This window comes from Taklimakanibacter lacteus, from assembly GCA_003576695.1.
Lineage (GTDB): Bacteria > Pseudomonadota > Alphaproteobacteria > Rhizobiales > Aestuariivirgaceae > Taklimakanibacter > Taklimakanibacter lacteus.
Window position 1 is genome coordinate 332,470 of sequence record QOZQ01000004.1, and the last position, 57,671, is coordinate 390,140.

At 62.2% G+C, this 57,671-nt stretch carries 49 protein-coding genes and 1 tRNA gene (1 of these 50 running past the window's edge); 18 read left to right on the forward strand and 32 right to left on the reverse strand.

From position 1 onward, the window contains the following. Positions 1–23: 23 nt before the first annotated feature. From DT068_RS09890 to DT068_RS28330, 5 genes are all read right to left on the reverse strand, one after another. Positions 24–749 carry an SIMPL domain-containing protein gene (locus DT068_RS09890; RefSeq protein ID WP_119389647.1) on the reverse strand — a complete coding sequence of 242 codons (726 nt, stop codon included), beginning with the start codon at positions 747–749 and terminating at the stop codon, positions 24–26. A 73-nt stretch (positions 750–822) separates the two neighbouring features. Further along, positions 823–1,725 carry a non-homologous end-joining DNA ligase gene (ligD, locus tag DT068_RS09895; protein ID WP_119389648.1) on the reverse strand — a complete coding sequence of 301 codons (903 nt, stop codon included), beginning with the start codon at positions 1,723–1,725 and terminating at the stop codon, positions 823–825. Further along, the gene (ku, locus tag DT068_RS09900; protein ID WP_119389649.1) at positions 1,722–2,573 is read right to left on the reverse strand and encodes a non-homologous end joining protein Ku; all 852 of its coding nucleotides are present in this window, start codon (positions 2,571–2,573) and stop codon (positions 1,722–1,724) included. Before ku ends, ligD begins: the two co-directional genes overlap by 4 nt. 162 nt (positions 2,574–2,735) lie before the next feature. After that, on the reverse strand, positions 2,736–4,220 hold the full coding sequence (locus DT068_RS09905; RefSeq protein WP_119389650.1) for an AMP nucleosidase: 1,485 nt from the start codon (positions 4,218–4,220) through the stop codon (positions 2,736–2,738). 155 nt (positions 4,221–4,375) lie between these two features. Next, the gene (locus DT068_RS28330; RefSeq protein ID WP_368904603.1) at positions 4,376–4,612 is read right to left on the reverse strand and encodes a hypothetical protein; all 237 of its coding nucleotides are present in this window, start codon (positions 4,610–4,612) and stop codon (positions 4,376–4,378) included. Between the two features lie 25 nt (positions 4,613–4,637). Here DT068_RS28330 and DT068_RS09910 point away from each other — a divergent pair. From DT068_RS09910 to DT068_RS09935, 6 genes are all read left to right on the forward strand, one after another. After that, positions 4,638–4,713, forward strand: a tRNA-Ile gene (locus DT068_RS09910). 209 nt (positions 4,714–4,922) lie between these two features. Further along, a complete protein-coding gene (locus tag DT068_RS09915) occupies positions 4,923–5,237 on the forward strand; it encodes a hypothetical protein (RefSeq protein WP_162914113.1) in 315 nt (104 codons plus the stop codon). Between the two features lie 328 nt (positions 5,238–5,565). Then, positions 5,566–6,378 carry a Hachiman antiphage defense system protein HamA gene (locus DT068_RS09920; RefSeq protein WP_119389652.1) on the forward strand — a complete coding sequence of 271 codons (813 nt, stop codon included), beginning with the start codon at positions 5,566–5,568 and terminating at the stop codon, positions 6,376–6,378. After that, positions 6,368–9,484, forward strand: a complete 3,117-nt coding sequence (locus DT068_RS09925) for a DEAD/DEAH box helicase (protein WP_119389653.1) — start codon at positions 6,368–6,370, stop codon at positions 9,482–9,484. Before DT068_RS09920 ends, DT068_RS09925 begins: the two co-directional genes overlap by 11 nt. 2 nt (positions 9,485–9,486) lie before the next feature. Next, positions 9,487–10,674, forward strand: coding sequence for a hypothetical protein (locus tag DT068_RS09930; RefSeq protein WP_119389654.1), 1,188 nt, complete (start codon positions 9,487–9,489; stop codon positions 10,672–10,674). Positions 10,675–10,896: 222 nt separating this feature from the next. Further along, a complete protein-coding gene (locus DT068_RS09935; protein ID WP_162914114.1) occupies positions 10,897–11,787 on the forward strand; it encodes a DUF2726 domain-containing protein in 891 nt (296 codons plus the stop codon). Between the two features lie 327 nt (positions 11,788–12,114). Here DT068_RS09935 and DT068_RS09940 read toward each other — a convergent pair whose 3' ends face one another. Next, entirely contained in the window at positions 12,115–13,638 is a 1,524-nt protein-coding gene (locus tag DT068_RS09940; protein ID WP_119389656.1) for a winged helix-turn-helix domain-containing tetratricopeptide repeat protein, read from the reverse strand. Between the two features lie 156 nt (positions 13,639–13,794). On the opposite strand from DT068_RS09940, the gene DT068_RS09945 reads away from it, so the two are divergent. Beyond that, positions 13,795–14,244, forward strand: a complete 450-nt coding sequence (locus DT068_RS09945; protein ID WP_119389657.1) for a hypothetical protein — start codon at positions 13,795–13,797, stop codon at positions 14,242–14,244. A gap of 142 nt (positions 14,245–14,386) precedes the next feature. Here the strand turns inward: DT068_RS09945 and DT068_RS09950 are convergent, their stop codons facing one another. Further along, a complete protein-coding gene (locus DT068_RS09950; protein WP_119389658.1) occupies positions 14,387–15,634 on the reverse strand; it encodes an MFS transporter in 1,248 nt (415 codons plus the stop codon). A 120-nt stretch (positions 15,635–15,754) separates the two neighbouring features. After that, positions 15,755–17,494 (reverse strand): class I SAM-dependent methyltransferase, encoded by a 1,740-nt coding sequence (locus tag DT068_RS09955; RefSeq protein WP_119389659.1) that lies wholly within the window; start codon positions 17,492–17,494, stop codon positions 15,755–15,757. Positions 17,495–17,600: 106 nt separating this feature from the next. Here DT068_RS09955 and DT068_RS09960 point away from each other — a divergent pair, with 106 nt between their 5' ends. Together DT068_RS09960 and DT068_RS09965 are read left to right on the forward strand one after the other, a co-directional pair. Next, positions 17,601–18,512 (forward strand): acetamidase/formamidase family protein, encoded by a 912-nt coding sequence (locus tag DT068_RS09960; protein ID WP_119389660.1) that lies wholly within the window; start codon positions 17,601–17,603, stop codon positions 18,510–18,512. Between the two features lie 237 nt (positions 18,513–18,749). Further along, a complete protein-coding gene (locus DT068_RS09965) occupies positions 18,750–21,056 on the forward strand; it encodes an Orn/Lys/Arg family decarboxylase (RefSeq protein WP_119389661.1) in 2,307 nt (768 codons plus the stop codon). A 9-nt stretch (positions 21,057–21,065) separates the two neighbouring features. Here the strand turns inward: DT068_RS09965 and DT068_RS09970 are convergent, their stop codons facing one another. The 7 genes from DT068_RS09970 to DT068_RS10000 all read right to left on the reverse strand — a co-directional run bounded on the left by DT068_RS09970 (position 21,066) and on the right by DT068_RS10000 (position 28,147). Next, entirely contained in the window at positions 21,066–22,358 is a 1,293-nt protein-coding gene (locus DT068_RS09970; RefSeq protein WP_119389662.1) for an NAD(P)/FAD-dependent oxidoreductase, read from the reverse strand. Next, positions 22,351–23,100, reverse strand: coding sequence for an ABC transporter ATP-binding protein (locus DT068_RS09975; RefSeq protein WP_119389663.1), 750 nt, complete (start codon positions 23,098–23,100; stop codon positions 22,351–22,353). The genes DT068_RS09970 and DT068_RS09975 overlap by 8 nt, the downstream gene beginning before the upstream one ends. Continuing rightward, the gene (locus DT068_RS09980; RefSeq protein ID WP_162914115.1) at positions 23,021–23,854 is read right to left on the reverse strand and encodes an ABC transporter ATP-binding protein; all 834 of its coding nucleotides are present in this window, start codon (positions 23,852–23,854) and stop codon (positions 23,021–23,023) included. The genes DT068_RS09975 and DT068_RS09980 overlap by 80 nt, the downstream gene beginning before the upstream one ends. Then, positions 23,851–24,843, reverse strand: coding sequence for a branched-chain amino acid ABC transporter permease (locus DT068_RS09985; RefSeq protein WP_119389665.1), 993 nt, complete (start codon positions 24,841–24,843; stop codon positions 23,851–23,853). The genes DT068_RS09980 and DT068_RS09985 overlap by 4 nt, the downstream gene beginning before the upstream one ends. Further along, positions 24,843–25,793 (reverse strand): branched-chain amino acid ABC transporter permease, encoded by a 951-nt coding sequence (locus DT068_RS09990; protein ID WP_119389798.1) that lies wholly within the window; start codon positions 25,791–25,793, stop codon positions 24,843–24,845. Before DT068_RS09990 ends, DT068_RS09985 begins: the two co-directional genes overlap by 1 nt. Positions 25,794–26,112: 319 nt before the next feature. Continuing rightward, positions 26,113–27,222, reverse strand: coding sequence for a branched-chain amino acid ABC transporter substrate-binding protein (locus tag DT068_RS09995; protein WP_119389666.1), 1,110 nt, complete (start codon positions 27,220–27,222; stop codon positions 26,113–26,115). A 187-nt stretch (positions 27,223–27,409) separates the two neighbouring features. Then, a complete protein-coding gene (locus DT068_RS10000; RefSeq protein ID WP_119389667.1) occupies positions 27,410–28,147 on the reverse strand; it encodes a GntR family transcriptional regulator in 738 nt (245 codons plus the stop codon). 57 nt (positions 28,148–28,204) lie between these two features. Here DT068_RS10000 and DT068_RS10005 point away from each other — a divergent pair, with 57 nt between their 5' ends. Beyond that, the gene (locus DT068_RS10005; protein ID WP_119389668.1) at positions 28,205–28,960 is read left to right on the forward strand and encodes a pyrroline-5-carboxylate reductase family protein; all 756 of its coding nucleotides are present in this window, start codon (positions 28,205–28,207) and stop codon (positions 28,958–28,960) included. 9 nt (positions 28,961–28,969) lie between these two features. On the opposite strand, the gene DT068_RS10010 is transcribed toward DT068_RS10005, so the two are convergent. The 8 genes from DT068_RS10010 to DT068_RS10045 are packed head-to-tail and all read right to left on the reverse strand — an operon-like array spanning position 28,970 to position 36,719. Further along, positions 28,970–29,722 carry an SDR family oxidoreductase gene (locus DT068_RS10010; protein ID WP_119389669.1) on the reverse strand — a complete coding sequence of 251 codons (753 nt, stop codon included), beginning with the start codon at positions 29,720–29,722 and terminating at the stop codon, positions 28,970–28,972. A 20-nt stretch (positions 29,723–29,742) separates the two neighbouring features. Then, positions 29,743–30,675, reverse strand: coding sequence for a 3-hydroxyacyl-CoA dehydrogenase NAD-binding domain-containing protein (locus tag DT068_RS10015; RefSeq protein WP_119389670.1), 933 nt, complete (start codon positions 30,673–30,675; stop codon positions 29,743–29,745). Beyond that, on the reverse strand, positions 30,672–31,571 hold the full coding sequence (locus DT068_RS10020; protein WP_119389671.1) for a hypothetical protein: 900 nt from the start codon (positions 31,569–31,571) through the stop codon (positions 30,672–30,674). The genes DT068_RS10015 and DT068_RS10020 overlap by 4 nt, the downstream gene beginning before the upstream one ends. Before the next feature lie 4 nt (positions 31,572–31,575). After that, positions 31,576–31,899, reverse strand: a complete 324-nt coding sequence (locus DT068_RS10025) for an NIPSNAP family protein (protein WP_119389672.1) — start codon at positions 31,897–31,899, stop codon at positions 31,576–31,578. Between the two features lie 15 nt (positions 31,900–31,914). Then, positions 31,915–33,138 (reverse strand): acetoin dehydrogenase dihydrolipoyllysine-residue acetyltransferase subunit, encoded by a 1,224-nt coding sequence (locus tag DT068_RS10030; RefSeq protein ID WP_119389673.1) that lies wholly within the window; start codon positions 33,136–33,138, stop codon positions 31,915–31,917. After that, positions 33,138–34,115, reverse strand: a complete 978-nt coding sequence (locus DT068_RS10035) for an alpha-ketoacid dehydrogenase subunit beta (protein ID WP_119389674.1) — start codon at positions 34,113–34,115, stop codon at positions 33,138–33,140. Before DT068_RS10035 ends, DT068_RS10030 begins: the two co-directional genes overlap by 1 nt. 1 nt (position 34,116) lies before the next feature. Further along, on the reverse strand, positions 34,117–35,088 hold the full coding sequence (locus tag DT068_RS10040; protein WP_119389675.1) for a thiamine pyrophosphate-dependent dehydrogenase E1 component subunit alpha: 972 nt from the start codon (positions 35,086–35,088) through the stop codon (positions 34,117–34,119). Continuing rightward, positions 35,085–36,719: an FAD-dependent oxidoreductase gene (locus DT068_RS10045; RefSeq protein ID WP_119389676.1), complete on the reverse strand. Its 1,635-nt coding sequence runs from the start codon at positions 36,717–36,719 to the stop codon at positions 35,085–35,087. The genes DT068_RS10040 and DT068_RS10045 overlap by 4 nt, the downstream gene beginning before the upstream one ends. Before the next feature lie 143 nt (positions 36,720–36,862). Here DT068_RS10045 and DT068_RS10050 point away from each other — a divergent pair, with 143 nt between their 5' ends. The 6 genes from DT068_RS10050 (at position 36,863) to DT068_RS10075 (ending at position 45,520) form a co-directional block, all read left to right on the forward strand. After that, complete coding sequence (locus DT068_RS10050) at positions 36,863–37,384, forward strand: cupin domain-containing protein (RefSeq protein WP_119389677.1); 522 nt, start codon at positions 36,863–36,865, stop codon at positions 37,382–37,384. 1 nt (position 37,385) lies between these two features. Then, a complete protein-coding gene (locus tag DT068_RS10055) occupies positions 37,386–38,159 on the forward strand; it encodes an aspartate dehydrogenase (RefSeq protein WP_368904606.1) in 774 nt (257 codons plus the stop codon). After that, positions 38,156–38,959 carry an alpha/beta fold hydrolase gene (locus DT068_RS10060; protein ID WP_119389679.1) on the forward strand — a complete coding sequence of 268 codons (804 nt, stop codon included), beginning with the start codon at positions 38,156–38,158 and terminating at the stop codon, positions 38,957–38,959. Before DT068_RS10055 ends, DT068_RS10060 begins: the two co-directional genes overlap by 4 nt. Further along, the gene (locus DT068_RS10065; protein ID WP_119389680.1) at positions 38,956–40,707 is read left to right on the forward strand and encodes a cobalamin-dependent protein; all 1,752 of its coding nucleotides are present in this window, start codon (positions 38,956–38,958) and stop codon (positions 40,705–40,707) included. The genes DT068_RS10060 and DT068_RS10065 overlap by 4 nt, the downstream gene beginning before the upstream one ends. Positions 40,708–40,884: 177 nt before the next feature. Continuing rightward, positions 40,885–41,820, forward strand: coding sequence for a trypsin-like serine peptidase (locus tag DT068_RS10070; protein WP_162914117.1), 936 nt, complete (start codon positions 40,885–40,887; stop codon positions 41,818–41,820). After that, positions 41,807–45,520, forward strand: a complete 3,714-nt coding sequence (locus DT068_RS10075) for a CHAT domain-containing tetratricopeptide repeat protein (protein ID WP_119389682.1) — start codon at positions 41,807–41,809, stop codon at positions 45,518–45,520. The genes DT068_RS10070 and DT068_RS10075 overlap by 14 nt, the downstream gene beginning before the upstream one ends. Positions 45,521–45,560: 40 nt before the next feature. Here the strand turns inward: DT068_RS10075 and DT068_RS10080 are convergent, their stop codons facing one another. The 7 genes from DT068_RS10080 to DT068_RS10110 all read right to left on the reverse strand — a co-directional run bounded on the left by DT068_RS10080 (position 45,561) and on the right by DT068_RS10110 (position 53,274). Next, positions 45,561–46,574, reverse strand: a complete 1,014-nt coding sequence (locus DT068_RS10080; protein WP_119389683.1) for a Gfo/Idh/MocA family protein — start codon at positions 46,572–46,574, stop codon at positions 45,561–45,563. Between the two features lie 7 nt (positions 46,575–46,581). Continuing rightward, positions 46,582–47,571, reverse strand: a complete 990-nt coding sequence (locus DT068_RS10085; RefSeq protein WP_119389684.1) for a DUF4432 family protein — start codon at positions 47,569–47,571, stop codon at positions 46,582–46,584. After that, a complete protein-coding gene (locus DT068_RS10090; protein WP_119389685.1) occupies positions 47,568–49,103 on the reverse strand; it encodes a sulfatase in 1,536 nt (511 codons plus the stop codon). The genes DT068_RS10085 and DT068_RS10090 overlap by 4 nt, the downstream gene beginning before the upstream one ends. Before the next feature lie 34 nt (positions 49,104–49,137). After that, the gene (locus DT068_RS10095) at positions 49,138–49,974 is read right to left on the reverse strand and encodes a carbohydrate ABC transporter permease (RefSeq protein WP_119389686.1); all 837 of its coding nucleotides are present in this window, start codon (positions 49,972–49,974) and stop codon (positions 49,138–49,140) included. Continuing rightward, positions 49,971–50,906 (reverse strand): carbohydrate ABC transporter permease, encoded by a 936-nt coding sequence (locus tag DT068_RS10100; RefSeq protein ID WP_368904607.1) that lies wholly within the window; start codon positions 50,904–50,906, stop codon positions 49,971–49,973. The genes DT068_RS10095 and DT068_RS10100 overlap by 4 nt, the downstream gene beginning before the upstream one ends. A gap of 10 nt (positions 50,907–50,916) precedes the next feature. Continuing rightward, a complete protein-coding gene (locus tag DT068_RS10105; protein ID WP_119389687.1) occupies positions 50,917–52,260 on the reverse strand; it encodes an extracellular solute-binding protein in 1,344 nt (447 codons plus the stop codon). A gap of 108 nt (positions 52,261–52,368) precedes the next feature. Beyond that, positions 52,369–53,274 (reverse strand): LysR family transcriptional regulator, encoded by a 906-nt coding sequence (locus tag DT068_RS10110; protein ID WP_119389688.1) that lies wholly within the window; start codon positions 53,272–53,274, stop codon positions 52,369–52,371. 93 nt (positions 53,275–53,367) lie between these two features. Between DT068_RS10110 and ggt the strand changes: the two genes are divergently transcribed. After that, the gene (gene ggt / locus DT068_RS10115; RefSeq protein WP_119389689.1) at positions 53,368–55,101 is read left to right on the forward strand and encodes a gamma-glutamyltransferase; all 1,734 of its coding nucleotides are present in this window, start codon (positions 53,368–53,370) and stop codon (positions 55,099–55,101) included. Positions 55,102–55,150: 49 nt separating this feature from the next. Here the strand turns inward: ggt and DT068_RS10120 are convergent, their stop codons facing one another. Both DT068_RS10120 and DT068_RS10125 read right to left on the reverse strand, forming a co-directional pair. Continuing rightward, positions 55,151–55,927 (reverse strand): SDR family NAD(P)-dependent oxidoreductase, encoded by a 777-nt coding sequence (locus DT068_RS10120; RefSeq protein ID WP_119389690.1) that lies wholly within the window; start codon positions 55,925–55,927, stop codon positions 55,151–55,153. 142 nt (positions 55,928–56,069) lie between these two features. Further along, complete coding sequence (locus tag DT068_RS10125) at positions 56,070–57,098, reverse strand: LacI family DNA-binding transcriptional regulator (RefSeq protein WP_119389691.1); 1,029 nt, start codon at positions 57,096–57,098, stop codon at positions 56,070–56,072. Between the two features lie 159 nt (positions 57,099–57,257). Here DT068_RS10125 and DT068_RS10130 point away from each other — a divergent pair, with 159 nt between their 5' ends. Then, positions 57,258–57,671, forward strand: the 5' portion of a protein-coding gene (locus tag DT068_RS10130; protein ID WP_119389692.1) for a sugar ABC transporter substrate-binding protein. It continues 531 nt past the right edge of the window; 414 of the gene's 945 nt are visible here — the first part of the coding sequence; its start codon is at positions 57,258–57,260; its stop codon lies beyond the right edge, outside the window.

The following is a 57,671-nucleotide window of genomic DNA, read 5'->3' on the forward strand; positions in this document are numbered from 1 at the left end:
GTCAAATCAACGGTTTATGGCCGTTACTTGATCTCCCATGTGACGTTCACATCGATCGCCACGGTCTGCTCGCCCTCGGCGATCGGAACCGCGCCCGCGCTGTCGGCGCGCATGGCCTTGCCATGGAAGACAGGCTGCGGCGGCTGGAAATTGCCTTCGCTCATGCTCATGATCTGGCCCAGCGTGATACGCGTCGTCTCGGCATAGAGTTTCGCCTTGCGCTCGGCATCGGCGAAAGCGAGCTTGCGCGCCTCGTCCTCGAGCTTCCCGGTTTCGGCAATGGCGAACATGATGCCGTTGATCTGGTTCGAGCCTTCGCTGACCACCTTGTCGAGCACCTGGCCCAGCGTGTCGAGCTTGCGCACCGACACCGAGACCGTGTTCGACACATCATAGCCTATTACGCGCGGCGGCTGGACATTATTCGGATCATATTGGTAGCGCGGATTGACGGAGAAATTCGAGGTCTGGATGTCCTTGCCCTCGATGCCGGCCGCCTTGAGGCTGGCAAAGATCTTCTCCATCGCCCTGGTGTTCTCGCTCAGGGCGTCACGCGCGGTCTGGGCCTGGGTCGTCACGCCGACATTGATCACCGCCATGTCGGGCCTGGCTTTCACTTCGCCATGTCCATTGAGTGAAATGACGCGCGGCATGGTCTTGGACTCCTGAGAAAGGGAAGGGGTGGCGGTGAGTGTAGCAGCGGCTGCGAGGCCGGTCAGGCCCAGGGCAGCAAGCGAGCGGCGATCCATGGAAGGCTCCCAGTAAAAGATCGATCCTCAAATGGGGGCCGATTACGGCGACGCTGTGGCAGGCAACAAATCGTCACGCAGCTAAAGTTTTCAACGTTTCCTTGCCAATATGCTGCCTTGTTCGATAACCCGGCCAGGGATCGTTCTCCTGTCTTTTCAAGCGTTTGACGATTGCGACAGTGCTGAAGGCGGAGGCTGATCTGAGCCGCGACAGCTCCCGCCAGGAGACGGGCGTGGTGACCGGGGCGCCCTTGCGGGCGCGCGGCGAATAGGGGGCGATCGCGGTGGCGCCACGCTCATTGCGCAGCCAGTCGATGAAGATGCGGCCCCGGCGCCTGGCCTTGCTGGCGGTGGCGATGAAGCGGCCGGGCTCGCGTTCGGCGAAGCCGCGCGCCAGGCCTTCGGCGAAGGCCTTCACATCCGCCCAGCCATTGCGGCCGTCGAGCGGGGCGATCACATGGATGCCCTTGCCGCCGGTGAGCATGGCGAAGCTCCTGAGGCCCGCCGCATCGAGGACGGCACGCAGGTCGCTGGCCGCCGCCTTGACCTCGGCGAAGCCCACATCCTCGGCCGGATCGAGATCGAAGACGAGGCGGTCGGGATGCTCGAGATCATCGGCCGGCGCGCCCCAGAGATGAAGCTCGAGCGCGCCGATCTGGGCGGCCGCCACGATGCCCGCGACCGTATCGACATAGAGATAGCCCGCTTCATCGCCGTCCTTTTCGCGGATGAGGATCGACTTGAAGCCATCCGGCAGGGTGCCGGTCGAATGTTTCTGGTAGAAGCACTTTCCGCCGATGCCCTGCGGGCAGCGCACCAGGCTCAAAGGGTGCCCCGCCGCAAAGACCAGCATGGGCTTCGCCACCACTTCCAGATATTCGGCGAGCTCGCGCTTGGTGAGACCCTGGTCGGGATAAAGGATCTTGTCGGGATGGGTGAGCCTGACACCGGCGATCTCGACATCTTCGTTCTTCATGCGGCTTTCTCCTTGCGCCGGGCTTTCTTTCGCGCCGCGGTCTTGCGCGGCTTCCTGGCGGCCGCCTGCCGGCCGGTAACGCTCTTCTTCAGGGCCTCCATCAAGTCGATGACATTGTCACCTTTGGGACGTGGGGCTTCTTCGTCCTCAGCTTCCGTGACCTTGCCCTTCTTGCGTTTCTCGGCCACCAGCGCCTTGAGCGCCTGGCCATAATGGTCCTTGAAAATGTCCGGCTTGAACGGCCCGGCCTTGCGCTCGATCAGCTCCCGGGCGAGGTCGATCATCTCCTTGTGCGGGCGCTTATGCGGCACATGTGCGAAGACCTTGTCGGATTTTCGCAGCTCATCGGGATAGCGCAAGGTCTCGAGCAGCAGGCCGTCGCCGCAGGGCCTGACCGCCACGAGATTTTCCTTGCCGCGCATGGCCGTCTGGCCGATGCCGGCCTTCTTCGCCGCGCGCAAGGCCTCGCGGATGACGACATAGCCTTCGGCCGACACATCATCGGCAGGCACGAGATAATAGGGCTTCTCGAAATAGCGCGGATCGATGTCGCAATAATCGGCGAACTGGACGAGATCGATGCTGTGTTTCGTCTCGAGCTTGATCTTGTCGAGCTCTTCCGGCGTCAGGATGACATGCTTGCCGGAACCGAGCTCGAAGCCCTTGACGATATTGTCGTCATCGACCTTGCCTTTGCCCGGCACGATCTTCTCATAGCGGATGCGCTTGCCGGTCTTCCTGTCGATCTGATGGAGGCTGGGACGGGCCGATGATTCCGTCGCCGCATGCAGCTCGACCGCGATGGCGACGAGCGACAGACGCAGATGTCCCTTCCAGAAAGCGCGCATATGAGGAAACGGCGAAGGAGGGGGATTGGTTCCGCTCCGCGTCTCCTCACCCTGAGGTGGCCGCGAAGCGGCCCTCGAAGGGTGGCAAGCGGCAAGACCTTTGTTCCTGGATCATGCTTCGAGGCTCGCTACGCTCGCACCTCAGCATGAGGGTTACTGCAGTTACCGGAAAGGCGGCTCGTCGAAGCTCCGGAGCTTGCGCGAATGGAGCTGCGCCAACTCGCTGCGCAGGAAGTCGAGCGCGGCGAGGCCGATCATCAGATGTTCGCCCACCGCGCGGTCATAGAAGGCGTTCGCCGCACCCGGCAATTTGATCTCGCCATGCAGCGGCTTGTCGGACACGCAGAGCAACGTGCCGTAGGGCACGCGCAGGCGATAGCCTTGCGCGGCGACAGTGCCCGATTCCATGTCGACGGCGATGGCGCGCGACAGGTTGATGCGACGGCGTTCCTGCGACCAGCGCAATTCCCAATTGCGATCGTCATTGGTGACGACGGTGCCGGTGCGCAGGCGCGCTTTCAGCGCTTCACGACGCTCGCCGGTGACCTTGGCGGCGGCTTCCTGCAACGCCACCTGCACTTCGGCCAGCGCCGGTATCGGGATATCGGGCGGCACGGCGCCATCGAGAATGCGGTCCTGGCGGAAATAGGCATGCGCCAGCACATAGTCGCCGATGCGCTGCGACTGGCGCAGGCCGCCGCAATGGCCGATCATGAGCCAGCAATGCGGGCGCAGCACCGCCAGGTGATCGGTGATGTTCTTGGCGTTGGACGAGCCGACGCCGATATTGACCAGGCTGACGCCGCCTTCGCCGTCGCCGCGCAGCAAGTGGTAACCCGGCATCTGGAAGCGATGCCAGGGCGATGAGGCGACGGCCATCTCCGCATCGGCGATCGGGAAGCCATCGCGCCCGATCATAATGCCGCCCGGCAGAACCAGCGCGTCATAGGGTCCATGGCTGCGAATCTGCTCGATGCCCCAGGTGACGAACTGGTCGACATAGCGGTGATAGTTGGTGAGCAGGATCCAGGGCTGCACATGGCGCCAGTCGGTGCCGGTGTAATGGACGATGCGCTTCAGCGAATAGTCGGTGCGCGTGGCGTCGAACAGAGCAAGCGGCATCGGCTCGCCCTTGGGCGGCGTCCACAGGCCATCGGCGATCTCGTCGCCGACGGCGGAAAGCGCCGGTGCCGGGAAATGGCGGGCGAGCTCGGCGGCCGAGATATTGTCGCGGCCAAGCTCGTCGCCCTTGTCGAGGACATAAGGGTAGGGGATTTCCTCATCGCTGCGGCTCACCTGGATGGTGGTCGGATAATCGGCGACGAGAAGGCGCAGCTGCTCGATGAGATAGTCCTGGAAGGCGCGCGGCTGGGTGATGGTCGTCGCGTAGATGCCGGGGCTCTCGAACTTGGCATAGGCGCGGGCGAGCGAGGGCTGCGCCTGGCCTGACCCATAGGTAAGGCGAAGTTCCGGATAGCGGAACCGGATGCGCTCCTTGGCCGTCGGCGGCACGCTTTTGGTGAAGAAGCGCTCGAGCGCCTGGCGCAGCGCCTCGACCGCCTCCTCATGCAGCGCGATCAGCTGTGCCACGGCGGCTTCGGGGGTGAGCGTCTCAATGTCGGGTGCGGGCCGGTCCAGGCGATTCATCGGGTCTCCTTTGCCGGCTGCTATAGCATGGCTTCGGGAACCGCCACAGCGCGGAAGGCCTTTGATAGTCCTTACCCATGCCAGTGTCAGGCGGACAATTCCTGGGGAGACGGCCGTGGCGCGATCTGACGGCGGGCACAAGCGACGCCGCTGCTTCAGGCCTTGTTCGATCTGTCGCCGGCCGAAGCCGCCGTGGCGACGCGGATCGCCGCCCGACAGACATCCGACGAGTCGCCCAGGGCGACGGCAAGAGCACCGAGACAGTGCGCAAACAGCTGAAGCGGGTGCTCGTCAAGACCAGCTGCCGGTGACAGGCCGATCTCGCCCGGCTGCTGGCGCAGCTTGTTCCTTCCGGGAGATAGGTCAATTCCCGCTCTGGCATTGGCCGGCAAATTACTGTAGCCATCGCGCCCGGTGGGGCCTGTAGCTCAATGGTTAGAGCTGACGGCTCATAACCGTCTGGTTGGGGGTTCGAGTCCCTCCGGGCCCACCAATCGCGTTATTTATCAATGGGTTATAAGGTGGTTCGCCGCAGGTTGTCCAGTCCGACGGATGAAGAAACTCGTGCAGGAAGGAATCGTGAAGCGAAGCCCAAATAACCCACAAAGGCACTCTGCCGACTTGCCCGAACCGGCGGATAGCCTCTCCTCTTGTCGGAGCTAGCTGCCAAGAACCGGTGAAGACATGTGCCCTCAGATCGAAGTGCCTACCACCGTCGAAATCGACACACCGCGTCGCGGAAGGAAAACTGTTCGCGCCGACTGTAGAGCAATCATTTACGACGCGCTTATTGAAAGTGAGAGAGCGATATCGCTGATGCCCGAGCCGGTACTTGCTCGAGAGGATTTCTTTACGAGTGATTTTATGCAGCTCACAGGAGAGGAGCAGGCCGTCGCGCTGTCTGAAAGCTGCCGCAGGCTAGAACGCCATAATGAAAAGCTTAAGGGGAGCTTGGTCTTTGCTACGATGTGGGCGGTCGCGGTCACGATTGGCTTCGTAGCTGTTTGTCTCAAGTGACGCCTGCCGCTAGCCACTTATTGCTGTAGTGGTTGGTGCGAGCCTAATGAATACGGCACTAGCAGCACATGCTAAACCAGAACTTGGAGCATTTCAGGGCGCTTGGTAATTTCTGAACTTGGGCGGCTTTACCTCAAAGTGGACCCGGTTGGCGCAGACAAGTGCCAAATATGAAATCGGCTACGATGCGCCGGACAAGCCGGAGGTGAGGCTCCGCCGACAACAGCTCGGTCTCGTGGATGCGGCTTTTGGGTGTCAACTTCACAATGGCGGAAAATATGCAGCAGGCTATATTTGCCGCTAGGGAAATAATCAGAAAGTTAAGATTATGGTGGCACCAGACCATGTGGCATGGCTGGCTCAAACCGGGGAAGTCATTAAGACTGCCGACGGCCTGAAAGTCGAGGTTTGGGAGCTGCATCACGCCGATGATGAAGCCATCCTTAGTGCCTGGGCAAGGCATTTCCGCCAGCACTATTGCAAAGACGCGGACCTCGACGACCTCATCTCGGGCACTGGGCTCACAAAGGCGGAGTTCCTGACCTCAATCAAGTTTCCTGACGCCACAGCGGCGCCGGGGCCCAGCACTCGCGCCGGCGACTTCGGAGAAATCCTGGTAGCTGACTTTGTGGAATACGTTCTTGGCTATTGGTGCCCGCGTGAAGGCAGATACGAGAACAGAGACAACCGAAGCGTCCCATCGAATGGTTGCGACATCCTGGGATTTAAGTTTACGACTAATGGGCCGTGGGACGAAGGAGATGAGCTGTTCCTCTTGGAGTCCAAGGCAGGTTTCAAGCCGACCAAGAAAAACAGAATCCAGCAGGCGATCGACGGTTCGATCAAGGACATGACGCGCGAGGCTATGTCGCTGAATGCGATCAAGCAGCGCCTCCTCAAAATAAACCGCAATGACGCACTTAAGGTCGAGCGGTTTCAGAACGCGAATGATCGGCCTTTTAAGAGAATTAGCGGAGCAGTCGCCGTCCTTGAGGAAGACGTATTGAAGAAAATGGAGATTGATAAGTCTGACGGTTCCAAGCACCCGAACGTCGACAACCTTCGTCTAATTGTTATCAAGGGACTATCGATGATGGACCTCGTACACGCACTCTATGAGAGGGCCGCAAATGAGGCCTAAAGACGCTACACTTCAATCGCTGGCCGCCGTCCGCGCTACTGCAAAGATGTACGAGTTCAGAGCCGCTCCCGAAGATTTCGTCAGGTTGCGGCGCGATCCACGTTCTCTTTTCGCGTTGGCTGTAGGTATCCTTGGCGACGCTGCGGCTGCCATTTCGGACAGGTTCATTGATGGTGGTGAAGGGCCGATCAGGCCTGGAACATGGGAAGAGAGGGATGGTTCCGTCGCGGAGATGGTCCGTTTTTCCGCAACCTTCTTCGATGCATATCTCGAAGCGCGGCTAGACATAGAACTCACGCAAGAATTCTCGCTGTTGTGTGCTGCTTCTTACTATCTTTCCGACAGCGTCGGCAGTGCACTTGTGGTCGCTCGACGGTCAGAAGCGCCAAGCCTCGATCTTGGGCATGGGCTTGCTCGTCTTGCTTACGCCATTCTTCGCGGTGAGTTTGACCCTATCCCCGGAGAACACATACACGCAGAGTTTGCGACGCGTCTTTTAGCGGCACTGCGCAGGCACTTCAGACTTGAAGGCGATTCAGACGAGATACGAGCGATCTGCGCCGAACTGCGTAAAGCGGCCTATGACAATGGATCTGCGAGAGAGCTGCTTTACGCTGACGTTGTAACCGCACTGTCGGCTCGCAAGCTCGGAAACTCAGCACGAACCCTCTTGCCACCGGCGTCCAATCTCCCCCTGGACAGTTGGGTGCCGGCGCTTATGAAAGGGCACTTTCCTAAGGAATTGTGGCCCGCCCAACAGCGGATATGTCAGGCGGGTCTTTTGCAAGGTCGCTCGGCGGTAGTACAGATGCCTACCAGTGCAGGAAAGACGCGAGGCACTGAACTCATCATTCGATCTGCGTTTCTGTCCGGAAGGGCAACCCTCGCTGTGATTGTTGCGCCGTTCCGTTCGCTTTGTCACGACATCAGGTCTGACCTGGCGACTGCGTTTGCCGGCGAGGACATCGTTCTAGATGAGGTGTCTGACTCATTCCTTCTCGACGTAGATATCGATGAGATATTTGCCCAGAAGTCCGTTCTCGTGGTGACGCCGGAAAAGATGCTCTACATGCTCCGTCGCGCTCCCGAACTGGCCGAACAAATCGGCCTTGTGATTTACGACGAGGGTCACCAATTCGAAGGCTTTGCCCGCGGTCCCACTTACGAATTGCTGCTGTCCTCGTTGCGCATGTCCCTCGCACCGAAAGCTCAGGTTGTTCTGATCTCGGCAGTAATCGGCAATGCGGGGCAGATTGCTGGGTGGCTCATCCATGACGAGAATGCGATCGTAAGTGGTGACGGCCTACTTCCTACCCCTAAAAGTATCGCGTTCGCCAGCTGGCAGCATGAGCGGGGCTGGCTGCAATACGTGAGCCCCGACGACCCCGAGACAACCGAGTTTTTCGTCCCTCGCATCATTCAGTCACTGCCATTGGCACTTAAGGATCGCGAGCGAAAGCAACGTGTATTTCCAGATCGCGGTGGCACCAGCGAAAGCGGCGAGATCGGTCTCTATCTCGGCCTTCATCTCGTCGAGAACGGAAGTGTGGCAGTGTTCTGCGGAACGAAGGAAACTGTCGTCGGCCTATGCGAGCGTGTTGCTGAGATTTTTGATCGCGACGTGGACCTCAAAGAGCCGCTGGAGGTCTCGGACGGGGATGAAATTGAAAAACTCGTAAGGCTGACCCGCCGCAACCTGGGCGAACATAACGACACGAAGGCGGCGCGTCATGGTGTGCTCGCCCATCATGGTAATACACCTCATGGCCTCAGGCTATCGATTGAGTATGCCATGAAGGTCGGTCATGCCAAGTTCGTCATCTGCACTTCAACTCTAGCGCAAGGTGTAAACTTTCCGATCCGGTACCTGATCGTGACGGCCACACAGCAGGGCAAGGAAAAGATCAAAGTTCGAGATTTTCACAACCTGATGGGCCGCGCCGGGCGCGCCGGCATGCATACGGAGGGAAGCGTCATTTTCTCAGCGCCCTCCATTTACGATGAGCGCAAGCTCAGAGAACAAAGGTGGCGATGGAGAGCCGCGAAGGATCTGTTGGACCCGGAGAAATCAGAGCCGTCCCGCAGCAGTATCTTGGACCTCTTCGCAAGCTACGAGCAAGCCTACCCGGCAATCGTGTTGCAACCCAGCGTAGGGTGGCTAGACCTTGCCTTTGCTGATCGAAATGCGATCGAGAAGATCGTAACGGAGGTCGTGCACGACTATCCTCTCGTTATACCGGCTGACTTCCGAAAGTTCGTGATGGGTCGCGCGCGAGCTGTTCAGAGCATCGCTGCGTATCTTGCCGCCTATGTAGACTTCGAGAGCGATCAGGCGAGCGAGCGTATTGAAGAGCTAGCGAGGAACACGCTTGCCTACTACCTTGCGGATGAGGAGACGCGGGAGAAGCTTGTTGAAGTATTCCGCACGACAGCGGCCGCAGTTGAGGCAAGCGGAGATGCCGACTTCAGGGGCCTCATCAGAAAGTCTCCCCTCCCACCTGCCGACGTACTGGAACTCAAGGAATGGACCACCAACAATATTGCGGTCCTGTTGGCTGCTGCGGAGGCCGGTGAACTCCTTGAGGTCGTGTTCGAGCAGGCACGTAAGTACGTGGGCGCAAAATCCATCACGTCATTGTCAGACCCTGACGTCCTCTTGCCCACCCTCAAGCGGTGGATTGATGGGGGATCGTTCTATGAGCTGCGGGACCCTCTGGTCGAGGCAGATGTGAGATTTGGCAGATACAAGGCGACGGCCGAGCATATGGTCGCGCTGTGTGAGAACGGTTTCGGTTTCGAACTTGCGATGGTCGTTGCTTCGATAGCGGATCTCGTGGAGCCCATTGACGACGAGCTATTCAAACAGATTGTCCGGGTGCAGCGCCAGATCAAGAACGGGTTGAGCGATCCAGCGGCGCTGGCGTTCTTTGAAGCGGGATTTGCTGACCGGGTCGTAGCGCAAGTGCTCGGTGAGAAGTTCAACGGCGTTGTCGATCGTGCCGGCGTTCGCCGGGTTTGCCGTAATCAGACCGAAGATATTCGTGACTTGCTGGATGAGTTCCCGTCGTACTTTCGAACCGTCATTGATGAGCTCGGGGCTGGATAATCGTGGCAAAATCCGTAGATGTCGCGTCCTGGGTGCGCGCCACACCGAAAGAGGTAGTTGCATTCTACAAGTCGAGGCCTGGACCAAGGAAACCGAACCGAAGCGGCTTCCTGATCGTCCGGGCCCATTTGAAACCCGTCGATGTCTACGCCTACCTCCGTGTGCGGTTCGGCACGCCAAACGGTTTCCAGAACGTTCTACGCAAGGACGACAGCGACAACTGGATCCATTGGGACTACAGCCTCAAGGCCGACGATGTTGACATCTATATCGCCGGCACCTCGCGCGATATCCATTTCATAGTCTCAGAGCGTATGAGGGATGTGGATTGGAAGGACCTCATCCTAGCGCTCAAAGCCGATTTCGGCCGCAATGGCCGCGCGAAATCGGAGATGATGCAAAGCTTTGAGAGATACGTGGTCTTCCAGAATAAGTTCGTTACCTTGGCCGACCTCTGTGCAGAAATGCACGAGGTGATCGTCGACATGCCGCCGGCGCACACGCTTCCGATTGTCACAACTAAGCAATCGCTTCGGCGCTATAGGTCCGAGGTCAAGCGACTCGGTAAACGGGCGGCCGACTTGTATGGCAACTGTCTAAAGCTGAGGCTGCTCACGCCGATCATGGCTGAGGCCTTTGTCAACATGGTCATCCTCATGTTCTGCAAGGACGAAGTGCGAAACGATCGGGCAGCCTATGAGGCGTTCATCAGGAGTGCCATTCCGGAGCGCATCGCGGCCCTATCCGAAAATTGTCACGGCTTCCGGAATGCGATCGATCAAACCACTCCCGTCTACAGAGACTTTAAGCGCGTCATGGACAAGCGGAATTTCGCTATCCATGGCAACATGGATCCCGTGCGGGAGCAGATCGAAACGGTCTATTTCGAGGGTCGTCGTCCCCTCTTCGCCGAGGGTGGCGACAATATCCTCAAGTTCTTTGACCACCTCGAAAGAATGAACGCGCCCGAGATCGTTGTTGCCGATTATGAAGCGGTTCATCTCTTCCTCGCCGAAATTGCCGGCCAATTGAGCGACCAGCATCGGGCGTTCTTCGATCAGGTCATCGGAGACCCGTATCCGGGTTACGACTTGAATCGAAAGCGGACTACCCGCATTCTCCCCGATCATTATGTGCGGGGCCTCATGCCCCGAATGCGCTATGACGACGAGTTGAAAGTCACCTGGTAGTAGACCGTTGAGATGCCGTCGATGGTGGCCGAGTCAATAACGTTGATCTCCCACGGTTGTCCTGAGCCTTAATATAGGGCTAACTTCAGTGTTGCCGAGGATGTGATGCGTTCGGAAGGGCAGATGCGCCAATCCTGGACAATGACGGAAGTGCTGTGCGATTCCTGGCGGCAGAGATCAGCAACTTTCCAGTATAGTTCCACCCTAGCTACCGAGGTCCGAATGCTGCGCCTTGTCAATAAATACGAAGAGATTGCTCATGGCGAGATTGAGGGAGCAGCAGACCGTTGGGGGCTTTCCGTCTATCCCAAGGTTCGTGTTGCGGATGTCCTGTCGCTCGACGCCTTAGGAGTAAGAGGTGAACTGAAGCGCTTCGGACTACAGTGTCACTTTGATTTTGTGGTTTGCCGCAACCAGTGGGAACCTGCATATGCTGTCGAATTCGACGGCCAATACCACGTGACTGCCAAGCAGAAAGCTCGTGATGCAAAGAAGGACCGGTTATGCACGATAGCCAGCTTTCCGATTTTGAGGATAAATAGTAACTATCTAACCAAGGAGTTTGGCCCGATCTCATTGCTCTCGTGGATAATGGACGTCCATGAGCTTTCGATTGCATTTGCTGAACAGCAAGCCGCCGGCACCATTCCGTTAGAAGAAGACTTTTATCCATTCTTTCTAATGAATATTAATCCCAAAGAAGAGAAGTTCCCGTACTGGCTTTCAGCAAAACCGCGCATTCGTCTAAAAGACTTACACAAGCGCGGCCTCATCATCGACCCAAGCTCAACAGGATTCATAGGTTATGACAAAAATGAGATCGCTCGCGGAATTGAGTATATCCGGCTGACAGCCGCCACTGGTGTTTATGTGCGCACGGCGATGCGACCGCAACAGTTTCCAGTCATGATGAGCGATCTTCTAGAGGAAATTCTTGCGGTACAGCTAACTGAACGGGTCGTTAGTTGTCTTCGCGGAGAGACGACTCCAACGCCATTGGAAGAGATCTTTGCGATTGCCGAACAGATGCAGAATGGTCTGAAACTTGGCCGCGCTCATAGCTGTGGTCGGGCGATCTCGCCTGTGGCGAATGCAAATGACCCAGAATCGTAGTTAGAGGCGCAAAGAAAATCATTTCTGGGTTTTATCCTTGGGTTCGCCAGTCCATACGAGGGTGTACGAGGGAAATGGATTGGCGAACCATCCGCTAACATACTTTCTGTAGAAAATACCGTCCCTCCAGGCCCATCAGCCTTCGCTCGCGAAGGGAGCGAAGGCTGCCGCGTCGGAGCCCAACGGGCGAAGGCGGGCCATCTTCCCGCGAGCTACGGCTGGCAGGCCATCCTGCTTCGCGCCTGCCGCGCTTCGCAGGATTGGCAAATTTCCTCAGGCGAAGCAGGATGCCCAGCGAAGGAAAGCTGAGGCTGGCCGGTCAAGGTGTTACGGCAGGCCGGCCTTTCTTAACGCGGCCGCCAGTCCCTCGTACAAAGCGGCTCGGAACACGCCCATTTGTACGAAGGCGCCCACGGAAAACGTTGGGGCTACCTCCAGCAGGCGGCTTGCGGCCGACTGCGCTGCTTCCATGTTGCCGAGGCCGACCTGACTGGCAACAAGATACGCGTGGGCGACGCTGAAGCTCGGGTTCGCCTGAACGGCCAGGGCCGAATATTTCACCGCTTCCGGGAACTGACCCGCGAACAGGTAGGTGACCGCCAGCGCGCAGTAGGGATGATAGTTCAGGGGATCGTCGAGGGGGCTCAGCCGCAGCGCTTTCTGGGCGTGATCGACTGCCCTGTGATAACGCTCGCTGTGCGAGCTCACAAGTGCACTGAACCCCAGCGCCAACGCCGAATTCCCGTTCATCGCCAGCGCGCGGTCCAGCGCGGCGATCACACCATCATAGTCGCGCGTCAGGATGGCGCGGATGAACGCGCCCATGCTGATCGCGTTCGGATCGTCGGAATTGATCCCCAGCACAATATCGGCGTGCGCAAGAGCGGCGTCGCGGTCTTCCGGATGAAAGCCGGCTCGAAAGTATCGCTGTTCATGACACCACGCGGCATATCCGTGCGCGGCGAGATAGCCGTGATCGAGCTCCAGGGACAGATGAAGGAGACGCAGCGCCTCGTCGGTCTCGGCCGGAGAATTGGCATTGGCGTGGGGCAAGGCCCGCAGGTAGAGGTCGTACGCATCGAGGCTGTTTGGCCGCTTGCGCCGGGCGCGATCGATCTCGGCGCGGCGTACCGAAGGCTCAATTGCGCCGACGATCTGCTCCGTCAACTGGTCCTGCAGATCGAAGATGTCGGCGGCGGCGCCGTTGAATTTGCCGGTCCAGATATGGCCTGCCGATGCGCCGTCCACGAGTTGTCCATTGATGCGAATCTGGTTGGCGGACCGCCTGACGCTGCCTTCCAGGAGGTAGCGAACGCCCAGTTCCTCCGCCACGCTGCGGACATCTCTCGGCTCGCTCCGGTAGGCGAATGACGAGTTGCGTGCGATGACGAGCAGGCCCGGGATTCTTGCGAGACTGGTGATCAGGTCTTCCACGAGTCCGTCGGCGAAATAATCCTGCTCAGGATCGCGGTTGAGATTCGTGAACGGCAACACGGCGAGCGAAGCCTTGTTCGCCGGTGTCGGGGCGCTGGCCTTTTCAGGCAGGACGATCCGATAGCCTCGCCTGGACACGGTTTGAAGGACATCATGACGCTCGTCCCTCAGGGCGCGGCGGATTTCGTGAATGCATTGCACAAGGCTGTCGTCGGTGACCGAGGTTCCGCGCCACACCACGTCCATCAGCTCGGTCTTGGTGACCAGTCTATCGGGATTTTGCAGCAGGTAGCGAAGCGTCGCGAAGGCTTGCGGCCGCACCGGCGCAATTTCACCATCGGGGCCACGCAGAGACTCGCTGCTCAAATCGACCCGCACCCCATTGATCGAGAATACGGTGGGTGGTCGATGCTCCATCTCCAGCCTTTATCTTGGCACTGCTCACAAACGGCCCGGTCCGCTACTCCTCCGCAGGGTTATCGGCAAAATATCGGAAGGCCATCGGAACATGCTCGTTACTAAGGGCTCGGGCAGTGCCAGCATGAGTAACATCTTTTGAGGAGACTTCCAACAATGCTGGACGGTCGGGCTTCACCGCTGTCGGTTCGCCGCTGGATTTCCTCTTGCCTCGTCGTGGCGTCGATTGCAGTTCTTGCTTTCGGCCAGGAGGGCAAAGTCCTGGCGAACCCCTCCCCACGCGCGCTGCAAGGATTGTTCTGCAACGCAGCCGAGCAAATCGACGACGCCATGGCTCACATGCGCGGGGGCTTATCGCCGCGGGCAGCCGTCGGACTCATCAATCGTGACGAGGTCGTCTGCACATTCGCGGACTTGCTGCGCTACGTCGTCGATCAGCCGGTGGTCATTCAAGAAATTCGAGGCCCTTTCCCGATGTTCAAATACGAGGGAACACTCGTCGCCGTGATGGTCGGCGGCGTGGTTCGTCCAGTGACGCCGCCAGTCCATATCTTCTTTGCGATACCGGAGAGGCTGGGTGACGCTCCCCTGGAGGGGCGCGCTTGAAACCGCACTTCTGGACGGACCATAATTTCCCCGATACTCAGGCTTGCCCGGATCGGCGCCGACATCTCAAAGCCGGACTCTCAAAGCGCGACCCGTCTGCCATCGCCCACATCGCGCGATTGCGTTCGCCAAGTCTAAGCGCTCAGCCCGCCATCGCGGCGCGGCCGCGCGGCCGCCATTTCGGCCAGACCAGCAGCCAGGCCACCAGAGCCAGGTTCACCAGATTCCATAACAGCCCGTGCAGGAAGGCGAGCCGGTAGGACTGCGTGGCGTCGTAGATGAAGCCTGCCGCCAGGCCGCCGAAAGCCATGCCGAGCACGCTCGCCATGAGCACCAGGCTGATGCGCGTGCCGGCTTCGCGCGGCGGCAGGAACTGGCGGATGATCACCGCATACATCGGCACGATGCCGCCCTGGAACAGGCCGAACAGGCCCGCAATCACCCAGAGCGAAGACAGGCTGTCGAAGAGCAGATAGAGCAGCAGCGCCAGCGCCTGCATCAGCGAGCCGATCAGAAGCATGGGGCCGGCCCCGATGCGGTCTGCCACCACGCCGGAGCCCAAGCGGCTGACCACGCCGAGGCCCAGCATCAGCGAGAGGATCTGCGTGCCCACCGCCACGCCGTAGCCGAGATCGCCGCAATAAGCGACGATGTGGACCTGCGGCATCGACATCGCCATGCAGCAGGCGAAACCGGCCACGACGAGCAGGCCCTGCAGCTGGCCCGCCGAAAGACCAAGATTGGCGCGGGCCACCTCGGTGGCGGCCTCGGCGGTGGCATAATTGGCGGCAGCCGGCTTGCGGGTGAGCGCCAGGCCGAGCGGCACCATGACAAGGGGCACGAACAGGCCGATGCCGATATGGGTGGCGCGCCAGCCATAGGCGGACTGGAAATGCTCGACCACCAGCGGCCACACCGCGCCCGCGACATAGCTGCCGGAGGCGGCAACGGACACCGCCAGAGCCCGGTGCTTGTGGAACCAGTGCGAGAGGTCCGACATCAGGGGCGCGAAGCCCGCGGCGGAACCCAGACCGATGACGCCCGAGAGCAAAGCGAACTGCCAGATGCTGGAAGTGAGCGCCGCCAGGACATAGCCGGCGCACAGCAATGCCGCGCCGATCAGCACCGGCATCACGATGCCGAGCCGGTCCGCCAGGCGTCCCATGGCGACGCCGCCGACGGCGAAGCCCAGCATCGTGCAGGTAAAGGGCAGGGAGGCGCCGCCCCGCAGCGTGTCGAACTCCGTCTGCAGGGTCGGCAATACCACCACCACCGACCAGTTGCCGACGCAGGCCACAGTGCCCAGCACAAGGGTGATCACGAGGCGCAGCCAGGCATAAGAGGAATCAACTTCGCCCGTCGCAGAGTCCTCGCTGAGAGATCGAGTCACGGCACTTCCTTGCTTTGGAATATTGCTTGAACGCCAGGCGCAGCAGCCTGGCTCACGGCTTCTGCCCTGACCAGTCTCTTTACGGAATGGGAGTCCTGCGCGGTGGGGATGCGCTCCGGCTTACAGTTTCTGGCACCAGAAGAGATAGTTGCCGAACAGGTCGCGGTGGCTTGCCTCGATCGCCTCCCAGTTTGAAAGGCTGCCGAGCGTCCTCTCGCTTGGAAAAGCCTTGCGGTACTTCTGTTCCGCGCCGCTCTCGCCAAACAGATTCATCACCTGCCCGGCCGCGAACTCGAACCCTATGAATCTCACACTCGCCGCCTCCACCATGCGGCGGAGACGCTTGACCGTGAAGGTGCTTTCCTGCACGTGCAGGATGAGGTCGCGGAAACCGCTCGTCGAGTGGAAATCCGGCCGCCGCGCGAGCCCGCTGAAGGCGGCGAGATCTCCACCTTTTCGAATGACCCGGCCGCGGATGCGCGGGATTTCGTCGAGGGGTATGTCGCTGTCCGAAACGCCCAACCGGGTCCGCAGTTGCCAGATGTCCGTGCGGCTGGCTTCCGCGTAAAGCATGATCTGCATGACGCCGCCCGGCTTGAGGCACGAAACGAGTCTTTCAAATCCGGCTTCCGGGTTTTCAAGATGGTGGAGCACGCCAATGCATTCTATCCGGTCATATTGACCTTCAAGGGTGAGCAGGTCGCCCTGCTGGAAGTCGATATTGGCAATGCCGTAGCGCTCCGCCATGTATTTCCCATAAGCGAGACTTGGGATGCTGAGATCGACGGCGGTTATCCGCACGTCGTGGTATCTCTGCGCCGCCCAGACGGCCAGCCGGCCTGTGCCGATTCCCGGCATAAGGATCTGCAACGGGCCGTCGCTCTTCGCGAGTGGCGCGAGATGAGGATATCGGGCCGTCAGCATCTCACTCGCATCCAGCTGTCGCACCGGCGGCGTCACATGAAGCCATCTCGGATAGGGGTTGGCTTCATACATCTGGCGAACCGGTGCCGATGCGGGTTTTTCAGCGGCGCCCAGCCTCGGTATCGAGGGCTCGAGCCGGATCTGCCTGGCGCGTCTTCCGAGCGTGCGATCGACCGCAATGCGGAAGGCTGGCGGCCAGTGATCGGCCGACTGCTCCAGCAGGCCTTTGCGCAGTTTCGGCAACTCCCAAAGGTCACGGTACATCGCAAAGACCAGGTGCAATGTCGCGGACGTCCCGGTAATATCCTCGCCCGCCAACCGCTCGAGCTGCTCGGCGGTGGCGTCCAGCCAGTCGATCTCGCTCTCCGGAATCTCCCAGACATATTCGTTATTGTGCGCCTGCAGGGCGAGTGCCGCCGTCAAAGGCAGCCACTCCGCGCCGAGGCCGCCTTGCGTGAATCTGCGCCGTATCTCTGTCCGTACCGATATGAGAAAGCCTTCGAGCGCCAGATTGTGATTGATCGTCGCATCCAGATAGGCGATCAGCAAGGCGTCCTTGCGAAGATGCTCAAGCCCGCTTTCGCCGGGCATGCGGGGCTCCGACCGGAATTGGCTGTCCGGCAGCCCATATTTGAACTGCAGCAAGCGCCCGGCCGGATTTGTCAGGGCTTCGGGATTGCCATGGGGAGATTGCAGGCAGCGCAGGATCAACCGATCAAGAGGCCTTGAATATCCCGTGATGGTCAGGCGCTCGGCAATCAGCGTAATCCCGATGATCGCGACGGCGCAGTCCCTGTCCGCCTCGAGAGCCTGAGCGAACGCCGTGAGGGCTTCCAGCGGCTTGTTCTGCCTCAGGAGATCGTTGGCTCTGGAACATCGCTCGGCCGCGGCTTCCGCCGCACTTGGATCTCCGCTATTGTCTGACTTGAGCTGCACGTCATCCTCCTGGCCGATGGCCGCCCGTCAGTAGCACATATTCCCTCCTCCTGATCCACTTCCGGTGCCCTTGCCGGAATGGCCGCACTCGGCTACGCCCTGAACCATGACGACACATCGCTTTATCGCAGACCGGTGGCACAATGTGCTGGGCACCTTGCCCGCCGCCCTCACTGTCGCCTCGGGCGATACAGTGATCACCGAAACGATCGATGCGCATGGCTTCGACAAGGACGGCGTGCAGCGGGCGCCCGAGCCCAATCCGATGAACGGCCCGATCTTCGTGACGGGTGCGGAGCCCGGCGATGCGCTCAGAATCGAGATTGTGCGCATGACGCCGATCCGTGCCACCGGCTGGACGCGCGCGGCGCTCGCCGGCAATGTCGTCGACCCGGAATTCGTCCGCGGCCTGCCGCCCCGGGACAGGGTGAACTGGCGGATCGACCGGCAGGGGCTGACGGCGACGCTCGACCCCGCCGTGCCGGGCCTCGAGGATTTCGTCCTGCCGCTCGAACCGATGATCGGCTGCTTCGGCGTGGCGCCGGCCGGTGGCCAGGCCTTCTCCACCGCGACGAGCGCAGAGAATGGCGGCAATATGGACTATCGGGGCTTCGGTCCAGGCGCCACCGTGTGGTTTCCGGTCGCGGTGCCGGGCGCTCTCTTCTTCCTCGGCGACTGCCATGCGGCACAGGGCGATGGCGAGATTGTCGGCACCGGCATCGAGACCAGCTTCGAGGTCGAATTGCGCCTCACAGTCGAAAAAGGCCGCAGGCTCGTCTGGCCGCGCGGCGAGAGCGCCACCGACATCTTCTCCATCGGCAATGCGCGGCCGCTCGACCAGGCGCTGCAGCATGCAACGACCGACATGTTCAACTGGCTGACCGGCGACTACCGCCTGAGCCCCCAGGCCGCGAGCCATCTCATGGGCCAGGTTGTCCGCTATGATGTGGGCAATGTCTACGATCCGGCCTACACCATGGTCTGCCGCATCGAGAAGAAGTGGCTGCCGCGGCACTGAGACTGTAGGAAGTCGAACTGCTGAATCGGGCGCTATATCAATAGGTTGCATTGCTATCTTCATAAGTTGAATCACGCAGGACCTCGCGGCGTCAAGCTGACGGGGATGGTTGCACCATCTTCTTGTTTAATTGAGCGGAAGGCTTCACAAACTCGATCTATCCGATGCCAGGGGCAGGATCACGCACGGCAACTGGCGCGGATGGCCGAGGCGATCCGGTACAACTGAGGGAATGTCATGCTTGAACGCACGATCAAGCTCCAGAAGCACGAAGTCCTCATCATCGACGAGGAGCTGGCCCTGCCGAAGAGCCTCGGCGGCCGGGCGGTGCGGGCGCTGGCGCAGGAGCTGACCTCCCGCGACATCGAGGTCATCGAGGCGGTGAGCTTCGCGGATGGCCGCTCGGTGATCATCTCGGACGCATCCATCGATGCGATCCTGATCGACTGGACGCGCGAGCGCAAGGACGCCAGGAGCCGCGCCGAGGCGCTGGACCTGCTCAGGACCATCCGCAGCCGCAACGCCATCGTGCCGATCATGCTGATGGCCGACCAGGCCAGCCGCGAGGGCCTCACCGTCGAGGTGATGCAGCTGTCGGATGAATATGTGTGGCTGCATGCCGACACCATTCCCTTCATCGCCAGCCGCATCATGGCGGCGATCCAGCGCTATCAGCGCAACATCCTGCCGCCCTTCACCAATGCGCTGCTCAATCATGTCAACCAGGCTGAATATTCCTGGGCGGCGCCCGGTCACCAGGGCGGCGTCGCCTTCACCAAGACACCGGCCGGGCGCGTCTTCTTCGAGTTCTTCGGCGAGAACCTGTTCCGCGCCGATACCGGCATCGAGCGCGACGGGCTCGGCTCGCTGCTCGAGCATTCAGGCCCGATCGGCGAGGCCGAGGCCTATGCGGCGCGCGTCTTCGGCGCGCATCGCAGCTATTCTGGGCTCACCGGCACGTCCGGCTCCAACCGCGCCGTCATTGCCGCCGCCGTCGGCGACGGCCAGTTCGCGCTGTGCGACCGCAACTGCCATAAATCGATCGAGCAGGGGCTGATCCAGTCGGGCGGCATTCCGGCCTTCCTGGTGCCGACGCGCAACCGCTATGGCATCATCGGACCGATCCTGCCGGAGGAGTTCGACCCCAAAGCCATCCGCCGCAAGCTCGACACGCATCCCTTGAAGCAGCATGCGGTGAAGAAGGACGCGGTCTATGCCGTCGTCACCAACTCCACCTATGACGGGCTGTGCTATGATTCCGAGCAGGTCGAAAACCTGCTCGGCAAAAGCGTCGACCGCATCCATCTCGATGAAGCCTGGTATGGCTATGCCCGCTTCAACCCGATCTATGCGAAGCGCTTCGCCATGCGGGGCGATCCCAAGTCGCACAAAGCAAGTGATCCGACGGTGTTCTCGACGCAGTCGACGCACAAGCTGCTGGCGGCGCTGTCGCAGTCGTCCTATATCCATGTCCGCGACGGCCGCAACGCGATCGAGCACAGCCGCTTCAATGAAAGCTACATGGCGCAGGCGACGACCTCGCCGCTCTATTCGCTGATCGCCTCCAATGAGATTGGCGCCTCGATGATGGACGGTCCGAGCGGCAAGGCCCTGACGGACGAAGTGATCGAGGAAGCCATCACCTTCCGCCAGACGCTGGCGCGGGCGCAGCGGGAATTCGCGAACAAGAAGGACTGGTTCTTCTCGCCATGGAACGCGCCCAAGGTGAAAGACCGCAAGGCGGCCAAGAAAGTCGATTTCGCCGATGCCGATCCCAGGCAACTCGCCACCGATCCCGATTGCTGGGTGCTGCATCCGGGCGAGACATGGCACGGCTTCGACGGCCTGCCGGATGGCTGGTGCATGCTCGATCCGATCAAGGTCGGCATCGTCTGTCCGGGCATGGGCGATGACGGCGAGATGCAGGGGAAAGGCATTCCGGCGCCGATCCTGTCGGACTATCTGCACCACTTCGGCATCATCCCGTCGCGCACCACCGACTTCATGGTGCTGTGCCTGTTCTCGATCGGCATCACCAAGGGCAAATGGGGCACGCTGATGAGCGTGCTGCTCGACTTCAAGGACGATTACGACGCTAACCGCCCGCTCGCGCAATGCCTGCCGGACCTGATGGCGACGGCGCCCCAGACCTATGCCGGCATGGGCCTCAGGGACCTGGCCGACAAGATGTTCATGCATATGAAGGCGAACCGCATGGGCCATCTGCAGGCACAGGCTTTCTGTAATCTGCCGAAGCCGGTGATGCTGCCGCGCCGCGCCAATGGCATGCTGATGGCGGGCGAAGCCGAATTGCTGCCGGTGGGGAAACTCGCCAACCGCGTCGCCGGCGTCGGCATCATTCCTTACCCGCCCGGCATTCCGATCGTCCTGCCGGGGGAGAGCTTCGGGCCGAGCGATGGGCCATGGCTCTCCTACATCCGGGCGCTGCAGGACTGGGGCAAGGAATTTCCGGGCTTCGAGAAGGAAGTGGAGGGGACGGTCGTGGTCGAGGGCGAATATCAGGCCTGGGCAATCAAGGAGTGACAGGACCTCTTACGAAAGCCGGTCCTGCACCCGATGCACGACATGGATCCGCCGCGCCACCTGGACGGCGACCGGATGGTAGGGAACGCGGCTCAGATCGGTGACAGGTATCGGCATGGCCGCATCATCGAGCTTGCCCGCGGCCCACAGGCCCATCTTCTCGCCGAAGGAGACCGACAGCGCAACGCCGCGGCCGGAATAGATGCCGCCGAACAGCATGCCGGGCGCCAGGCGCATCAGGCGCGGCTTGCGGTCGGGCACGGCGGCGAGCACGCCTTCCCAATAGTCCTCGACCTGGGGCGTGTTGCCCAATTGGGGAAAGGCAATGGCGAGACGGCGCTGCAAACTGGCGAGGCCGCGCTCGCGGGCATTGAACCACACCGTGTGGGTGCCGCCCGTGACGATGCGGAAATCACGATCGTAATGGAAGGCGCGGATGTCGCGTCGCGTGTCAGACACGGCGGGATTGTTCTTCAATATCGCGGCGCGCAGCGCGGGCGGGATGGGGGCCGAGGCGCCCTGGAAGACCTGGATCGGGATCATCGCCTGGTTGAGGCCGGGCCAGAATTTTCCCGTCAGGGCGTTGGTCGCCACCACGACCTGATTGGCGGTGACGCTGCCTTGCGCCGTCGTGAGGCGCCAGCGCGGGCCGTTGCGCGTGATCGCCGTGACTTGCGCAGTCTCGCGGATATCGACGCCCTGGTTTGCCGCCGCCGCAGCAAAGCCCAGCACCGCCGCATAGGGGTTCACATGGCCGCTATTGTGCAGGAGCCAGCCGCCTTCATAGCGGCTGCCCACCGCGTCCGACACTTCCGCCGCATCGAGCCATGTCGCCTGTTGGCCGAAGGCCTGCCATTCCTTGCAGAACTTGCGCACGCGCTGCAGGGCCTGCGCGGAATGAGCCGGCTGGATCCAGCCTTTTTGGACCTGATCGCAATCGATGCCATATCGGCGCATGCGCTCGAAAGCGACCGGCGCCGCCTCGGCGACGAGCGCATTGTATCTCGGACCATAAACGGGGCCGAGTGCCGCCTCGATCTCGGAGGGCGATGCCTTGGAATGATGCGAGATCAGAAGGCCGTTATTGCGCCCGGAGGCGGCGCTGCCGATCTCATTGCCTTCGAGCAGCATGACCTTGCTGCCGCTGCCCGCCGCGGCGATGGCGGCGGCAAGCCCGGTGAAGCCGCCACCCACTACGGCGATATCGACATTCGCGTCACCGTCGAGCGAAGGATAGCGCTTGCCGGGCAGCCCGGCATTCCTGCGCCAGAGATGCGGGGTCTTCCAGTCGATCTCAAACATGCAGATTTTCTTCCGTCGCCGATCCGAGATAGAGCTCGCTCATGGCGCTGTGCGAGGCGATCTCGCGCGCATCGCCTGCGAGCTTGCAGCGGCCGGTCGAGAGCAGATAGGCGTAGTCGCCGCATTCGAGCGCCAGCTGCACATTCTGCTCGACCAGCAGGATGGCGATGCCGGTCTGCGACAGATCGAGAATGATGCGGAAGATCTGATGGACCAGCTTGGGTGCGAGACCGAGGGAGGGTTCATCGAGCATCAGGAGCTGGGGCTCGGCCATCAGCGCACGGCCGATCGCCAGCATCTGCTGCTGGCCGCCCGACATGCGGCTCGCCATGCCGTTGCGGCGTTCCTTCAGGATGGGGAAAAGGGTGAAAGCTTCCTCGCGCAAGGCTTCGAAGCTCTTCGGGCCGCGGCCGATATGGGCGGCGACGAGGTTTTCCTCGACGGTGAGATGCTGGAAGATCTGGCGGCCCTCGGGGCAATGGGTGAGGCCTGCGCGCACCACGGTCTCGGGCCTGGCGCCGGTGATGTCGCGGTCATTGAAGCTGATCCGGCCCCTGGTGATGGTGGCGACGCCCGAGATGGAATTGAGCAAAGTCGTCTTGCCGGCGCCATTGGGGCCGAGAATGACGACGATCTCGTGGGGATGAACCGCGAGATCGATATCAGCCAGAACGTTGGCGTGCCCGTAGCCCGAGCTTAGCCCTTCGATCCTGAGCAGCGGATTTGATCTCGTCGATGTCATTGGATGTACCCAGATAGGCTTGTTGCACCTCTGTATTGCCCTGCACCTCGGCCGGCGTTCCCTGGAACAGGAGCTTGCCGTGATGCATCACCAGGATCCGGTCGCACAGCGCCATCACCAGATCCATGTCATGCTCCACGATGATCATGATGCGGTGGGGTGCGCGCAACGCCCTGAGCCTGGCGGTGAGCTCGGCGGTCTCGGCGTGGTTGAGGCCGGCGGCCGGCTCGTCGAGCAGCAGCACGCTCGGATCGCGCACCAGAGCGCGGGCGATCTCCAGCATGCGCTGGCGGCCATAGGGCAGGCTGCCGGCATCCTCGGAGATCCAGGGCAGGAGATCGAACTGCGCCAGGGCCTTGCGGCATTGCGCGTGGCGCTCGGCCTCGCGGCTCTTCGCATAAGGCGGCCACAGGACTTCCTTCCAGGCCAGCCCTGCGTCATCGGCGTAGTAGCAGACCTCGAGATTGTCGAGCACCGTCATCTGGTCGAACAGCCGGATATTCTGATAGGTGCGGGCAATGCCGCTGCCGGCGATCTGGTATTTCTTGAGACCGCTGATCTGCCGGTCGCCCAGAAGGATGCGTCCGGAGGTGACCGTGTAGGAGCCGGCCGTCATGTTGATGAGGGTGGATTTGCCGGCGCCATTGGGACCGATGATGCCATGGATCAGACCGGGCTCGAACACCGCCGACACATCGTCGATGGCGACGTTGCTGCCATATTGCTTGCGCAGGTTTTCGAAGACCAGGTTCATCGGCGGAACAGCGACTTGAACAGGACATCCGGCCCCAGGCTGCGCGGCACGATGCCGCCCGGACGGATGATGATGAGGACGACCATGAGAAGACCCAGGAACAGAATGCGCCATTCGGCGAATTCGCGCAGGACCTCGGGCAGGAGGATGAGGATGGCGGCGCCCGCGATGATGCCGAGGATGTTGCCGATGCCGCCAATGACGATCAGGAGCACGATCAGGATCGATTCCTGCAGCGAGAAGCTTTCCGGGCTGACGAAGCGCTGGGAGGCGGCGAAGATGACGCCGGCAATCGAGCCGATGGTGGCGCTGATGGCGAAGGCGGCGAGCTTGGCGTTGGTGGTGTTGACGCCGACGCCCGCTGCCGCATCCTGGTCCTCACGGATCGCGGCCCAGGCCTTGCCGAGGATCGATTTCTGCAGGCGCCAGACGGCGAGGCCGGCCAGGATGCAGGTGACGAGCAGGAGCCAGAAGATCTCGGAAGGCCGCGCCACCGAGATGCCGAGCATATCGGCCCGGTCGAGCGCCGGTATGCCCTTGGGGCCGTTGGTCAGCCAATCCATGTTGTTGATGACGATGCGGATGATCTCGCCGAAGCCGAGCGTGACGATGGCGAGATAGTCGCCGCGCAGGCGCAGCACCGGCAGGCCGAGCAATATGCCGGTGGCGGCGCCGATCACCGCGGCGATGGGCAGGATGGCGAGCAGCGGCAAGTGGATGCCGAGCTGGTTCGAGGCGAGGAGCGCATAGGTATAGGCGCCGACCGCATAGAAGGCGACGAAGCCCAGATCGAGGAGGCCGGCATAGCCGACGACGATGTTGAGGCCGATGCCGAGCAGGATATAGATCAGGAGGCTGTTGGCGACGCGGATATAGTAGTTGGGCAGGAAGGGCGTCGCGACAATGAGCGCGGCCGCCAGCGCGATCAGCAGGAAGGCCAGCCAGCGCGGCGCCCGCGCCGGGGCGGTGGTCAGGACGGTCGATGCCATCAGAACTCCCTCTTATAGACCATGCTCTCTTCCGAGACGGCTTCGCCGAGGAGACCGGCGGGACGGAACAGGAGGACGAGGATGAGGATGGCGAAGGCGAAGACGTCGCGATATTCAGTGCCGATGGCGCCGTTGGTGAGGATCGGAAGCAAAGCAGTGCCGACGACCTCGACGAAAGCGAGGATGAAGGCGCCCAGCATCGCGCCGGGGATCGAGCCGATGCCGCCCAGGATGGCGGCCGTGAAGGCCTTGAGCCCGACGACCGCGCCCATGGTGGGCGTCATGATGCCGTAATAGCTCGAATAGAGGATGCCGCCGGAGGCGCCGAGCAGGGGGCCCAGGAAGAAGATCAGGCTGATGGCGCCGTTCACATTGATGCCGAGCAATTGCGCGGTGGGGCGGCTTTCGGAGACCGCGCGCACGATGATGCCGAGGCGGCTGCGGTTGACGAAGAAATGGAGGCCCAGCATCAGGATGAAAGCGGCGATGAGGATGCCGATCTGCACGCTGGTGATCGATCCGCCGAGCACCTCATAGCGCTGGTTGGGGAAGAGATGCGGGAACATGCGCGGCTGCGGCCCGGCGGCAATCTGCACGCCGGTCACCAGGAACAGCGAGACGCCGAGCGAGCTCAGCATGGGTGCCAGCCTGGTCGAATGGCGCAAGGGCTTGTAGGCCAGGCGCTCGATGCCGACGCCGGCGAAGCCGACGAGGAGGATGGCGCCGAAGAAGGCCGCCGTCAGCGCCAGCGCGCCCGCCGCGCCGATGTCCGGCACCATGAGCGCCAGCAGCACGAAAGCGGCATAGGCGCCGAGCATGAACATCTCGCCATGGGCGAAATTGATCATGCGCAGCACGCCATAGACCATCGTGTAGCCGAGCGCGATCAAAGCATAGATCGCCCCGATGGTCAGGGCATTGAAGGTTTGCTGTACGATCGTACCCCACATGATCTCATGACCTTTGTGACGATGCGAGGTGTGGAGCATACACACATCTCGCCGGTGAGCCTTTCACCCTCGCCCTGCAAGCGAAGCGCAGCGGGGAGAGGGTAGGGGCCCGCCGCGCAGCGGCGGGAAGGGTGAGGGGCAATGGGCGTTGCAATTCTGCTCCACCTTCCTGATCGAACACTCGAACTCAATTTGCGGCAGGCCCCTCACCCTCCCATTGCTTCGCAATGGGACCCTCCCTCTCCCCGCTGAAGCGGGGAGAGGGCAAGGCATGGCCTAACACACGGCTCGGAGCGCATGCAAATGCGATCCGGGTTCCTCAATAGGAACCGATCAGCTTGAAGGTCTTGCCTTCGACTTCATAGAGATAGGACGGCGCCTTCTTCAATTCGCCGGTTTCGTCGAATTCGAGATCGCCGACGGCGGTCGAGACCTTGACGCCATGCAGCGCCGCATTGAGGTCCTCGCGGGTCAGGCCCTTTGTCGTCTTCAGAACCTGCTCGAGAATCTGGCCCTGGACGAAGCCATAGATCGAATAGGCACCGGGTTCCTCGCCATATTTCTCCTTGTACAGCTTGGCGAAGTCGGCGATGGCGGGGCTTGCGTCCATGGGCGGAACCTGGATCGCCACGACGGCCTTCTGGGCATTCGCCTCTCCCGCCTGGTCGATGAATTCGGGCGTATAGCCGCCATCGGGAACGAAGAGCCTTGCGCCGACGCCCTGTTCCTTCATCTGGCGGGCGAACAGCGCCAGCTGCGGCATGACCGCGCCCAGATAGATGGCCTCGGGATTCTGCGTCTTGACCTGGGCCAGGACGGCGGTGAAGTCGACATCGGTCGGCGTCACCGAGACGGTCGAAAGAACCTTGCCGCCGGCCGCTTCGAAGTTCTTGGCGAAGATCTCGGAGATGCCCTGGCCGAAGACCTGCTTGTCGTTGATCACCACGGCGGTCTTGAGGCCCAGCTTCTTGACGGCATATTCGGCCGGGAGCAGGGCGCCCGCAAGGTCATTGGCGACCGGACGCACCATGTACTTGTAGCCCTGCTGGGTGAGCGAGGGGTTGGAGCCGAAGGTCATGTTGGGCAGCGTGCATTCGTCATAGATCGGCAAGGTGGACTGGGCCACGCCGCTGTTGAAATTGACGAGCGCGATGACGACCTTGTCGTCGTCGCAGAATTTCTGGGCGACGAGCGTGCCTTCGCGCGGATCGGCCTTGTCGTCCTGCTGGTTGTAGTTGACGGTCACGCCGTTGACGCCGCCGGCGGCATTGAGCTTGTCGACGTAAAGCTTGAAGCCATTGTGCCAGGTCGAGCCGAAATAGGCCTGCGGGCCCGACAGGGGGCCGGACAGGCCAATGGTGATCTCTTCCGCCCAGGCGGAGCCCGCCAGGAAGACGGTGGCGAGAAGGGTTGCGGCTAGTTTCCTCATGGTGTTCCTCTCCAGTTGTCCCGCGCCGGGATCTGCGGTCTCGCGATTTTCCAAGGGCAGCGAAAAAACCTTGTCCGGCCGATGCCGGCCCGCCTTCGGCGAGCCGCAAATCCATCACATCAGACTACGGAGGAGACGTCAAGAAAAGTGTAGACAATTGTGCAGACAAAAATGTAGAAAGATGCGGTCAGCGGGGCCGCGAGGCCCTGCGGCCGGAGGAGCTGTCGGATTTTTCCATGTAGACGTTGAGCAGGGCATCCTTGAGGGCCCGCTGAGCGCCCGATACCGTCATTTCTATATGGGACTTGAGCAGTGCCGTGCCGGCGGCGACGTCGCGCTTCATGGCGGCATCGACGATCTGCGAATGGGTGTTCACCATATCGAAGTCATGCGACACATGCTGGATCTGGATACGCCTTATGAAGCGGATGCGGGCATTGATCGCCTTGAGCTGGTTGACGATTTCGGGATTGCCGGACAGCTCCGCGATCAGCAGGTGAAAGCCCTCGTCGAGCACCAGGATGTCGTCCGGATCGCGCTCGCGGTAGTCCGCCTTGACGCCGTCCCAGAAGTCCTTGAGCCGGTCGCGCTCGGCGTCGCTGGCGCGCTCGCACATCAGCGTGAAAGCGCCGCATTCGATCATGGCGCGCAATTCATAGAGATCGAGCAAAGCGTCGATATCGAGCGCCTTGAAGAAGAAGCCGCGATTGGGGGTGAGGGCGATGAAGCCTTCGCTCGCCAGCCGGTTCAGGGCCTCGCGGATCGGGGTGCGCGAGACGCCCAGCGATTTGGCCAGCGCCATCTCGTTGATCCGCTGGTCCGGCTTGAGCTTGAATTCGACCAGCTGCTTGCGGATTGCCTTGTAGGCGCGCTCGCCCGAATCGGCGGAGCGGCGGCCTTTGGGCGTCCGTTTGGGCTTGTGCATCTTGGCGAACCTTTCAAAATCGGGTCTTCAACCGGCCGAACAGAGTGGAGCTAGGCGATGGCTTTTGGCATTCTCGGCGTTGGCCATCTGGCACGCTCCATCATTATTCGTCTACTCGATAGTGGCGTGAAGCCGGGAGACCTCGTGCTGTCGGCACGCGGCCAGGGAAGCCAGGTGGGCGCCAAATATGGCATCCCCGTCATGGCGAGCAATGCGGAGCTGGTGCGGCGCTGCAAGGTGGTGCTGCTGTCGGTCCGGCCCCGGGATGCGGTCACCGCCCTTGCCAGCCTGCCCTGGTCGGAGGGCCATGTCGTCGTCTCGGCCTGCGCCGGCATTGCGATCGCCCGGTTGCAGGAGGCGGCACCCGCCGCCCGGATCACGCGTGTCATGCCGCTGACGGCCTGCGAATTGGGGGCGAGCCCGACGACCATCTTTCCCGATCTCACGGCTGCCCGACCGCTGATCGATCCCTTGGGCCCGGTCATCGTGCTGCGCGACGAGCAGGAATTCGAAACGGCGACGGTCAGTGCCGCCACATATGGATGGGCGCAGGATCTCATCCGGCAAAGCGCCCAATGGCTCGCGCGCCAGGGCGTCGAGCCCGCAACCGCGCGGCAATTGATGGCGCGGACTTTCGTGGCGGCGGGCCGCATGGCGGATGAGGCGGAAGGCGATCTCGACGAGATCCTGCGCCAGCTCGTCACGCCGGGCGGCATCACCGAGCTTGGCCTCAAGACACTGGCGCGCCGCGAGGTGCCGTCGGCCTGGGCCGAAGCTTCGGACGCCGTGCTGGCGCGATTGCGTGAACGCTGAGCGCCAGATTCAATCGGGCTTGAAGATGCCATAGACATGGCCGCCGGTCGCCTGGTCGGTGGGCTCGATGCTGATGCGCGCCAGATCGGCATGCTGGGGCATGGACAAGGCGGCTGCGATCGCGGCGGCAACATCATCGGGCGCCAAAGGCCGCTGCTCGGTATACATCTTCTGCTTCAGGCCCGCCTTGTCGCCGGCGAAGGCCTGCAAATAGAATTCCGTCTCGACCCGGCCCGGGCTCACTTCCGTGATCCTGATATTCGAGCCGGCGAGATCGTAGCGTAGGATGCCGCAGGCATGCGCGAGGCCGGCCTTGGCGGCGCCATAGCTGACGGTGCCGGGGAAGACGGCATGGCCCGCGGTGCTGGTGATGCTGAAGATGTGGCCGCGCTTGCGGGCGATCATGCCGGGCAGCAGCGCCTGGATGAGCTCGAGCGGTGCGGTGAGATTGAGCGCGACAGTGTCGCGGATCTCCTGGGCGGTCTGCAGATGGAGGGGGCGAACCGTGGCGAGGCCGCCGGCATTGTTCACCAATATGTCGATCTCGGCACCGGCAAGCCCGGCGCATAGAGCCGCCGTATCGCGGATATCGGCGACGATGGGAATGATGCCAGTGGTGCGGGCGAGCTCGGCCAGCGCATCAGCGCTGCGGGCAGCGGCATAGACGGCGAGGCCGCGCCCGCGCAGCCTGCGGCAGATGGCGGCGCCAATGCCCTTTGATCCGCCGGTGACCAGTGCCGAGCGATAGGGTTGCAATGTCATTGGGCCATCTCCTTTCGAGGTCACAGGGCGCCGTGACGATGGAGCGTCGCGAGGATTTCGATAAGCCCCTTGTCGCGCTCGGCGCGCAGATCATCATTGCCACGGCCGGCGAGTGCGCCACGCATGGACGCTGCCACCGTGGCGGTGGTCTCATCGTCGAGCGTCGCGGTGCCGAGATCGTCCCAGATATCCTGGTAGGTGCCGCCATATTTCCGGAAGAAAGCCTCGATGCCCTCGGCATTCAGGTGGTTGGAAATGAACGAGCCCTGCAAGGTCCATTTCGGCCCGGGCCCGTACATGAAGGCGCGGTCGATGTCCTCGACCGAGGCGACGCCGGCGCCTGCCAGCGCAATGGCCTCGCGCCACATGGCCCCCATCAGCCGCAAAGCGAGATGGCCGGTGATCTCGCGGTTGAGCACCACCGGCTTCTTGCCGATTGCCTCATAGAAAGCGCGCGCGGCGGTCACGGTCTCGGGCCGGGTGCGCTCGCCGCCGACGATCTCCACCAGCGGCATCAGATGCGCCGGATTGAAGGGATGGCCCAGCACGATGCGCTCAGGATGAGCGCACCGGGCCTGCATGGCCGAGACGGAAAGCGCCGATGAGGAGGAGGCGATGATGGTATCGGCCGCGACATGGCGCTCGATCGCGGCAAGAAGCGATTGCTTCAACTCGAGCCGTTCCGGGCCGTTCTCCTGAATGAAGCCGGTCTCCGCCAAGGCTTCGCCCATATCGCTCGAGAAGGAGATATCGCCGAGGCGGATCGCCGGACCATGCAAGGCATCGAGATCGGCGAGGAGGGCAGGTGCCATGTCCTGGAACCTGTCCCATTGTCCGGCATCCGGATCATAGACCCTGACGGTCAGCCCGGCATGCCGGAAAGCCGCGGCCCAGCGCTGGCCAATGATGCCGAGGCCAACCACGCCTACGGGTTTTTCAAGATGGACGCTCATGCCGGTACTTCCATGGCCGAGGTCGAGCTTCCGCCAAGCGCTGAGCGGAATTCCTCGTTCACGGCGTTCCACGGAATCTGCAGGTCGATCCAGGCCGCCAGGCGGCCGCTGCACAGAATGGCTTCATCGAGCAGGGCTTCGAACAGGGTCGGATCGGCGGCGATCGCCGCATCGAGATCGAGCAGGATTTTTGACGATGTCGTCAGGTGACAGAAATCGTGCAAGCGCGTGGCGGCGCGGTTCAGGACGAGGCCGGCCGTATAGCGAAGCGATGCGGCATCATCGCGCGCACGGCGCTCGCGGATCCACCACAGGTTTTCATGCAGGATACGGGCTTCCGATTCCGCCATGAAGACAGGCCCGGCCGGATGCATGATGCCGCGCGATTGCGTCAGGTTCTTCACATCTGGCGGACAACTCGCCCAGAGTTGCAGGCGCGCCGCCTGGATGTGACCCGGAACAGAAGACGGCTTCGCCGATCGGGGCGATGATGCGCCGGCATCTGCGAGCGACAAGGTGCCGGTGAACAATTGCCGTCCCTGGCTTTCGCGCAAGCGTGCCGCCAGACGCGTGATGCCGTCGACCGGGCCGTCGAGCTGGCCCAGCACCGTCACCGTCGCGGTCTCGGCCTGCAAGGGCGCAAAGGTGATCTCGAGAAACTGGCGAACCGGCCAATAGATGAAGGCGCCCGGCGGCGCCTGCACGACCTCCATGCCGCCTTCCACCTCGGTCACAAAGGGGGCGTGCCAGTAGATGTGGTTGCCGGCGATCTTCGGCGTGTGCAGCTGAAGCGGCAGAGGCAGGCATAGAGCGAGATGCGCCAGGGTTCCGGGCGCCTTCGCCTCATCGCAGCTGATGCTCCAGCGTTCGCCCGAGGATTCGAATTCAAGCTTCATTACGTCACTTGTTCGGGTTGAAGAAGGATACGGGCTTGAGAATCTGGTTGCGCATGTCGGTCAGATAATTCGTCTCGATGACCTTGCGCCGGTAGGCCTGCCATTCGGGGTCGGCTTCCATGGCATCGCGGCGTGCCTCGCGGTCTGCAAGGCTGTCATATTTCCACAGATGGACGATGCGCGAGAGCTCGCCAATATGTGTCTGGAAGAAGCCGAAGGGCTCGCCAATATAATGGCGCTGCATCGGCAGGCCAACCTCCTCATAGAGCTTGAGGAAGTGACCCATCTGATTGGGGTGGGAGGTGTAGATTCGATGGTCGAAGATCATGAAGGTGGCTCCTGTCTATCTGCCGGTGGAGAGGACGAGCTCGTCGATGAGACACGCGACGATGTCGGGATATTCGAGATGGGGGACATGGCCGGTCTTCTCGAGAAGGTGGATGGCGGTCGTTCCCGGCGCCGTGAAAGCATGCGCCATGGGAATGATCCGGTCGTCTCGGCCCCAGAGGACCTTGGCCGGGATGCGCAACGCTTTCAGGTTCCGGGAGAAATCCTCATGCTGGCGGCCATTGGCGAAGATGCCGGCGGCCAGACGCGACTGAACCGCGGCCGAATTCTCCTGCCGCCTCTGCCAGAGCACGGCTTGCGCAAAGCCGGCCGGCAGGACGCAGGGATCGCCGACCATCATGTCGAGCCAGGGCGTGAGGCTCTCCGGTGTTTGCGCGCCGACGATGCCCCCGAGAAAATCACCATTGATGTCAGGTCCAAGCCCTGCCGGGGCGAGCAGGCACAAAGAGTGAATGCGCAATGCGCCGATACCGGCCAGCGCCAGCGCTGTCGCACCACCCAGCGAATGCCCCACCACATGCGCATCGCTGATGCCTTCGGCCTCGAGAGTGGCGGCAATGGCGGCGGCGAGATCGCCGATGCTCCGTGCCGGCGTCGTCAGAGCGCTGCCATGGCCAGGCAGGTCGGGCGTGATCACGCGATTGCGGACACGCAGCAAGGGGATCACCCAGCGCCAGATGTTCCGGTCGGCCGCGAAGCCATGCAGGAAGACAATGGGGAGAGCATCGGCCAATACCGCCGGCTTCGGCAATATGGCGGATGCCTTGTCGATGTCGCGCTTCTTGATCCGGCCATTCGGCCCGCTGCCCTTCACCTGCGCGAGATCGATACCGGTCTCGGCGGCAAGGCGGCGGGCCAGGGGACTGGCGATGGCTCGCGCGCGGCGCGGAGCGGGAATATCGCGCGTGAACGCGGCCGAGGCCTGAGGCTGAGCAACTTCACCGGCAGTTGACGATGCGGCCATGCCGGGTCGGTCGCTCACATAGCCGAGGATCGATCCAACCGGCACTTCACTTCCGGCGGCATGAAGGATTTGAGCCAGATATCCGTCATGGGGTGCGGCGATCTCGGTCGCGGCCTTGGCGGTTTCGACCGTGACGATGGTCTCGCCCATCTTCACCGGATCGCCGGGCTTTCGGGCCCAGTCCACCACCATGACGGATTCCATATATTCGCCGCCGGCGGTGTCGATGACGATCGGATGGCGCGTGGCGTCCATCACTTCACCACCCGCAGCACGGCGTCGCGGATCTTGCCGGCATCGGGCAGCACCGCCATTTCGAGGGGCTCGCTATAGGGAACCGGCATGTCCGGCAAGGTCACGCGCGCGACGGGCGCATCGAGGTCATCGAAGCAGCGGTCCATGATGGTGGCCGACAGTTCCGCCGCATAGCCGCAGAAATTCCAGCCCTCATTGACGACCACGGCATGATTGGTCCTGGCGATCGATGTGGCGATGGACTCGACATCGAGCGGGCGCAGCGAGCGCAGATCGATGACCTCGGCGGAGATGCCGTCCTTCTCGAGCGCATCCGCGGCCTTGAGCGCCTCCAGCACCATGCGCGAGGTGGCGAAGATCGATACGTCGCGTCCCTCGCGCCGCGTCGCCGCCTTGCCGAGCGGCACGGTGAAATCCGCATCCTCCGGCACTTCGCCACGCGTATTGTAAAGAAGCTTGTGCTCGAGGAAGACGACCGGCTGGCTGTCGCGGATCGCCGATTTCAACATGCCCTTGGCATCTGCCGGTGTAACCGGGGCGACGACCTTGATGCCCGGCACATGGGCCAGCATGGAATCGAGCGATTTGGAATGCTGGGCGCCGGCACCGGCGCCGCCACCGCCCTGGGTGCGCAGCACGAAAGGCATGCGCACCTGGCCGTTCCAGATATACTCATAGATCGAGGCCTGGTTGATCAGGGCATCGAGCGACAGCGGCACGAAGTCGGCATACATGATCTCGAGCACCGGTCGCGTGCCGGTCATCGCCGCCGTCACCGCCATGGCGGTCATCGCCTGCTCGGAAATCGGCGTGTCGCGCACGCGCAATTCGCCGAACTCCTCCATCAACCCCTTGGTCACCTTGAAGACGCCGCCATAGCGGCCGATGTCCTCGCCGAAGAGGAAGACGCTTGCGTCCGCCTGCATCTCCTCGCGCAGAGCCGCGTTCAGGGCCTCGGCATAACGCATCATCGCCATGTCACAGCGCTCCCGAATAGGCGGCATAGGCAGAAGGCACGGCGAAAGCCGGGAAGGGATCGGACAGGGCTTTGGCGAAGGCCGCCGCCACCTCGGCGCCGGCCTCACGCTCGATCTCATCGAGGGCGGCCGCGCCGACCTCGTTCTTCAAGGCGTCATAGGAAATGCGGATGGGATCGCGCGCCTTCCACGCCGCGATGTCCTCAGGCGTCTGATAGCCGCCCATGTCGGAGGTGGAGAAGCCTTCCCAGCGATAGGTCTTGGCCTCGATCAGGCCCGGTCCGAGGCCCTGCCGCGCCCGGTCGACCATGTTTGCGACGGCGCGATAGACGGCGACCGCGTCATTCCCGTCGACGATCTCGGCCGGCATGTTGTAGCCGGCGGCGCGGATCGAAAGATCGGCGACCGGCGACTGGACCGAGGACGGCACGGTGAGGCCGAACTGATTGTGCTCGAGCACGAAGACAACGGGAAGCTTCCACAGGGCCGCCATGTTCATCGCCTCATGGCAGATGCCGGTCTGGGCGGCGCCGTCGCCGAAGATGCACATGGCGACGTCCTTCCTGCCCAGCACCTGCATGGAGAGCGCCATGCCGGTGGCGGCCGGGATGCCGGCGCCGACAATGGCATTGCCGCCGATGAGGCCCTTTTCGGCATCGGCGATCAGCATGTGGCCGGCGCGGCCGGCGCAGGATCCGGTGGCACGGCCGAATATCTCGGCGATCACCGGATAGACGTCGAGACCCTTGCCGATATAGTGCGCATGGCCGCGATGAGTGCTGGTGAGCTTGTCGCCGTCGCGCAACACGGCTGTCGCCGCCACGCCCACCGCCTCCTGTCCGTCGCAGCGATGAATGGGCCCGCGCGTCTTGCCTTCCTTATGCAGGCGGCCCAGACCTTCCTCGAGCCGGCGCACCACGATCATCTTGCGGTACATCTCGACATGCTCTTCGATCGAAGGGGCATTCTTCATCGGGCGGATCCTTCGGCATTCTGTTTCATGATGGTCTCGGCGCAGATGAAGCCCCAGGTGAGATTGGGGCCGAGCGTCGTCCCGGCGCCAAGTGCCCGGGTGCCGATCGGATTGGCCATGGCGAGGCCCGCCGCATAAAGCCCACCAATGATGCTGCCGTCTTCGCGCAGCACCTGGCCCCTGGCATTGGTGCGGGCACCGCCCTTGGTGCCGAGGATCGAGCGATTGAGGGACATGGCGAGGAAGGGGCCGGTGTCGATGCGGCCCAGGCGGTTGGCGGGACCATGGGTCTTGTAATCCTCCCAGCCCGACTCGCCGCGCCGGAAATCCTCATCGCGGCCCTTGTCGCAATGGCCGTTATAGCGCGTCACGGTGTCGGCGAGGGCTTGCGCCGGAAGGCCGATCCTGGCGGCGAGGTCCTGAAGCGTATCGGCCTTCACGATCCAGGCCTTGTCGTAGGACGCATACCAGCGGAAAGGCAGCGAGCGCGTGAGGAAGCGCCGGTCGGCGATGATCCAGGCGGGAAGATTGACGGGCTCGCCGGTCTGGGGATCGCGGCGGTCGAGCGCCTCGCCGATATTGAAATCGCTCTCGCTGACGAAACGCTTGCCATGGCGGTTGACGACGATCGAATGCGGCTCGGCCTGGAAGGTCATCGGCAGGCCATGCGGCTTGCCTTCATAGACGGTCGGCAGGCAGGGATAGACATTGGCCTGGTCCATGCGGTCGAGCCTGGCGCCAATGGCCGCCGCCATGCGCTGGCCGTCGCCGGTATTGGTGGAGGGACTGCCCAGCCGGTCAAGCGGGCCTGCGAAATGCTTCCGGCGCAGTTCCGCGTCCCATTCGAAGCCGCCGGTCGCCAGCACCACGCCGCGGCGGGCGCGGATCTCGATTTCCTTGCCGTTCAAGGTGAAGAGCGCACCACTGACATTGCCGAGCTCGTCCGTCGTCAAGCGGGTGGCGCGGCAATTCAGAAGGAACTGGCAGCCCGCATCCATGCAGCCGCGGATGAGGCCGGTCATCAGCGCCGTGCCCTGGCCACCGCTGCTGGTAAGATAGCGCCAGGCGAGCTTGTGCAGGACGCGCAGGCCCGCCTTGATGGGATGATGATAGGGATCGAGATCGACCATCTCCTGATAGGTGAAGAGGTGGACGAGCGTCGAGCGGCGGATCCTGCGCGCATAGGAGCCGAGGCTCCAGCGGCTCAAGGGCGAGGGCGAGACCATGCGGCCGAGGATCTTGCCGCCTGGCTTCTCGGCGAGGGGATCGGGCTCGTTGACCAGCGCGAAGGCGAGAGGGGTCTCGCGCTCGATGAAGTCGAGCATGCGCGGGGCTGCTTCGGCGAAGGATTGCCAGAGAAGATCTTCATCCTTCGCCCAGCCCTCGGGCGAGGCGGCACGCAAATAAGCGAGTGCTTCGTCGGGGCTGTCGGCAATCCCGGCGGCTTTCGCGACGTGATTGGCGGGGATCCACACGCCCGCACCCGACATGGCGCTGGTGCCGCCGAGGAGACCGGTCTTTTCGGCGATGAGGACGCCGAGGCCCGATCTGGCGGCGCGCAGGGCGGCCGACAAAGCGGCGGATCCCGAGCCGATGACCAGGACATCGCAGGCCTGTTGCATATTATTCATGGACTTCGCACGATCCTCCAGGCCCTTGCTTGTCGTGAGCAGGGCCTTCAGAGCGAGTATGAAGCAAGCCGCCGAAAGTGTCTACTATTGTGTATGCACTTATGAGCATGCTAGTCTGGTCGCGAAATTGACGGGAGGAAATCATGTCAGCCGTGAAAGAGCGTGTTGCCAAGGGGGCGGTACTTGTGAACGGACCGGAAAAGGCCGAAAGCTACTGGCAGCCGGTTCCGGCCAATGGCCATATCGACGTGTTGCTGGCGCCGCATCTCGTCGCCATGGAGCATCCTTTCGCCATGGGCACCCAGACCGTGGCGCCCGGCAGTTATGTGCGCGAGCACAGCCATGACCGCAACGAGGAAGCGCTGATCGTGCTCGAGGGCCGGGGCAAGGCGGTGATCGAGGGCAAGGAACTGCCGATGGGGCCCGGTACGGTGCTGTTCCTCGGCAAGAACAACCGCCACATGTTCATCAATGAAGGCGAGGGCAATCTCAAATGGGTGTGGCTGATCATTCCCAACGGGCTTGAGGATTTCTTCCGCGAGATCGGACGCCCGCGCCAGGCCGGCGACAAGGTGCCGGTGAATTTCCCGCGCCCCGCCAATGTGCTCGAGATCGAAAGGCGCACGGTGTTCGCGGCGCAGCCCGAAGACCAGCGCCAGCCCTGACATGCATGTGGGGCTGATCGGAGCGGGCGCCATCGGCAAGCAGGTGCTGGCCTATTTCGACGATCGGCCGGACGATACCGTGACCCTGCTGGTGCGCGAGGGACGCGCTTCGCCCGGCGGTCGCACAGGAGTGACCGAGAGCCTTGCCGATTTTCTGGCGCGACGGCCGGATATCGTGGTGGAGGCGGCCGGCCAGCGAGTGGTCGCGGAGCTGGTGGAGCCGATCCTTGCCGCTGGAATTCCCGTCATCATCTGCTCGACGGGTGCTTTCGCCGATGGCGGGTTGCTGGCGCGACTCACGCGTTGCGCGAAGGAGGCGAAAACGGAGCTCAAGATCGCCAGCGGCGCGGTCGCCGGTCTCGATTATGTGCGCATCGCCGCCCTGCTGCCCGATGTGCAAATACGCTATTCGTCGCGCAAGCCCGTTGCCGCCTGGCGCCGCGAGCTCGAAAGCCACAAGCTTGATCCCGATGGTCTCGTTGAGCCGGTTACCTTGTTCGAAGGGTCGCCTGGCGAGGCGGCGCAGCTCTATCCGCGCAATCTCAATGCCGCGCTGACCGTTGCGCTGGCTGCGGCCCCTGCGCCCGTCACGGTGCGGGTGATCGCCGATCCCGAAGCCTCCGGCAATTGCCATGAGATCGATGTTTCAAGCCGTCTCGGCAGCGCGCATATGAAGTTCATGAACGCGCCCGATCCCGAAAATCCCAAAACTTCGCTGATCACGGCATTCAGCGTCATCCGCCTGATTGAAGACTATCGTTCGAGGCCGGCATGAGCATCCATGTGGCGAGGGATGGTTGCCGCATCCATTATGATGTCGTGGGCAAGGGGGCGCCGGTCCTGCTGGTGCCGGGACTCGGCGGCGATGGCCGTTTCTGGGATGGCGTCATGGCGTGGCTCAAGGACCGCTACCGCCTGATCGCCGTCGATCATCGCGGCGCCGGCCGCAGCGACCGGCCGCTCGGCGCGTATCGGATCAGCGGCATCGCGGCCGACATCCTGGGCATCCTCGACCAGGAGGGGGTGGAGCAGGCCCATCTCGTCGGCCATTCGACCGGCGGCGCCATCGTGCAGAGCCTCGCGATCGACGCGCCGATGCGGTGCCTGTCCACCACGATCAGCGGAAGCTGGGCCAGGCCCGATGCCCGCCTGCGTATGCTGTTTGCGGTGCGGTCCAGCCTGCTGCGTGAAGGGCTGACCACCGACTATCAAACGCTCACCCATGTGCTGGGCCACACGCCCGAATGGATCGAGGCGCATGAGGACTCCTTGCAAGCTGCCGTGGCCTCGGCGGCGGAAAGGCTTGCGCCATTGCCGGTGACGGAAGCGCGCATCCGCATGCTGCTCGATTTCGACAGATATGCCGAGTTGGGCAGGATCACGGGGCCGGTGATGGTGATCGGCGCGGAAGACGATCTGATGATTCCCTTCCGTCACAGCGCGGAGATCGCCGCGGCGATTGCCGGCGCGCGGCTCGAGCGCCTCGCTGGTGGCCATTTCCATCCTTCCACCCGGCCGGAGCCTTTCGCCCAGCTCCTGGCTGATTTCCTCGGTCGCCCAGCGGTGCCACGATGAAGCATTTGCGTTCGGAACTCGTGTCACCTTCCCTGCCACCCGGCAGCGAGCTGCTGGCGGCCGGACGCGATCTCGCCCGCGAATGCCGTCTGGGGACCAGCCGCTATATGCGCGAGACGGGATTTCCCTCGGAGGCCGCCGGCAAGCGAGCGAATGCCGCGCAGAAGCGGGTTGCCCAGCATGCGCATATCGGCTTCCGCAATGTCGAGCGGACGCTCGGCGCCATCGCCGAGATCCATGAGAAGTGTGCCGCGGCCGGCGTCACGGTCGACCGCTTCGGCATTACGCTCGACTGGTCGATGGGCTATCCCGAAGCCATGCGCCGCACGGCACCACGCGGCACCGGCATCGTGCTCGACGGACCTCAGGATTTCGCGCGCATCATCGAAGCATCGCCGGCGGCGGCGCATTTCGGCGACTTCATGATCGGCCTGCCGGGTGCCCTCGAAAACACGCGAGCAGCCCTGCTGGCGGGCGCCACCTCGATCGGCAATCTCGGCCAGTATTTCACCTTCCGCCTGCCGCATTGGGACGATGAGGTGGCGACCACGGAGGCGACGGTCAAGGCGCTCGGCCTGATCGCGGCGCAGGATGTGGAAATCCTCGTCCACTCCAATCTCGATGACGGGTTTGCCGGACTCTTCCTCGACATGTGCTGCAGCCTCGGCATGGTGATCGTCGAGAAATACATCATCGAGGAACTGGCGGGCGCCAGGCTCGGCCATTGCTATGGCCATCACTTCTCCGATCCCTTGTCGCGCATGGCGTTCCATGCGGCGCTGCATCGGGTGACCGACACGCCGGGCACGATGATCTTCGGCAATACGGTGAGCTATCAGTCCTCGCCCGCCGGCAATTATGCCAGCCTCGCCAATTATCTCCTGGCCGATATCATGGCGCTGCGCCGCTGGCCCACGGGGCATGCGATCAATCCGGTGCCGGTGACCGAGAACAACCGCATTCCCGATATCGATGAGATCATCGACGCGCAGACTTTCGCGACGCGGCTCACGCAGCATGCGCATTTCCACGAGAGCCTGGTCGAGTGGAAGAAGGTCGAGGACCTGGCGGAAGAGCTGGTGCGGAATGGGCAAGTTTTTGCCGGGCGCGTCCTTGGCGGTCTTGCGGAGATCGGCATCGACACGAAGGATGCGGCGCAGCTTCTCCTGGCCATCCGTCGGATGGGACCCAAGCGGCTCGAGGACATGTTCGGTCCTGGAGCCGATGCAGGAAAATCGCGAAAGCCGCTGGTCCTTGCCGAATGGGCGCGGGAGCTCGATGAAACGGCCGAACACTGGATTGCCCGGAGCAGGACCGGTTCCGCATCAATGCTGCCCAGAGGGCTCAAGGCCTGCGTTGCCACCAGCGACGTGCATGAGCATGGCAAATATCTGGTCGAGAAGGCGCTTGCCGGCCTCGATATCGCGGTGGTGGATGGCGGCGTCTCCGTCGATGCCGATATGCTGGTCGCCAGGGCGGTGGAGGGGGGCGCCGACCTCATCGCCATCAGCACCTATAATGGCGTGGCGCTCAGATACTGCCGCGAGGTGGTGGATGAACTCGCCCGCCGAGGTCTCGACATTCCGATCGTGGTCGGCGGCCGTCTCAACCAGGTCCCGGATGACTCGAATTCGGGGCTTCCGGTCGATGTCACGGCGGATCTGCGCAAGCTCGGCTGCTACCCTTGCACGACGCTCGATGATGTCTTGCCGGTGCTGATGAAATTGCAGCCGCAGACGGGCCGCTGACGACAATTGCCCGCTGGCCACGTCATGGCCACAAAATCCCCTTCACTTCGTACGATTCCCTTCCTATTCTGACCTTGGGGCAGATGCGCCCACCCAAATGGGAGGTTTCCAAATGGTCGCAATCGTCCAGACCCGGAAAGGTAAATCGGAGTGGAGTGTGAGATGGTGAAGCTTGGAATGTCGATAATTCCGGTTCTGGCCGGGATGGCGCTGGCCTCGGCCGGTCCTGCTTTCGCCCAGAACAACAGCAATCCGGAGATGCGCTTCAACTCGGTCATATTTCCCGATGAGCCGACGAAGGCCATGCCTTGGAGCAGGGCGCAGCTCAGCGAGGCCAAACCTTTCCCCATGCCGGTGATCAAGGGAAAGCCGCCGCAAAGCTCGAAGGCGATGAAGAAGCCGCAGCGCTCCGGCCAGAAGCCGGCGAAGCCTCAGGAGAATGAGGGCCGGAATGTGGATGCGGGGACGCCGCTGAAATGGGCGGGAAAGATGTTCTTCCGCAAGAACGGCGACCCTTATGTGTGCAGCGGCCAGTTCATCGCCGATCGTGTCGTGCTGACCGCGGCACATTGCGTGCAGAACCGCAATGGGCGATTTGTCACCGACCTGGTCTTTGCGCTGCAGTACCGCAATGGAAAGCAGCTCAGCCTGCACCGGGCGAAGTGCATAGCGACCTATGGCGGCTGGACCCAGGGACTTGGCGTGCCCAGGGAGTATCAGTGGGATTTTGCCATGTTCCTGGTCGACAAGCCGTCGCCGACCGGAAATTTCGGCTATCACCCGCATTGGCGTGACGACTATTCGAGCGACATGCTTGTCGGCTATCCGAGCGACATTGCGGGCGGCCGCCGGGTGTCGGTGGTGAAAGGCAAGCTTGATCCCGCACCCTATGGCGACTTGGCGGTCACCAGTTCCAAGCACAGCGAAAGCCGCTTCCTGGGCGGCTCCAGCGGCGGCGCGTGGGTGGCGAGATATACGACCAAGCGGGGCAGTGGGAACTACATCATCGGAGTGAACTCGCATTATTACGAAAGCGAGCCCACGAAGATGTACAGCCCGTATTTCACCGGTTTCGACGACTTGCTGCGTTATACCGAGAATGGCTGCCGGTAGCAGGCTCGATGTGGCCCGCCTTGTCATCCTGGCTTTCATTGCCGGTTTGACACTCTTCGCATCCCCGGCAAGCGCCGAAGAGAATCCGGCAGCGCGGCTGGCCGCCATGAACGATGAGGCGCGCGCCTTCTCGCAGAGTGGCCGGCATGCCGAGGCTGTCAATGTCGCGAAATCTGCTGTGCAGTTCGCCCAGCACACCTATGGCGAAGCCAGCCGGGAAACTGCGCGGCAACTCTCTCTGCTCGCCACTGCCTATGAGGGCGCTCGAAACATCACCGCCGCCATCGTCGAACTGGAACATGCCATCGAACTCGACAAGCGGATCTACGGCCACAGATCCATGGTGCTTGCCGCCGCTCTCTTTGACCTCGGCAATCTTCATTTTACAGAGCGGGAATTTGCGAAGGCTCGTGCGAGCTGGGCGCGAAGCGCCGACATCCTGCTGAAAGTGACACAGGGAGAAGGTGATCTACTCGCCAACGCCTATTTCAATCATGCACTGGCGGCCGGGCACATGGCCGACAGCGAAAGGGACGAGGAGCGGTTGCATCGGCGTTCCTTGCGGATACGCGAGAAGATCGACAGCTCGCTTCACGGACTTATCGCCACGAGCCATGATATCATCGGCAGCCTCGTCGAACGGCAATTTCGCTACACCGAAGCTGAAGCGCATTTCAGGATCGCGCTGACCCTGCGTGAGAAGATCTCCGATTTCGACCGGGAAGAATTGGCGAGCAATGCCTACCGGCTGGCCGATGTCCTCAACAGGCTCGAACGCTATGACGAGGCTGAACCCCTCTTTGTCCGGTCGCTCGAATTATATGAACAAGCGGGATCACAGGACGCGCGGACCATTTCCTATGCACAGCGCGGTCTGTCGCTGGCGCTCTATTATCAATCCCGATTTGAGGAAGCCGAGGCGTTCGGCGCCAAGGCGCTTGCCGGCGCCGAAAAATGGCTGGAGGCGGACTCGCTTTACCTGAACGCGTTCCGGGAAGCGCTCGCTCTGGCGAAAATAGCGCGCGGCCGCTACGACGAATCGACGCCATTGCTGAGGCGGAACATCGACACGCGAATCAAGCTTGCAGGTGAGAATGACAGGTATCTGAACTATGAATATCCAATGCTCATCAATTCGCTCGCAGGCGAACAGAAATTTGCCGAAGCCGAGGAAGCGGCGCGCTTCCTGCTCGAATTCTCGGAGCGGACGATTGGCACTGCCTTTTTCGTGATCCCCTCCGGCGTAGACAGGCTGTTTTCCCAGTCGGCGGAGATTCTGGAGGTGCAGGGCAGGCTCGACGAGGCGGAAACGCACTATCGGCGCATATTGGACACATACGATATGTTCAACCGGATCACGAGCAGGAGCGGCGACTGGGACGAGGCGAGTTTTCTCCTGCGGTTCGCTTATTTTCTGGACAGGAGGAAAAAGTGGAGCGAGGCTGAGGCACTTGTCGAACGGGCGACGCGAATTGCCGTTCAGCTCCGCAAGAGTGACGATGTCGACATGGCCTATGTCCATGATGCCACGGCGCTGCTGCTGCAAAGACAGGGCAAGCTCGAAGAGGCAGAGGGCGTCCTTGCCAAATCGCTTGCGTTGAGGAGGAAGTTTCTGCGGCCCGATCACCCTGTTCTTGCCGGCAGCTATGTGGAAGCGGCGGAGCTGGCCGTTGATCTTGACCGCCTTGCCGCGGCCGAAGACTACTACCGCCAGGCGTTGGCGATGATGTCCAGGATCTATGGCCATGAAAATCCCAAGATGGCCGGCCTCTACTCAAGTCTCGGGGCACTTTACCTGCGAGTTGGCAGGACGGCCGATGCGACCGGCTATTTCGAGAAGGCTGCTCAAATCCATCTGAAGGAGATCGACACTACCCTCCTGCCGGCCAATGCCGGTGCGGCGAATGCCGATGTCGGCAAGCTGGTCGGCAATCTCTATGATTTCGACGGCCTGATCAAAGTGAACTATCAGCGCGAGCAGGCGGGGGAAGGCTCGCAACGCATCCTTGAAGACATGTTCGCGATGTCGCAATGGACCAGTTCATCCGAAACCGCCTTCGCGCTGGGGCAGATGTCGGCGCGGCAGGAAACCGGCGACATTTCTCTTTCGCAGGTCGTGCGCGAACGTCAGGACCTGATGCGCGAAAGCCAGGCTCTGGATGGCAAGCTGATGGAGCTGGTTTCCTTGCCGTATATGCAGCGTCAGGTGGAGAACGAGCGGGAGATCCGCAAGCAGCTTGCAGTCGTCGCCGCCAGACTCCGATCGGTGAGCGACAGGCTGCAGCAGCAGTTTCCTCATTACGCAGCGCTCTCCGCTTCCCGGCCATTGACAATTTCAGAGGTACAAGACCTGCTCGGGGACAATGAGGTTCTCCTCAGCTTTGTCGAGACCTCCGCATTGCCCCCACTGCCGGCGGAGATGTTTCTGTGGGCAGTGCCAAAGCGGGGAAAGCCACTCTGGGTAAGAGTTGCGCTCGAGCCGGATGCGATCGGCGCAAAAGTTGGCACGCTGCGCAATCTCCTCGGCGTCGGTTCCGGTTCGCGAGCTGCGACGCCTATCTCCGATACGGCAGGTGGCAGTTTCGATCTCACGCTTGCGCATGAACTCTATCAGGCAGTTCTCGGGCCTGTCGCTCCCATGATCGCCGGCAAGCAGCTGATCGTCGTGCCATCGAAGAATCTCTCGAGCCTGCCTTTTCATCTTCTGGTGAGCAGGGCGCCGGATGACGCAACTACCGTGGGTGACGCCTATCGGCTGGCGCATTGGCTCATTCGCGATCATGCGATTTCCATGCTGCCGTCGGTGACATCGCTCAAGGCCTTGCGGGGGCAAAGGCAAATGGTGGCGGGCCAGAAGCCCTATATCGGTTTCGGCAATCCGCTGCTGCTCGGTACCGATGGCAGCGATCGTTCTGCCTGGCAAAAGATGGATTGCACGCCGATCGGCGAGTCGATGCTCGCGGCGGCGGAGCCCTCTCGCAATGACCAGGGCCTCTCGCGATTTTTCCGGGGAAAACGTGCCGATGTGGCAGAGTTGAGAAAGCTCGCACCCTTGCCGGAAACGGTGGTTGAGCTTTGCGCGGTCGCCCAAAGCCTCAAAGGCAGCGAGGATGAGCTTTTCCTCGGTGCCAATGCGACAGAAGCGAAGCTCAAGGCGCTCAGCCTGTCGGGCGAACTCGCCTCGGCACGGATCGTGCATTTCGCCACCCATGGCCTGGTGGCAGGCGATCTTGATTTTCTCGCGGAACCTGCGCTCGTCCTGACACCGCCCGACAAGCCGACGGAGGAGGATGATGGTCTTCTCTCGGCATCGGAAGTGAGCGCGTTAAAGCTCAATGCGGATTGGGTCGTCCTGTCGGCCTGCAACACCGCTGCCGGAGAGGGGAACAATGCCGAAGCCCTTTCCGGACTGGCGCGGGCGTTCTTCTATGCCGGTACGCGCGGCCTCCTCGTCTCGCATTGGCCGGTCTATTCCGACGCGGCAGTCGCGATCACTACGGGATCCATCAACAGGGTTTCCGAGCGTCCCGAAATAGGCCGGGCCGAGGCCTTGCGCCAGACCCTCATCACGCTGATCGACCAGGGTGGCCGCTACGCCATGCCGGCCTATTGGGCGCCTTTCGTCATTGTCGGGGAGGGGAGCTGGCATGACGGCAAGAGGGCCGCATTCGCGGCTCCGAATGGGAACTGGATCAGATGAGCGAGAGGCTGATGCCCGCGTGGCGCATCGACGATGACGGTCAACCCAGCCGTTTCTCCTCACCGGTACGAGCAGACTCATAGGCGGCAAGGACGATTGCGAGGGCGGCGCGTCCATCGACAGCCGTGCTCGGCGGCGCGGCGCCTGTCGACAGGCAGTCGAGGAAGGCGGTCGCCACCGCGTGATGAAACCGGCCCGAGACGAAGCTCGGCGTGACGTCAACGGGCTCCCATGCCGATGCGCCGGTGCGGGCTATTCGCAAGTAGGGCGGCGCCGACAGACGGCCCGATGCCAGGTCGACGCCGGAGAGCAGCGCAGAGCCCCTAGTTCCGTAGACTTCGACGGAATTGTCCGCCGCCGCGAAGGACCAGCTTGTGGCGACCTCCGCCAGGAGGCCGCCTGGCCAGCGCACTATCGCCACGGCGGTGTCCTCGACGGACGACGATGATGACGACGACAGGCTCGCCTGGACCGCGACGGGATCGCCGAACAGCCAGCGCAGGAAGTCAAAGGCGTGGACACCTTCATCGATCAACGTGCCGCCGCCGCTCAAATCCCGATCTGTCCACCACCCGCCGGTAAAGGCGGGGTCTTGCCCGTGGTCATGGCCGTGGCGGATGCGGACCAGCCTGATCTGCCCCAGCTCGCCGCTTTCCAAAATCATCTTGAGCCTGTGGTTCACGGGATCGAGCCGCTTGGGGAAGCTCTGCATGAACGCAACGGCGGATCGCCCGACCAGGCCGACGATGGCATCGGCGTCGTCCAAGGTCGTGGTTATCGGCTTTTCGCACAGCACGGCCCGACCGCGCGCGATGGCTCTTTCGATCAGGGCGCGATGCCGGGCCGTCTCGGAGCAGATCGCAACGGCATCGACGGCGTCAAGTAATTCATCGATAGATGCGAATTGAGGGATATCAAAGCGCCCGGACGCAGTCATCGCGCGTTGCGCATCGTCATCCCAGAGTCCAATGAGAGATGTGCGGCGATCCTCGACGAGAGCTTCCGCCCAGAAGTCGGCGTGGTAATGGGCAAAACTCAGGATTCCGATACGCAAGGGACGATCAGCTCCGATCGGGCAGGTTCAACGGTCGCGGGCTGCCGGAGAGAGTGATTTCCAGGCGGTAGGTGCGGCGCTCGCCAGGCGCAAGGTTCGAATCCGCCTTGCCTTTCCCATCTGCTGCAAGCGGGCTGCTGCATGGCTCGATCGCGAGGACGCCCGTATGCCGCCGCAGATCGCGCCAGAGCTGAAGATGGCTTAAAGTGCGCGTGTCGAAAGAAAAGCTGACGGAGAGTCTTCTTTCACCGGATGGTGTTACGACAGTGCAACGAGACGTTCCGTTCGCCTGGGCCGGCCAGGTTCTGGCCGGCTGCAGCCCGTCGTCATCCGGCAGCTCGATCGGACCCAGAAGGTTCTGTCCGTCGAGCTCGACGGTGGTGCCGGGAGCAATTCCCGGGTAACCTAGGTTGAAGTGATAGAGCATCTCCTGCGCGCATATCTCCGCTCCGAGATTCTCCACCATATCGGTGATCCGGATCGTCCCGCCGCCGACTGGAGCTTCGATCCGCCGGCGCAAGCGCAGCGCCTCGCCGCCGTAGCGCGCCTGCACCACCTCGCCCTCGCAATAGAGCAGGGGCTCGTCCCTGTCCCAGTCTTCGCCATAGGCGGTGAGCCGTGCCGGCGTGAAGGGAAGGCGTCCATGGAGGGGCTCGCCATTCGCGGGCTGGCGGATGTGGTTCAATCCGCACGTGATGAGGAAACCGGAAAAGCCGCGATTGAAGCCGCGGCCACCCTCGCTCTCCAGATCGATGAGCGCCGGCGTGCGGAAACCTGCCGGACTCTGCCAGGCGATCTGAATGCCCTGCCAGCTTAGCGTGCCGATATCGAGTGTTCGGTCGCTCAGGGCCAGGAATTCGAGGCCGCCACCGGTGGAAAAGGAGAGGGCGCGGACGCCGTTCTCCGGACCGTCATCAAGCACGATCCGGCGCACGGTGGCGATCTGGCGCAGGGTGCCGACCAGCGGACTGAGCGATTGCGCCAGCTTCTTTGTCATTGCGCGGCCACCGGCAACTGCGGCCCCTCGAGATCAAGGCGTGAAAAGGCCTCGGGCGGCGCATCATTGGCGCGCATCAGCTCCATCATCAGTGCGACGAGCCTTGTCTCCTCGCTCCTGTCGGTCAATGGATCGAGCTGCCCCGGATCGGTGTGCAGGTCGTAGAGGCGCGTGTCAGATTCCAGCAAAGCACCCGGCCCGTAGTTCTCATACATCGGCGAGCGCCTGGTCACCGGCACCTTGAGTAGCCGCGCCCCCTTGCTGAAGGCGAAAGGATCCGCGATCCCGGCATCGGCAAGCTCCTCGGGCGAGAACGGCGCGAAGATATGCGTCGGCATCAGAGTATACTGGTAGATCTCCTGGCGAGACAGGTCGGCGGGGAAGCGATGATAGGTATAGCGCCCGTCGGTGATGTTCACCGCGCCGCCGAAATAACCGAAGAGCGCGCCGTCGCGCCGCCTTTCGCCGGACTTCATCGAGAGGAGGGAATGGCCTTCCATCTCGGCTTCAGGCCCGACACCGAACAGGTCGAGAAAGGTCGGCGCGAGATCGATCGACTGGGTGAGGGAGGAGGAGCGTGATCCGGCCATGGCGAGACTGCGGGGATCGTAAATGAACAGCGGGATATGGGCGACTTCCTCATAGAGATTCATGCGGTTCTTGGCCCAGAAATCATGCTCGCCGAGCAGGAAGCCATGGTCGGTGGTGACGATGAGGGCCGTGTCCCGCCATAGATCGTGCCTGTCGAAGTAGTCGAGCAGCTCGCCGAGCAGGTGATCGCACATGGCGACGACGGCATAATAATTGGCGCGCAGCTCCTCGCATTCTTCCGGCAACTCGTCGACCCGGCCATAACGCGGCCAGTCGCGGATGGGCCCCTTCCATCCGGTATCGAAGGGCTCCTTGAAGCGGCTCGGGGCCTGGAACGGCTCATGCGGATCGAAAGTCTCGATCTGGAGCAGCCAGTTGTCGGCGGCGCGGTTGCGGTCGAGAAAATCGAAGCCATGGGCGAAGCATTGGACAGAAGGGAAGTCCTTCTCCTCGCGGATGAATTGACGATTGATGATGTTCTGAGAGAAGTATTTGCGCCGCTCCGCGGTGAACTGCCGCGCATGGTACAGTTCGCGCAGGCGCTCCCAATGCGGCTGCACCATGGCCTTCCAGCGATCGCCCTCCTGACCACGGACGAATTCGTAGGAGTCGTAGCGGTTGTGGTAGGTGGCGCCGCCGTCCTCCCAATAATGGAAGTGATCGGTGACCAGGTGGCTGTAGACGCCCGCCTTGTGGAGCAACTCGGGAAAGGCGTTGTCGAAAGGCTCCAGCGGCCCCCAGCTGCGGTGAAGAAAGGTCAAACGCCCGGTCAGCATGTCGCGACGCGCCGGCATGCAGGGCAAGCTTCCCACATAGTGCTTGTCGAAGGTGACGCTGCGGGCTGCAAGGCGGTCGAAATTGGGTGTCGGAACGCGCTTGCCGCCATAAGGCGCCAGTATGTGGCGATTGAGCGAATCGAACAGGACAAAAACCGCCTTCATTTAGGATCTCCTTGAGCCCGAATATATATGCCGGTCATTTGATGGCGCCCTGCGTAAGTCCCTTGACGATGTAGCGCTGGGCGATGAGGAGCAGGACGAGGGCGGGCAGGATGGACAAGGCCGCGCTTGCCGCCATCTGCGTGTATTGAATCTCGAAATCCTGCGCGAATTTCGCGATCGCCACCGGCACCGTGGCCGTCTGCTTCATGGTGAGCGTCAAGGCGACGGCGAATTCGTTCCAGGAGAAGACGAAGGCCAGGATCGCCGTGGCGGCGATACCGGGCGCGATGATGGGGAGCACGACATGCCACAGCACGGCCGGCATGTTGGCGCCATCGATGAAAGCAGCCTCCTCGAGCTCCTTCGGCACGTCGCGCACCGAGACGCCCATGAGCCAGATGGCCATCGGCAGGTTCAAGGTTGCATGAGCAAGCACCAGCCCGGTGAAGGTGTTGTCGAGCCCGACAGCGCGGGCCATCGTATACCAGGCGCCGGCCAAAGCGACGGGCGGGATCATGTGGAAGATCAGCGTCCAGGCGAGGAAGACATGGACGATCCAGCCTGGCCAGCGCATGCGGTGCAGCGACCACGCGGCAAGTGTGGCGATGGCGATGCAGATCGCGGTGCTCGATATGCCGACGATCAGGGAATTGCGGTAATTGAGCAGGAAGTCGGAGGTCTTGGAGAAAAGCACTTCGGCGAAGTTGCTGCCCACCGGCGTGAAGAGGAGCTCGCCCATCAGCAGCGATATCTGGGTGCGGAAACCGGCGGCAACGGTCCAGACGACGGGAATGATCACGATGACCGCTGCTGCGGCGAGCAGCAGATGGATGAGTCCCGCCCGAGACCGCGCGGAGAGGAGGCCGCTCATGACGCCGCCGCCTGACGGCGGGCCGACAGGGCGATGACCAGGAGAAGCGACACGATGAAAATCACGGCGATCGACATTGCGGAGCCGTAACCGATGCGGTCCTCGGTGAAGAAGCGCTGATAGAGGGTGAAACTCACCACCTCGGTGGCGGTGCCAGGTCCGCCGCTGGTCAGGAGATAGACTTCGTCGAAGACCTTGAAGGCAAGCACGAGCCGGAAGGCGAAGGTGACCACGATGGTGGGGATGATCAGCGGAAGAGTGACGTGGAAGAACTCCTGCCATGCGCTGGCGCCGTCAATCCTGGCCGCTTCGAAGACGTCCTGGGGAAGCGACTCGAGTCCGGCCAGGAAGAGCAGGAAGCAGAATGGCGTCCAGTGCCAGATATCGACCATGATCACCGACAGGAGCGCCGTTTCCGGAGCGCCCAGCCAATCCTGGGGCATGATCCCGAGGAGCGCCAATCCCTGATTGACGAGGCCGAAGTCATAGTTGAGCATCAGCTTCCAGATCGCGCCGATGACGATACCCGGGATGAGGATGGGCAGGATGAAGATGGCGCGGTAAAGGACACGGCCCCGCGTGACCTTGCTGCTGAGCAGCGCCAGGCCGAGGCCGAGCACCATCTGACCGGCGACCGCAGCGAAGGCAAAGATGAACGTGTTGGCGAGCCCGGCCGCGAAAAGCGTGTCGGCGGCAAGCGCATGATAGCTGCTGAGGCCGGCGAAGGTCCTGACCGCGCTGCCGTCGGCCCAGCTGATGTCCTGGAAGCTGCTGATCAGCAGGTTCACCAGAGGCAGCACGCTCAACAGGAGCATCAGCCCCAGCGCCGGCGAGAAGGTCAGCCAGCGCCAGAGCCGGTCGTCTCCGAATGACGCTCCATGCTTGCGAGCCATCTTCAGGCCAGCCGGCACCGTCATCGAACTTGTGCTCATGCTTGCCGGTTCAACGCAGCGGCTCGAGCTGCGCCGTCTTATATTTGTATTTCTCCATCACCGCGTGAATCTCGTCCGCCATGCCATTCAGGGCGTCGACCGCCGTGATCTCGCCGGCGATAGCGCGATTGAGGCCGAGTTCCAGGACGGCGATGACCTCGCTCGCCTCCGGGAACTGGTAGACATTGACGGCATGCGGCAACGCCTCGGCCAGCGGCTTCATCCAACGGTATTTGCGTTCGTCGGCGATCGGCTCGCTGTAGACGCCGGCATGAACCGGGATGCCGCCCGCCTTGGCTGTTGCCAGCTGGGCTTGCTTGGTCTGGAACCAGCGCAGGAACTCGATCGCCGAGCGCTTGCGGTCGTCCGGGACATTCCTGGCGATGCCGGCCAGCCAGTGGCCCAGGCCGGGCGCGGTCGGAAGCCCGGGCATGGACGGGGTGGGGGCCCATTCCACCTTGTCGACGATTGCCGATTTATTGGGATCGTCCATTTGCGACCAGGCGGCGATAACCATCATGATATGCGCGGCGTGACCGGTCACCATGCTCTGGATGACTTCGGCCTGGTCCATCGCCGCGGTCTTGGGATGACCGGCCTCGCGGGCGAGGCGGATATAGTATTCGAGCGCCTCGCGCCCTTGCGGGCTGTTGAGCGTCACCGAATAATCACCCGATGACTGGTCCTTGAAGATGCCGCCGCCCTGTCCATAGAGATAGGGGTAGAAATCATAGGCCACCGTATGGGGACCCCGCGCGCCACGCTGGACGATGCCGTAGCGCGCGGGCGGCTCGTGGAAGCGGCGCGCATTCGCCTCGAGCTCGGCGAAGGTCCTGGGCGCCTTGAGACCTGCCTCGGCATAGAGATCGCCGCGATAATAGAGCATCGGAATGAGCGGCGAGACAGGGACCGACATCAGCTTGCCGTCCGCGGTCACGGTTTTCTTGTCGGCATTATAGTAGACAGTATCGCCAAGCGTGAAGATTTCGGGATCGAGCTTGAATGACGGGTCGATATCGGTGAGAGGATCGACAAAGCCGCCGGCATACATCTCGGTGAACCAGCCGGAATTCATGATCAGTATGTCATACTGGCCCTGTTTCGCGCGCACGGAGTTACGCTGCTTCTCGAGAGAGCCGGCGAATGGATTGACGTCGAGCTCGACCTGATTGCCGCTCTCCGCCTCATAGAGCTCGACCGTCTTGCGGAAGCTTTCGAACCACGGCGATTGATTGATGACAATGGTGATCGGCGCGACACTGGCCGCCCAGACAGGCCGCCATGCCGTGCCTGCCGTTGCCGCTGCCATTCCGGCGATCACATGCCGTCTGCTGAGCTTGAGCTCTTTCTTCATCGGTTCCTCCCATGGGACGGACTTGCGCCGTCATGCGAAGAGGCTTTCATGAATCTGCCATTCCTGCAAATAACTAAGTCAACCTTATCGATGCCGGAATGGAATAGCTCAGTTGGTGTGCTCGCGCTCGCAGATGGCGACCAGCTCATCGACGATGGCCTCGGCGGCAGGCGAAAGCCAGCCATTCTTCCGCGTGATGATGCCGGCGTTGCGCACTGCCGCAAGCTGGGGCACGTCCAGCATCACGATATCCCTGGCTTCGGGGAGCTTGAGGGTCGTCGAGACCGTGAAGGTCAGTGCATCGGAGTAGCGCACCATCTGCAGGATGAAGGCCATTGATTCGGTTTCGACGACCGAAGTCGGCGGCGGCAGGTCGGTCGCGACGAACAGCGCCTTCAGCCGCTGGTGAGCGCGGGTCGTCTGGGGCGGCATGACCCAGGGATATCTCAGGAGCGCGGAAAGTGGCGGCTTGCGCATTCCATTCAGCTCATGGGTCTTGCGGCAGCAGACGCCGAGACGGTCGGAGGTTAGCGGCTGCATCTTGAGATCGCGCGGCGCTTCGGTGGCCGGGAGTTCCGCAATGACGAGGTCTACCGCACCATGGCGCAGGGACCTCAGCAAGGCATTGTCGAAGCCTCCCTCGACCCTCACCCTTATGGACGGGTTCTTCTCGATCGCCTTGGCCACGGCGGCGGGCAGAAGCCGGCGGAGCCAGGCCGGCCCTGCGCCAATGACCACCGTTCCATATTTGCCGCCGCGAAGCGCCCCGATCTCGCTCTTGGCGTCCCAGAACTGAACCTTGATCGCCTCGGCGTGCCGCAGCAGACTCTGGCCGTAAGGGGTGAGCTCCATCCCCCGCGGCATGCGCTCGAACAGCTTCACGCCGAGCTCAAGCTCGAGCGCGCGCACGGTCTTGGTGAGAGTAGGCTGGGCAACGCCCAGCGTCGCCGCCGCCAGCGTCATGCTTTTGCAATCGGCGACGGCCAGGAAATATTCGAGCTGACGTATGTTCATATGGCCTGTCTCTCTCGATAAAAGGAATCGCACTTTCCTTCGCTTGGGTGGAAGATAGGCTCCAGCACCAAGCCGGATAAAGGGGGCGCGCCCATGTCCAAGACCTGCCTGAAGTCTATTTTCGTCGCTTTTTTCCTCATCGCGGGCTCATCCGCCTTCGCGGCCTCGCCGGCGCCCGTCAAGGGCGAGCACGGCATGGTGGTGACGGCCCAGAATCTCGCTTCCGATATCGGCGTCGAGGTGCTGCAGCAAGGCGGCAATGCCGTCGATGCGGCGGTCGCCGTCGGCTATGCACTGGCGGTCACCTATCCCTCGGCCGGCAATATCGGTGGCGGCGGCTTCATGACCATCCGCTTCAAGGACGGCGCGACCACTTTCCTCGACTTTCGCGAAAGAGCGCCCCTGGCCGCGACCAAGACCATGTATCTCGACAAGGATGGCAATCCGATCAAGGGCGCAAGCCTCGATGGCTATCTCGCTGTCGGCGTGCCCGGATCGGTGGCGGGGCTCGACATGGCGCGCGAGAAATACGGCACGCTCGCCCGCGCGCAATTGTTGGCGCCTGCCATTCGACTTGCCAGGGAAGGCTTCGTCCTCGGCCAGGGCGATGCGAGTATTCTCGCCGGCAATGCCAAGCGGCTGGCCCTGGACAAGGCCGCCGCCGCGATCTTCCTGAAAGCCGATGGCGCGGCCTATGGCATGGGCGAGAAACTCGTTCAGCCCGATCTTGCCGCGTCGCTGACGGCGATATCGGAGAAAGGACCTGATGCCTTCTACAAAGGCGCGATCGCCGATGCGATCGTGAAGGCGAGCCAGGAAAAAGGCGGCATCCTCGCCAAAGCCGATTTCGAGCAGTATAAAGTGCGCGAAATCAAGCCTGTCACCTGTTCCTATCGCGGCTATGACATCGTGTCCTCGCCGCCACCGAGCTCGGGCGGCCTTATCATCTGCGAGATCCTCAATATCCTCGAATTCTATCCGATCGCGCATCTGGGCTTCGGCTCGGCCGATACGGTGCATTTCATGGTCGAAGCGATGCGCCATGCCTATGTCGACCGCAATTCGGCGCTGGGCGATCCGGCCTTTGTCGAAAATCCGGTGGCGACGCTCACCGACAAGGCCTATGCGGCGGAGATCCGCGGCAGAATCGACAAATACCGCGCCGGCGTCTCCAAGGACCTAAAGCCGAAGGATTTCGCCGAGAGCAAGGAGACCACGCATTATTCGATCATCGATGATGCCGGCAATGCGGTCGCCGTCACCTATACGCTGAATGGCTCCTTCGGCGCCGGTGTGGTGGCGCCGGGCACCGGCATCCTCCTCAACAACGAGATGGATGATTTCACCCAGAAGCCCGGCGTCCCCAATCTCTATGGGCTGGTGCAGGGCGAGGCGAATGCCATAGCACCACTCAAGACGCCGCTTTCCTCCATGAGCCCGACCATCATCTCCAAGGACGGCAAGCCCTTCATGGTGATCGGCAGTCCGGGAGGCTCGCGCATCATCACCATCACGCTCGAAGCCATCATCAATGTCATCGACCACGGCATGGATATCCAGGAGGCAATCGATGCACCACGCATCCACCATCAATGGCTGCCCGATACGGTCTATGTCGAGAATAACGGCCTGTCGCCCGACACGCTGAAATTGCTGGCCGGCATGGGCTACAAGCTCGATGTGGCGGCGGCCGGCAAGGTCTGGGGACAGGCCGCCGGCATTCTGGTCGGCGGCAAGTCGCTGGGCGAGATCGAGAAAGGCGGCGGCGCCCGCTACAATGGGGCGATCGACAGCCGCGCGGCCGCGGGGAAGGCGGCGGGATATTGAGGTTCGATCAGCGGCGGCTTTCCGCCGCGAGCGGCCATGTGCGCTTTCCTTACCAACAGGTGTATCCGCCATCAGCCAGGACGATGGATCCGGTCATGTAGCTGGATGCGTCGCTGGCTAGGAACAGCATCACATTGGCGATTTCCTCCGGCTGGCCGAAGCGACCGATCGGGGTCATGTCCTTCCACATTGGCAGCCAAGCCGGGTTGCTGATGCCGCGCGCCGTCATCTCGGTAATGACATATCCAGGAGCCACCGCGTTGACCCGAATACCGTAGGGGGCCAATTCGATCGCCATCGATTTGATCATCTGATGAACGGCAGCCTTGGAGGTGTTGTAGTGTGCCTGGGGCTGCGGACGATCCACGATAAAGCCTGAATTCGAGCCGATCGCGACAATAGCTCCCCTGCCGCGCGGGACCATCTTTCGAGCGACCGCCTGAGAGATATAAAATTGTCCGTTGACATTCACGTTTATAACCTTCGACCACTCTTCAGCCGATACCTCGAGCATAGGTGTATTGGGATTGATTCCGATGCAATTGAACAGAACGTCGATGTCGCCAAGCTCGCCGGCAATTGCCTCCGTTACGTCCTGAGCAGCCTTTGGGTCAGAGAGATCTGCCGTCCAGGCTCGGACCTTCTTGCCACTCAACTGGGCGATTTCGTGGGCAGTCGCTTGACTTTCCTTGTCGAGGATGTCGACGATTGCGATATCAGCGCCGGTGGCAGCCGCGAGCTCGGCAACTGCGCGACCAATGCCTCGTGCCCCTCCGGTGACAATCGCCGTTTTGCCGTGAAGGCCAAATCTATTCAGAACGCTCATCCGAGACTCCCTGGCTCTGCATGTGGCCGAGTGGACAACCTATTGAAAGCTCACATCTAGAGCGTCGGACGTTCTCATAGAATAGGCCCGGTGTTCCATCTCTTTGTTTACGCATCGGGTTATCCGAAAGCCGCTTCGCACTCTAGCGGTGGTTTTCCACTACGAGCGGCACTGTGGGCGCGCAGCTTTCGCCGACGACGAGGGCTGGCTGGAACACCACATTGCGCGGCGCCGGCGGCGCGCCATTGCTGATGCGATCGACGAGCAGGCGGAAGGCCTCGTTGACCATGTCGCTCAACGGATGCTCGGTGCGGGTGAGGCGCGGGCGCAACCCGCCGATGCCCGGTATGGTGTCGGTCGAGGCGATGGAAATGTCTTCCGGGCATCTAAGGCCGAGATCGGACAGAGCGCGCATCAGGCCCAGCGCCATGACGCCATTGGCGACATAGAGCGCGCTGGGGCGGTCGTCGCCTTCCAGTATCTCGCGCGCCACCGAATAGGCGGTGCCCTCGCGAAACTCACCGGAGCGGATGTGGTGGGGAAGGGGCGTCACGCCGCGGGCCTGCAGCGCCTGCATCATGCCCTCATGGCGGCCGCGTCCGGTGGTGAGTTGCAAGGGGCCGGTGATCGAGCCGATGCGGCGATGGCCGAGATCGAGCAGATAGTTGGTGGCCTGCCGGCCGGCCGACACATTGTCGATCGTCACCGTGTCGGAGCGACGGTCATCGACGATGCGGCCGAACAGCACGGTCGGTATCGATTTGCCATCGTCATCGCGCATGTTCTGCGCCGTCTCGCCGACGGGCACCAGCACGATGCCGTCACAGGACAGCATGCGGATGCGCGAGATGATGCGCTTCTCGGCTTCGGGCTTCTCATCGCTGTTGAACACGACGAGGGAATAGCCCCAGGCGGCGGCGGCCGCTTCGGCAAGGCAGACCATGCGGCTGAAGAAGGCATTGGCGAGATCGGCGACGACAATGGCGATGAGCTGGCTTTTGCCGCGCTTCAGATTCCGCGCCACCATGGAAGGGGCGTAGTTGAGCTGGCGCACCGCGGCCTCGACGCGCGCGCGAAGCTCCGGGCTCACATAGGCCGAGTCATTCACGACGGCCGAAACCGTCGCTGTCGAAACCCCGGCGGCCTTGGCCACATCCCTGATGGTTGCCATATCACATCCAGCTAAACGTTTAGCTATACTTGCCGACGAAAAATGCTTTGTCTATGCGAAAATTTACTTGATTGCCGAAGCCCGATCGGGAATTCTATCGAAACGGTTAGGTAACGTTTGCTGACGCAGTCAAACGGCAGCCGTTCATGGGAGGATATAATGAGACAGACATTGGCTCTGTGCGCCTTCGCCCTAGGCCTCGGACTGGGAGCGAGCCATCTCGCTGCCGCCGACAAGCCGCTCATCGGCATCGTCTCGATCGCCGCGACCGAAGCGAACAATGTTCGCTACATCAAGGGGGCCGAGAAAGCCGCCGGCGAGCTCGGCTGGGAGGTATCGGTCATCGATGCCGCGGGCAGCGCCGACCAGGCGAATGCCGGCATCCAGAATTTCGCCCAGCGCGGCGCCCATGCGATCATCGACATGGTGTTTCCGGTGTCGTCGATCGGCGCCGGCCTCGATGCCGCCAAGAGTGCTGGCATCCCCGTCGTGACCTGGGGTGGTGGCCTTGGCGGCACGGTTGCGGCGACCAATGGCTCCGGCGGCCCGATGGCGACGCCGATCGTCGAGATG

Coding starts and splice junctions, on each gene's coding strand:
- DT068_RS09905 (WP_119389650.1), bottom strand. CDS start 4,220: ATGAATCGCCTGGACCGGCCCGCACCCGACATTGAGACGCTCACCCCC.
- DT068_RS10045 (WP_119389676.1), bottom strand. CDS start 36,719: ATGAATAATATGCAACAGGCCTGCGATGTCCTGGTCATCGGCTCGGGA.
- DT068_RS10060 (WP_119389679.1), top strand. CDS start 38,156: ATGAGCATCCATGTGGCGAGGGATGGTTGCCGCATCCATTATGATGTC.
- DT068_RS10005 (WP_119389668.1), top strand. CDS start 28,205: ATGGCTTTTGGCATTCTCGGCGTTGGCCATCTGGCACGCTCCATCATT.
- DT068_RS10020 (WP_119389671.1), bottom strand. CDS start 31,571: ATGAAGCTTGAATTCGAATCCTCGGGCGAACGCTGGAGCATCAGCTGC.
- DT068_RS09975 (WP_119389663.1), bottom strand. CDS start 23,100: ATGACATCGACGAGATCAAATCCGCTGCTCAGGATCGAAGGGCTAAGC.
- DT068_RS10050 (WP_119389677.1), top strand. CDS start 36,863: ATGTCAGCCGTGAAAGAGCGTGTTGCCAAGGGGGCGGTACTTGTGAAC.
- DT068_RS09990 (WP_119389798.1), bottom strand. CDS start 25,793: ATGTGGGGTACGATCGTACAGCAAACCTTCAATGCCCTGACCATCGGG.
- DT068_RS10085 (WP_119389684.1), bottom strand. CDS start 47,571: ATGACAAAGAAGCTGGCGCAATCGCTCAGTCCGCTGGTCGGCACCCTG.
- DT068_RS10090 (WP_119389685.1), bottom strand. CDS start 49,103: ATGAAGGCGGTTTTTGTCCTGTTCGATTCGCTCAATCGCCACATACTG.
- DT068_RS09925 (WP_119389653.1), top strand. CDS start 6,368: ATGAGGCCTAAAGACGCTACACTTCAATCGCTGGCCGCCGTCCGCGCT.
- DT068_RS09940 (WP_119389656.1), bottom strand. CDS start 13,638: ATGGAGCATCGACCACCCACCGTATTCTCGATCAATGGGGTGCGGGTC.
- DT068_RS10125 (WP_119389691.1), bottom strand. CDS start 57,098: ATGGCAACCATCAGGGATGTGGCCAAGGCCGCCGGGGTTTCGACAGCG.
- DT068_RS09960 (WP_119389660.1), top strand. CDS start 17,601: ATGACGACACATCGCTTTATCGCAGACCGGTGGCACAATGTGCTGGGC.
- DT068_RS10110 (WP_119389688.1), bottom strand. CDS start 53,274: ATGAACATACGTCAGCTCGAATATTTCCTGGCCGTCGCCGATTGCAAA.
- DT068_RS10095 (WP_119389686.1), bottom strand. CDS start 49,974: ATGAGCGGCCTCCTCTCCGCGCGGTCTCGGGCGGGACTCATCCATCTG.
- ggt (WP_119389689.1), top strand. CDS start 53,368: ATGTCCAAGACCTGCCTGAAGTCTATTTTCGTCGCTTTTTTCCTCATC.
- DT068_RS09985 (WP_119389665.1), bottom strand. CDS start 24,843: ATGGCATCGACCGTCCTGACCACCGCCCCGGCGCGGGCGCCGCGCTGG.
- DT068_RS10075 (WP_119389682.1), top strand. CDS start 41,807: ATGGCTGCCGGTAGCAGGCTCGATGTGGCCCGCCTTGTCATCCTGGCT.
- DT068_RS09970 (WP_119389662.1), bottom strand. CDS start 22,358: ATGTTTGAGATCGACTGGAAGACCCCGCATCTCTGGCGCAGGAATGCC.
- ku (WP_119389649.1), bottom strand. CDS start 2,573: ATGCGCGCTTTCTGGAAGGGACATCTGCGTCTGTCGCTCGTCGCCATC.
- DT068_RS10000 (WP_119389667.1), bottom strand. CDS start 28,147: ATGCACAAGCCCAAACGGACGCCCAAAGGCCGCCGCTCCGCCGATTCG.
- DT068_RS10025 (WP_119389672.1), bottom strand. CDS start 31,899: ATGATCTTCGACCATCGAATCTACACCTCCCACCCCAATCAGATGGGT.
- DT068_RS10040 (WP_119389675.1), bottom strand. CDS start 35,088: ATGAAGAATGCCCCTTCGATCGAAGAGCATGTCGAGATGTACCGCAAG.
- DT068_RS09965 (WP_119389661.1), top strand. CDS start 18,750: ATGCTTGAACGCACGATCAAGCTCCAGAAGCACGAAGTCCTCATCATC.
- DT068_RS09980 (WP_162914115.1), bottom strand. CDS start 23,854: ATGAACCTGGTCTTCGAAAACCTGCGCAAGCAATATGGCAGCAACGTC.
- DT068_RS10100 (WP_368904607.1), bottom strand. CDS start 50,906: ATGAGCACAAGTTCGATGACGGTGCCGGCTGGCCTGAAGATGGCTCGC.
- ligD (WP_119389648.1), bottom strand. CDS start 1,725: ATGAAGAACGAAGATGTCGAGATCGCCGGTGTCAGGCTCACCCATCCC.
- DT068_RS09935 (WP_162914114.1), top strand. CDS start 10,897: ATGCTGCGCCTTGTCAATAAATACGAAGAGATTGCTCATGGCGAGATT.
- DT068_RS10065 (WP_119389680.1), top strand. CDS start 38,956: ATGAAGCATTTGCGTTCGGAACTCGTGTCACCTTCCCTGCCACCCGGC.
- DT068_RS09920 (WP_119389652.1), top strand. CDS start 5,566: ATGGTGGCACCAGACCATGTGGCATGGCTGGCTCAAACCGGGGAAGTC.
- DT068_RS10120 (WP_119389690.1), bottom strand. CDS start 55,927: ATGAGCGTTCTGAATAGATTTGGCCTTCACGGCAAAACGGCGATTGTC.
- DT068_RS09945 (WP_119389657.1), top strand. CDS start 13,795: ATGCTGGACGGTCGGGCTTCACCGCTGTCGGTTCGCCGCTGGATTTCC.
- DT068_RS10070 (WP_162914117.1), top strand. CDS start 40,885: ATGTCGATAATTCCGGTTCTGGCCGGGATGGCGCTGGCCTCGGCCGGT.
- DT068_RS10030 (WP_119389673.1), bottom strand. CDS start 33,138: ATGGACGCCACGCGCCATCCGATCGTCATCGACACCGCCGGCGGCGAA.
- DT068_RS10035 (WP_119389674.1), bottom strand. CDS start 34,115: ATGGCGATGATGCGTTATGCCGAGGCCCTGAACGCGGCTCTGCGCGAG.
- DT068_RS10105 (WP_119389687.1), bottom strand. CDS start 52,260: ATGAAGAAAGAGCTCAAGCTCAGCAGACGGCATGTGATCGCCGGAATG.
- DT068_RS10055 (WP_368904606.1), top strand. CDS start 37,386: ATGCATGTGGGGCTGATCGGAGCGGGCGCCATCGGCAAGCAGGTGCTG.
- DT068_RS09890 (WP_119389647.1), bottom strand. CDS start 749: ATGGATCGCCGCTCGCTTGCTGCCCTGGGCCTGACCGGCCTCGCAGCC.
- DT068_RS10015 (WP_119389670.1), bottom strand. CDS start 30,675: ATGAGCGTCCATCTTGAAAAACCCGTAGGCGTGGTTGGCCTCGGCATC.
- DT068_RS09995 (WP_119389666.1), bottom strand. CDS start 27,222: ATGAGGAAACTAGCCGCAACCCTTCTCGCCACCGTCTTCCTGGCGGGC.
- DT068_RS10010 (WP_119389669.1), bottom strand. CDS start 29,722: ATGACATTGCAACCCTATCGCTCGGCACTGGTCACCGGCGGATCAAAG.